Origin of the sequence: Alcanivorax sp. 24, assembly GCF_004360225.1 — a bacterium.
GTDB lineage: Bacteria > Pseudomonadota > Gammaproteobacteria > Pseudomonadales > Alcanivoracaceae > Alloalcanivorax > Alloalcanivorax xiamenensis.
On record NZ_SNUA01000012.1, the window covers coordinates 19,859 to 77,529 of the forward strand.

The 57,671-nt window shown below is 61.4% G+C and carries 45 protein-coding genes (1 of these 45 cut by a window edge); 10 read left to right on the forward strand and 35 right to left on the reverse strand.

All coding sequences use genetic code 11. The features are described 5' to 3' along the window. Nucleotides 1–941: 941 nt before the first annotated feature. The 6 genes from E0L37_RS15445 to E0L37_RS15470 form a co-directional block, all read right to left on the reverse strand. Complete coding sequence (locus tag E0L37_RS15445) at nucleotides 942–1,862, reverse strand: SDR family NAD(P)-dependent oxidoreductase (RefSeq protein WP_133492612.1); 921 nt, start codon at nucleotides 1,860–1,862, stop codon at nucleotides 942–944. Between the two features lie 27 nt (nucleotides 1,863–1,889). Further along, nucleotides 1,890–3,047 carry an acyl-CoA dehydrogenase family protein gene (locus E0L37_RS15450; RefSeq protein WP_133492613.1) on the reverse strand — a complete coding sequence of 386 codons (1,158 nt, stop codon included), beginning with the start codon at nucleotides 3,045–3,047 and terminating at the stop codon, nucleotides 1,890–1,892. A 2-nt stretch (nucleotides 3,048–3,049) separates the two neighbouring features. Then, complete coding sequence (locus tag E0L37_RS15455) at nucleotides 3,050–3,814, reverse strand: enoyl-CoA hydratase/isomerase family protein (RefSeq protein ID WP_026948913.1); 765 nt, start codon at nucleotides 3,812–3,814, stop codon at nucleotides 3,050–3,052. Continuing rightward, a complete protein-coding gene (locus tag E0L37_RS15460; protein ID WP_133492614.1) occupies nucleotides 3,814–4,899 on the reverse strand; it encodes an acyl-CoA dehydrogenase family protein in 1,086 nt (361 codons plus the stop codon). Before E0L37_RS15460 ends, E0L37_RS15455 begins: the two co-directional genes overlap by 1 nt. A gap of 209 nt (nucleotides 4,900–5,108) precedes the next feature. Beyond that, nucleotides 5,109–5,951 carry a MaoC/PaaZ C-terminal domain-containing protein gene (locus E0L37_RS15465; RefSeq protein WP_133492615.1) on the reverse strand — a complete coding sequence of 281 codons (843 nt, stop codon included), beginning with the start codon at nucleotides 5,949–5,951 and terminating at the stop codon, nucleotides 5,109–5,111. Nucleotides 5,952–5,959: 8 nt separating this feature from the next. Next, nucleotides 5,960–8,107, reverse strand: coding sequence for an acetate--CoA ligase family protein (locus tag E0L37_RS15470; protein WP_133492616.1), 2,148 nt, complete (start codon nucleotides 8,105–8,107; stop codon nucleotides 5,960–5,962). 507 nt (nucleotides 8,108–8,614) lie between these two features. Here E0L37_RS15470 and E0L37_RS15475 point away from each other — a divergent pair. From E0L37_RS15475 to E0L37_RS15485, 3 genes are all read left to right on the forward strand, one after another. Further along, entirely contained in the window at nucleotides 8,615–9,451 is an 837-nt protein-coding gene (locus E0L37_RS15475) for an IclR family transcriptional regulator (protein ID WP_133492617.1), read from the forward strand. A 248-nt stretch (nucleotides 9,452–9,699) separates the two neighbouring features. Next, complete coding sequence (locus E0L37_RS15480; RefSeq protein ID WP_022994194.1) at nucleotides 9,700–9,942, forward strand: plasmid stabilization protein; 243 nt, start codon at nucleotides 9,700–9,702, stop codon at nucleotides 9,940–9,942. After that, nucleotides 9,939–10,361 carry a type II toxin-antitoxin system VapC family toxin gene (locus tag E0L37_RS15485; RefSeq protein ID WP_133492618.1) on the forward strand — a complete coding sequence of 141 codons (423 nt, stop codon included), beginning with the start codon at nucleotides 9,939–9,941 and terminating at the stop codon, nucleotides 10,359–10,361. Before E0L37_RS15480 ends, E0L37_RS15485 begins: the two co-directional genes overlap by 4 nt. Before the next feature lie 1,403 nt (nucleotides 10,362–11,764). On the opposite strand, the gene E0L37_RS15490 is transcribed toward E0L37_RS15485, so the two are convergent. Beyond that, a complete protein-coding gene (locus E0L37_RS15490) occupies nucleotides 11,765–12,787 on the reverse strand; it encodes an MBL fold metallo-hydrolase (protein WP_133492619.1) in 1,023 nt (340 codons plus the stop codon). 163 nt (nucleotides 12,788–12,950) lie between these two features. On the opposite strand from E0L37_RS15490, the gene E0L37_RS15495 reads away from it, so the two are divergent. Both E0L37_RS15495 and E0L37_RS15500 read left to right on the forward strand, forming a co-directional pair. Then, the gene (locus E0L37_RS15495) at nucleotides 12,951–13,910 is read left to right on the forward strand and encodes a zinc-binding dehydrogenase (RefSeq protein ID WP_133492620.1); all 960 of its coding nucleotides are present in this window, start codon (nucleotides 12,951–12,953) and stop codon (nucleotides 13,908–13,910) included. 193 nt (nucleotides 13,911–14,103) lie between these two features. Beyond that, nucleotides 14,104–14,862: a class II aldolase/adducin family protein gene (locus tag E0L37_RS15500; protein ID WP_133492621.1), complete on the forward strand. Its 759-nt coding sequence runs from the start codon at nucleotides 14,104–14,106 to the stop codon at nucleotides 14,860–14,862. A gap of 800 nt (nucleotides 14,863–15,662) precedes the next feature. Here the strand turns inward: E0L37_RS15500 and E0L37_RS15505 are convergent. The 23 genes from E0L37_RS15505 to E0L37_RS15615 form a co-directional block, all read right to left on the reverse strand. Continuing rightward, nucleotides 15,663–17,957 carry an NADP-dependent malic enzyme gene (locus E0L37_RS15505; protein WP_133492622.1) on the reverse strand — a complete coding sequence of 765 codons (2,295 nt, stop codon included), beginning with the start codon at nucleotides 17,955–17,957 and terminating at the stop codon, nucleotides 15,663–15,665. 162 nt (nucleotides 17,958–18,119) lie between these two features. Next, complete coding sequence (locus E0L37_RS15510) at nucleotides 18,120–18,530, reverse strand: type II toxin-antitoxin system VapC family toxin (RefSeq protein ID WP_236564050.1); 411 nt, start codon at nucleotides 18,528–18,530, stop codon at nucleotides 18,120–18,122. Between the two features lie 5 nt (nucleotides 18,531–18,535). Then, entirely contained in the window at nucleotides 18,536–18,769 is a 234-nt protein-coding gene (locus E0L37_RS15515) for an AbrB/MazE/SpoVT family DNA-binding domain-containing protein (protein ID WP_063142050.1), read from the reverse strand. Between the two features lie 72 nt (nucleotides 18,770–18,841). Continuing rightward, nucleotides 18,842–20,455, reverse strand: a complete 1,614-nt coding sequence (locus tag E0L37_RS15520) for a PepSY domain-containing protein (protein ID WP_133492623.1) — start codon at nucleotides 20,453–20,455, stop codon at nucleotides 18,842–18,844. 1 nt (nucleotide 20,456) lies between these two features. Beyond that, nucleotides 20,457–20,762 (reverse strand): hypothetical protein, encoded by a 306-nt coding sequence (locus E0L37_RS15525; RefSeq protein ID WP_133492624.1) that lies wholly within the window; start codon nucleotides 20,760–20,762, stop codon nucleotides 20,457–20,459. Further along, nucleotides 20,762–21,022, reverse strand: coding sequence for a hypothetical protein (locus tag E0L37_RS15530; protein WP_133492625.1), 261 nt, complete (start codon nucleotides 21,020–21,022; stop codon nucleotides 20,762–20,764). Before E0L37_RS15530 ends, E0L37_RS15525 begins: the two co-directional genes overlap by 1 nt. A gap of 26 nt (nucleotides 21,023–21,048) precedes the next feature. After that, the gene (locus E0L37_RS15535; protein ID WP_133492626.1) at nucleotides 21,049–23,538 is read right to left on the reverse strand and encodes a TonB-dependent siderophore receptor; all 2,490 of its coding nucleotides are present in this window, start codon (nucleotides 23,536–23,538) and stop codon (nucleotides 21,049–21,051) included. 158 nt (nucleotides 23,539–23,696) lie between these two features. Then, entirely contained in the window at nucleotides 23,697–24,617 is a 921-nt protein-coding gene (locus tag E0L37_RS15540) for a ketopantoate reductase family protein (RefSeq protein ID WP_133492627.1), read from the reverse strand. Beyond that, nucleotides 24,617–26,056, reverse strand: a complete 1,440-nt coding sequence (locus tag E0L37_RS15545; RefSeq protein ID WP_133492628.1) for a DHA2 family efflux MFS transporter permease subunit — start codon at nucleotides 26,054–26,056, stop codon at nucleotides 24,617–24,619. Before E0L37_RS15545 ends, E0L37_RS15540 begins: the two co-directional genes overlap by 1 nt. A 148-nt stretch (nucleotides 26,057–26,204) precedes the next feature. Further along, nucleotides 26,205–27,233, reverse strand: coding sequence for an NADP-dependent oxidoreductase (locus E0L37_RS15550; protein WP_133492629.1), 1,029 nt, complete (start codon nucleotides 27,231–27,233; stop codon nucleotides 26,205–26,207). Between the two features lie 133 nt (nucleotides 27,234–27,366). Next, complete coding sequence (locus E0L37_RS15555; RefSeq protein WP_133492630.1) at nucleotides 27,367–28,506, reverse strand: acyl-CoA dehydrogenase family protein; 1,140 nt, start codon at nucleotides 28,504–28,506, stop codon at nucleotides 27,367–27,369. Between the two features lie 10 nt (nucleotides 28,507–28,516). Then, complete coding sequence (locus tag E0L37_RS15560) at nucleotides 28,517–29,713, reverse strand: acyl-CoA dehydrogenase family protein (protein ID WP_133492631.1); 1,197 nt, start codon at nucleotides 29,711–29,713, stop codon at nucleotides 28,517–28,519. Between the two features lie 78 nt (nucleotides 29,714–29,791). Further along, nucleotides 29,792–31,876: a 3-hydroxyacyl-CoA dehydrogenase NAD-binding domain-containing protein gene (locus E0L37_RS15565; RefSeq protein ID WP_133492632.1), complete on the reverse strand. Its 2,085-nt coding sequence runs from the start codon at nucleotides 31,874–31,876 to the stop codon at nucleotides 29,792–29,794. A gap of 340 nt (nucleotides 31,877–32,216) precedes the next feature. Continuing rightward, nucleotides 32,217–33,380 carry an ABC transporter substrate-binding protein gene (locus tag E0L37_RS15570; protein ID WP_133492633.1) on the reverse strand — a complete coding sequence of 388 codons (1,164 nt, stop codon included), beginning with the start codon at nucleotides 33,378–33,380 and terminating at the stop codon, nucleotides 32,217–32,219. A gap of 117 nt (nucleotides 33,381–33,497) precedes the next feature. Then, nucleotides 33,498–34,205: an ABC transporter ATP-binding protein gene (locus E0L37_RS15575; RefSeq protein ID WP_133492634.1), complete on the reverse strand. Its 708-nt coding sequence runs from the start codon at nucleotides 34,203–34,205 to the stop codon at nucleotides 33,498–33,500. Next, entirely contained in the window at nucleotides 34,192–34,959 is a 768-nt protein-coding gene (locus E0L37_RS15580) for an ABC transporter ATP-binding protein (protein WP_133492635.1), read from the reverse strand. The genes E0L37_RS15575 and E0L37_RS15580 overlap by 14 nt, the downstream gene beginning before the upstream one ends. Continuing rightward, nucleotides 34,952–35,995 (reverse strand): branched-chain amino acid ABC transporter permease, encoded by a 1,044-nt coding sequence (locus E0L37_RS15585; RefSeq protein ID WP_240687484.1) that lies wholly within the window; start codon nucleotides 35,993–35,995, stop codon nucleotides 34,952–34,954. The genes E0L37_RS15580 and E0L37_RS15585 overlap by 8 nt, the downstream gene beginning before the upstream one ends. An 11-nt stretch (nucleotides 35,996–36,006) precedes the next feature. Continuing rightward, on the reverse strand, nucleotides 36,007–36,870 hold the full coding sequence (locus E0L37_RS15590; RefSeq protein ID WP_133492637.1) for a branched-chain amino acid ABC transporter permease: 864 nt from the start codon (nucleotides 36,868–36,870) through the stop codon (nucleotides 36,007–36,009). Nucleotides 36,871–37,137: 267 nt separating this feature from the next. Then, nucleotides 37,138–38,814: a long-chain fatty acid--CoA ligase gene (locus tag E0L37_RS15595; RefSeq protein ID WP_133492638.1), complete on the reverse strand. Its 1,677-nt coding sequence runs from the start codon at nucleotides 38,812–38,814 to the stop codon at nucleotides 37,138–37,140. A gap of 395 nt (nucleotides 38,815–39,209) precedes the next feature. Beyond that, nucleotides 39,210–39,998: a 5'/3'-nucleotidase SurE gene (surE, locus tag E0L37_RS15600; protein ID WP_133492639.1), complete on the reverse strand. Its 789-nt coding sequence runs from the start codon at nucleotides 39,996–39,998 to the stop codon at nucleotides 39,210–39,212. An 86-nt stretch (nucleotides 39,999–40,084) separates the two neighbouring features. Further along, nucleotides 40,085–41,143, reverse strand: coding sequence for a phosphotransferase family protein (locus tag E0L37_RS15605; protein ID WP_133492640.1), 1,059 nt, complete (start codon nucleotides 41,141–41,143; stop codon nucleotides 40,085–40,087). 189 nt (nucleotides 41,144–41,332) lie between these two features. Further along, nucleotides 41,333–42,097: an SDR family NAD(P)-dependent oxidoreductase gene (locus E0L37_RS15610; RefSeq protein WP_133492641.1), complete on the reverse strand. Its 765-nt coding sequence runs from the start codon at nucleotides 42,095–42,097 to the stop codon at nucleotides 41,333–41,335. A 262-nt stretch (nucleotides 42,098–42,359) separates the two neighbouring features. Continuing rightward, nucleotides 42,360–43,007 (reverse strand): TetR family transcriptional regulator, encoded by a 648-nt coding sequence (locus E0L37_RS15615; RefSeq protein WP_133492642.1) that lies wholly within the window; start codon nucleotides 43,005–43,007, stop codon nucleotides 42,360–42,362. Between the two features lie 159 nt (nucleotides 43,008–43,166). Between E0L37_RS15615 and E0L37_RS15620 the strand changes: the two genes are divergently transcribed. The 4 genes from E0L37_RS15620 (at nucleotide 43,167) to E0L37_RS15635 (ending at nucleotide 50,354) form a co-directional block, all read left to right on the forward strand. After that, complete coding sequence (locus E0L37_RS15620; protein WP_133492643.1) at nucleotides 43,167–44,366, forward strand: efflux RND transporter periplasmic adaptor subunit; 1,200 nt, start codon at nucleotides 43,167–43,169, stop codon at nucleotides 44,364–44,366. 12 nt (nucleotides 44,367–44,378) lie between these two features. Beyond that, nucleotides 44,379–47,525, forward strand: coding sequence for an efflux RND transporter permease subunit (locus E0L37_RS15625; RefSeq protein WP_133492644.1), 3,147 nt, complete (start codon nucleotides 44,379–44,381; stop codon nucleotides 47,523–47,525). Beyond that, the gene (locus E0L37_RS15630; RefSeq protein WP_133492645.1) at nucleotides 47,522–48,979 is read left to right on the forward strand and encodes an efflux transporter outer membrane subunit; all 1,458 of its coding nucleotides are present in this window, start codon (nucleotides 47,522–47,524) and stop codon (nucleotides 48,977–48,979) included. Before E0L37_RS15625 ends, E0L37_RS15630 begins: the two co-directional genes overlap by 4 nt. A 217-nt stretch (nucleotides 48,980–49,196) precedes the next feature. Then, entirely contained in the window at nucleotides 49,197–50,354 is a 1,158-nt protein-coding gene (locus E0L37_RS15635; protein WP_133492646.1) for a porin, read from the forward strand. A gap of 268 nt (nucleotides 50,355–50,622) precedes the next feature. Here E0L37_RS15635 and E0L37_RS15640 read toward each other — a convergent pair whose 3' ends face one another. The 5 genes from E0L37_RS15640 to pedF form a co-directional block, all read right to left on the reverse strand. After that, a complete protein-coding gene (locus tag E0L37_RS15640; RefSeq protein ID WP_133492647.1) occupies nucleotides 50,623–51,606 on the reverse strand; it encodes a zinc-dependent alcohol dehydrogenase family protein in 984 nt (327 codons plus the stop codon). Nucleotides 51,607–51,778: 172 nt separating this feature from the next. After that, nucleotides 51,779–53,299: an aldehyde dehydrogenase family protein gene (locus tag E0L37_RS15645; protein WP_133492648.1), complete on the reverse strand. Its 1,521-nt coding sequence runs from the start codon at nucleotides 53,297–53,299 to the stop codon at nucleotides 51,779–51,781. 129 nt (nucleotides 53,300–53,428) lie between these two features. Further along, on the reverse strand, nucleotides 53,429–54,400 hold the full coding sequence (locus E0L37_RS15650; RefSeq protein ID WP_240687485.1) for a quinoprotein relay system zinc metallohydrolase 1: 972 nt from the start codon (nucleotides 54,398–54,400) through the stop codon (nucleotides 53,429–53,431). After that, nucleotides 54,387–55,151, reverse strand: coding sequence for a quinoprotein dehydrogenase-associated SoxYZ-like carrier (locus tag E0L37_RS15655; protein ID WP_014993997.1), 765 nt, complete (start codon nucleotides 55,149–55,151; stop codon nucleotides 54,387–54,389). The genes E0L37_RS15650 and E0L37_RS15655 overlap by 14 nt, the downstream gene beginning before the upstream one ends. 29 nt (nucleotides 55,152–55,180) lie before the next feature. Continuing rightward, nucleotides 55,181–55,624: a cytochrome c-550 PedF gene (gene pedF / locus E0L37_RS15660; RefSeq protein WP_133492649.1), complete on the reverse strand. Its 444-nt coding sequence runs from the start codon at nucleotides 55,622–55,624 to the stop codon at nucleotides 55,181–55,183. 353 nt (nucleotides 55,625–55,977) lie between these two features. Between pedF and exaA the strand changes: the two genes are divergently transcribed. After that, nucleotides 55,978–57,671, forward strand: partial view of a quinoprotein ethanol dehydrogenase gene (gene exaA / locus E0L37_RS15665; RefSeq protein ID WP_236564051.1) — the 5' portion only. The gene runs 124 nt beyond the window's last position; only the first 1,694 of its 1,818 coding nucleotides appear in the window; it begins with the start codon at nucleotides 55,978–55,980; its stop codon lies off the right edge, out of view.

A 57,671-nucleotide genomic window follows, 5' to 3' on the forward strand; every position in this document is an offset into this window, starting at 1 on the left:
GCCGTGGGAGACCAGCTTGCTGGCGAATTCTCGCCCTTCGGCGTTGGCACATTCGCTTGCAAGCAAGCTTCCCACAGCGGCCTTGTAGAAAAGCCGTGGGAGACCAGCTTGCTGGCGAACTCTCGCCCTTCGGCGTTGGCACATTCGCTTGCAAGCAAGCTTCCCACAGCGGCCTTGTAGAAAAGCCGTGGGAGGCCAGCTTGCTGGCGAATTCTCTCCCTCCGGCGTTGACACATTCGCTTGCAAGCAAGCTTCCCACAGCGGCCTTGTAGAAAAGCCGTGGGGGACCAGCTTGTTGGCGAACTCTCGCACTCCGGCGTTGGCGCATTCGCTTGCAAGCAAGCTTCCCACAGCGGCCTTGTAGAAACGCCGTGGGAGACCAGCTTGCTGGCGAATTCTCGCCCTTCGGCGTTGGCACATTCGCTTGCAAGCAAGCTTCCCACAGCGGCCTTGTAGAAAAGCCGTGGGAGACCAGCTTGCTGGCGAACTCTCGCCCTTCGGCGTTGGCACATTCGCTTGCAAGCAAGCTTCCCACAGCGGCCTTGTAGAAAAGCCGTGGGAGGCCAGCTTGCTGGCGAATTCTCTCCCTCCGGCGTTGACACATTCGCTTGCAAGCAAGCTTCCCACAGCGGCCTTGTAGAAAAGCCGTGGGGGACCAGCTTGTTGGCGAACTCTCGCACTCCGGCGTTGGCGCATTCGCTTGCAAGCAAGCTTCCCACAGCGGCCTTGTAGAAAAGCCGTGGGAGACCAGCTTGCTGGCGAATTCTCGCCCTTCGGCGTTGGCACATTCGCTTGCAAGCAAGCTTCCCACAGCGGCCTTGTAGAAAAGCCGTGGGAGACCAGCTTGCTGGCGAATCCCGCCCCGGCGTTGGCGCATTCGCTTGCAAGCAAGCTTCCCACAGCGGCCTTGTAGAAAAGCCGTGGGAGCTTTAGCGCTACAATCAGATCGGATCCCAGCTGAACACGTCGCCGCTGCGTTCCAGCGGATAGAAGGTGGACTTCAGCGCCGGGATGGCGTGATCGGCCACGGTTTCCGGGGTCCAGCCTTCGCCACGGTGCACGCTTTTGAGCGGACGGCTCTGGCCCATGACGAAGATCTCGTTGTTGCGCACGGAGAAGATCTGACCGCTGATGTCCTGGGCCTGATCCGAGGCCAGGAACACCACCAGCGGCGCGTTCTTGTCCGGGGTCATTTGCTTGAGTTTCTCCACCCGCGCTTTTTCTTCGTCGGTACGAGCGGGAATCGAGCTGGTCATGCGGCTCCAGGCGAATGGCGCGATGCAGTTGGAGCGCACACCGTAACGCTGCATGTCCAGAGCGATGGACTTGGACAGCGCGGCGATACCCAGTTTCGCGGCGGAGTAGTTGGCCTGGCCAAAGTTACCAATCAAACCGGACGTGCTGACGGTATGAATGTAGGCGCCGCTGTGTTGTTTGCGGAAAATTTCCGCGGCGGCACGGCTCACATAGAAAGTGCCGTTGAGGTGAACGTCCACCACCAGCCGCCACTCTTCCAATGACATTTTGTGGAACATGACGTCACGCAGTACGCCAGCGTTGTTGACCACCGCGTCGAGACGGCCGAAGTGGTCCTGGGCGCAATCGACGATGCGGCGCGCGCTGTCCCAGTCGGATACGCTGTCGGTGTTGATGACGCCTTCACCACCCAGCTCGCGCACCATGGCGAGGGTTTCTTCCGCAGGGCTTTGCGAGCCGCCTTCACCGGTCAGGGATACACCGATGTCGTTGATCACCACTTTGGCGCCAGCGGCGGCCGCCGCCAGAACATAGGCGCGGCCGACACCGCCACCACCACCGGTGACGATAACAACTTTGTCTTCCAGCATGGGTTGTTGTGCCATGATTTCTCTCCCGTTGATACTTTGGTCTCAGGACGGCAGCCCGAGAACGTGTTTGGCCAGAATGTTGCGTTGAATTTCGTTACTGCCACCGTAGATGGTGGTGGGCCGCGACTGGATGAAAATCCCCGCCGGATGCAGATCCGGATCACCGGGCAGCGGCTCCAGGGTGCCGGAGTCCTCACCGGCGGTGAGCAACGCCAGTTCGCTGATGCGTTGATACAACTCGGACTGGTGCACTTTCAGCATGGAGACGTCCGGCCCCAGGGACTCGCCGCGTTTCAACTGATCCGCGTAGTGCTCGTAAAGCGCTTTGTGGCAATCCAGGTCCATCGCCAGAGTGGTGTAACGGTCCTGGAACAGGGGGTCGTTCCAAACACCGAGCCGGCGCGCCAGACGCTCCACCCGCACCAGGGCGTTGGAAGATTGCTTCGGCGAGCCGAGGAAAATCCGTTCGAAGCCGAGCAGCGCCTTGGCCATGCTCCAGCCCTTGTTGACCTCGCCCACCAGATTGGCCTTCGGCACGCGCACGTCGGTGAAGAACACTTCGGCGAATTCGGCCTGGCGTTCCAGATTGGGAATCGGCCGCACTTCAATACCGGGGCTGTCCATCGGCACCAGCAGGAAGCTGATGCCTTGCTGCGGCTTGCCTTCACGGCTGGTGCGCACCAACACGAAGATCCAGTTGGCCTCGGTGGCCATGGTGGTCCAGATTTTCTGGCCGTTGATTACCCATTCGTCACCATCGAGCAGCGCTTCAGTGCGCAGGCCCGCCAGGTCGGAGCCGGCGTTGGGCTCGGAATAACCCTGGCACCAGATGTGCTCGCCGTTAATGATCTTCGGCAGAAAGTGCGCTTTCTGCTCGTCGCTGCCGTAACGGATCAGCAGCGGACCGAGCATAGTGATGCCGGAGTCCGGCAGACGGGCGCAGCCGTAATTTTCCATCTCCTCCATCATCGCCAGCTGCTTGCCGGCGCTGAGACCCATACCGCCGTGCTCGGCGGGCCAACCCGGTGCCAGCCAGCCTTTTTCCGACAGCTTCTGGTACCAGGGGCGGCAGGGGCCGATACCCAACCGGTACGGCGGATTACGGATTTCCTCCGGATAGTTTTGTTCCAGCCAGCGGCGCACCATGACACGGAAGTCCTGGTCGCTCATGCTGTTGTAGTCGGTGTTTTGCTCAGCCATGTTCAGTTACCTCCGAAACGGGGTGCGCGTTTTTCGGCGAAGGCGGCTTTGCCTTCCTGGTGGTCGGCGCTGATCAGCAATTGGCTCTGCCAATCCACCTCACGGGTGAAGGCCCATTCCAACTGACCGGCGAGCATGGCCTTGGTGGCGGCCACCGCCAGCGGTGCCTGATCGTTCAGGGCCTCGGCCTGTTGCAAGGCGGCTTGCAGGGACTGGCCGGCCTCCACCATGCTGTCCACCACACCCAGGCTCAGGGCCTCGGCGGCTTCCAGCCGCTGGTTGTACATCAGGATCTGACGCGCGCGAGCCATGCCGACCCGGGACGGCAAGGTGTGAAACAATCCCAGATCCGCGGCCAATCCCACTTTGCCAAAGCCCGATTGAAAGCGGGCGTTGTCCGCAGCGATCACCGTGTCGCAGGCCATCGCCAGGGAAAAACCGGCGCCCACCGCCCAGCCTTCCACGGCGGCGATCAGCGGTTTGCCCATGGTCAGCATCTGCTGCACCAGGCGGGTATTGCGGCGCATGCGGGTGCGGGCACTGGCCAGTTGGGTTTCGTTCATTTGGCCGATGTCGCCGCCGGCACAGAAGGTGCCTTCGGCGCCGGTGATCACCACGCAACGCACCCCGGCGTCCTGCTCCGCCGCCAGCAAGGCGTCATAGAGCTCGGCGCGCATTTCCATGGAGAGCGCGTTTTTACGGGCCGGCGCATTGAACGTGAGCACCTGGCAGTTGCCTTCACGGCGAGACAGCAAGGGACCGCTCATCAGGCGTCCTCCTCATCGATCAGTGACATGAAACGGCGTTTGTGGCCGTCGACACCGCCAAAACGGTTGAGCAGCACCAGCACCTTGCGCGGGAACAAACCGATGTCGGCTTCGTCGGTGTAACCGATGCCGCCGTGGAACTGCACTGCTTCGCGGGTCACCAGCATGGCGGCGGTGGAGGCTTTTACCCGGGCGGTGGACACGGCGCGGCGAATGCGTTCGATGGGGAATTCCTGATCGATGGCGCGGGCGGCGCTGGTGACCATGGCGCGCGTCAGTTCGATCTGGATTTTCAGGTCCACGGCGCGATGCTGCAGGGCCTGGAAACTGCCGATTTCCTTACCGAACTGACGGCGGATTTTCAGATAGGAGAGGGTTTCATCGAACGCCGCCTGCATCACACCCAGCAGGTAGGCGGCACACCCCAGGGTGGCGTCTTCCAGCGCGGCGTCCACATCAACGCTGCTCACCAATTCCCGCACCGGCGTGTTATTGAACTTCACGGTGGCGACGTGGGAACCGTCCTGCTGCAACTGACGTTCCAGGGTCAGCCCGGCGGCGTCCTTGTCCACCAGCGCCAGCCCCTGGTCGCACATCACCAGGAAGGCATCGGCGGCGCTGGCCAGGGCCACCCGGCGCACTTCACCATCCAGAGCGTTATCACGGCACACCGGCGGCGGATCCCTGTCTTCCGTATTTAAAGGAAGACCGATACCCGCCGGCAGAATCAACTGCTCGCCCTGGATCTGCGCGGTGGCGGCGTCTTGCGGCAACAGCGCGGCAGTGAGCGCGCCTTCGATCAACGGCTCCGGCACCAGGCCTTTGCCCAGTTCCTCCAGCAACGCCACGTATTCCAGCATGCCCAGGCCGGCGCCGCCTTTTTCTTCCGGCACGCGCAGGCCGGTCCAGCCCATTTCACAGAATTCCCGCCAGATCGCGGGATCCAGGCCGAGGTCGCTGTAGCGGGTTTTGCGGGCCCGTTCCAAAGCGCCGTGGCGGGACACCAACGTCACCGCGCTGTCGCGGATCATCCGCACCTGTTCTTCCCGCGCCTCGAGGTCCTCTTGGGTCCATTCGATGGTCATTGTTCTCTCCCGAATTGATTGAGTACCGCTTGCACGCTTGCACGCTTGCACGCTTGCACGCTTGCACGCTTGCACGCTTGCACGCTTGCACGCAGATAATGGCGTCGCCTCGTCACTGCCCTGTCAACACCTATTAAACAAGTAGAGAGCGGCCCACGCCCGCCGCCTTATTTGCGTGCAAGCGTGTTGCGTGTAAGCGGTTCATATCGTCAAACAAAATCCAGCTTGCCGTTGTTCACCACCACCACGTCACGCTCCACCACCCGGGCACGGAAGGAACCGTCGCGCCAGATTTCGGTGCGGATGGTCTCGCCCGGAAAGACCGGCGAGGAGAAGCGCAGCGACATCGCTTTCAGGCGGTCTTCCTGGTAATCCACCAGTTCACGGAACAGCGCATGAAAAACCACGCCAAGGGTGCACAGGCCGTGCAGGATCGGACGCGGATAGCCCGCGGCCTCGGCGGTGGCGGGATTGGAATGCAGCGGGTTGTCGTCACCGTTGAGGCGGTAATACAGCGCCTGTTCGGGACGGGTGGGCAGATCCACGCTGATGTCCGGCTCGCTGTCCGGCAGGGTGTGCACCGCGTGCAGCGGTTCGCTGTCGCCGCCGAATCCGCCCTGCCCGCGCAGTACCGTGGTCATGCCGGCGGTGGCCAGCAGGTCGCCGTTGCCGTCGCGCAGTTCTTTATCGCTGTACATCAGCGCGTTGTTGCCCTTGTCCACCACACCAGTGACCCGGGTGTTGCCTACCACCTCGCCGGACACCGGCAAAGGCTTGTGCCATTGAATGCGCTGTTCCCCGTGCACCACACGCACCGCATCAATGCCGGTGTCGTCACGGGCGACCCAGAAACCGGGATGGCCAAGTACCACCGCGATGCTCGGCAACGCACTGAAATCACGGGCGGAATCGACGAATTTCAGTTGTTTTTCGTCCAGGGGATCGGTACCCACACTGACGGACAACGCATAGAACGCGGTGTCCTTTTCGGTCAGCGTCTGGCGCACCTCGGGGATCGGGTAATTGAGCAAATGTTGCGGATCGATAGCCATGGGCCTGCTCACTTTTGTTCGTTCAATGGGTCTGTTTTTATTTGAATCACCGCATCGGCGGCGAAGGCACTCTGCCCTTCGGGCATGGCGAAAACCGGATTGAGATCAATGGAATCCAGACGCTCTCCGGCGCCAACCGCGAAGCGGGACAAATTGGCGAGCACTTCCGACAACGCATCCAGATCCACCGGAGCGCGACCGCGGGCACCTTGCAACAGCGGCGCGCCCTTGATCGACAGAATCAGATCGCGGGCTTCCTCGCGGTCGAACGGGCAACGGCGGAACACCACGTCCTTGAGTACTTCGACGAAAATGCCGCCGAGGCCGAACACCGCCACCGGACCGAACTGTGGATCGCGCTGGATGCCCATGAAGCATTCCACACCGCCGACGATCTGCCGGGCCACCAGCACCCCATCCAGTTTCGCGTTCGGGACATGGCGTTCGGCATTGTCCAACAGTGTCTGGAAGCCTTCGCGCACGGCGTCCGCGTCAGCAACATTCAACAGCACCCCACCGATTTCGGATTTGTGCACGATGTCGGCGGAGGCGATCTTCATCACCACCGGGAAGCCGATTTGTTCGGCGTAGGCAGCGGCCTCCTCGGCGCTGTCGAGCCCTTTTTCCGGCACCGCCGGAATGCCGTGCGCGGCCAGCAACTGTTTGGCTTCGGCTTCGCCGGGGGTGGCTTCCGGCAAGGTTACCGGTGGCACCGCTTCCCGTAGCGGCAAAGGCCGGGCGAAGGCATCGCCCAACCGGCCCATGGCCTTGATCACTTTCACCGCGTCGGTGGGGTCTTCCATCAATACAAAACCGGCCTCTTCATAGGGCCGGTTTTGCTCCGGTTCGCCGATCAGAGACATCACGAACAGACGATCCGGATGCGCGTCCTTCACTTTTTTCAGTTCCGCGCACAGCTTCGGCGCCACCGACGGCACCGTGCCGGCCTGGCTGAAGAACGCCATCACCGAAGCGTAGCCGCCATCGGACACCATGCGCTCACCGAAGGTGCCAACCAGGGTCAGGTCGTTGAGCACCTGGGCGGTGCAGTCCACCGGGTTGATCGGAGAACAGAACGGCACGGCGCTTTTCAGATCGGCCTGGGCCGGTTCCGGCATGGGGGGCATCGGCAGGTCCAGTTGCTCGGCCAGGTCGCTGACGATGATGCCGGCGCCGCCACTGATAGTGAGCATGCCGAGGGAATTGTTGGCCGGGTAAATGCGGCGGGTGGCGGTATAGGCCACGTCCAGCAGTTCGGCGCTGCTCTCCACGCGGATCACCGCGTAGTCCGCCAGCATCGCGTCGAATACCCGGTCGTCACCGGCCAGGGCGGCGGTGTGAGACATGGCCGCTTTCTGGCCCAGGGCGCTGCGGCCCACTTTCTGCAGAATCACCGGTTTGCGCGCGGCGTGGGCGGCTTCCAGCGCGGCGATGAACGAGTCCACATCGCGCACTGCTTCGGCGTAGGCCATCACCACATCGATGTCCGGGTTCTCCACCATCCAGCCGATCGCTTCGCCCAGGGTGACATCGCATTCGTTGCCGGTGGCGGCGCAGATCGGCGTGCCCAACCCGCGTGCCCGTGCCAGCCCCAAAAGGTGCGCGCCGTAAGCGCCGGACTGGGAGGCGATGCCGATGCGACCCGGCAGCGGAAAGCCGCGTTCCAGGCCGGACATGAAGCTGCCGAAGAAGCCGATGGTGCTGTTGAAGGCGCCAGCGGTATTGGGGCCGAGCAGGCGCATGCCGTGACGGCGCGCGGTGTCCAGCAATTGCCGCTGCAGCGCTTCGCCCTCCGCCCCCACTTCGCTGAAGCCAGACGAGAAAATAATGGCGCTGCGTCCGCCCCTGCGGCCCAGGGCATCCACGGTGTCCACTACATGCGCGGCCGGCACCGCCACCACCGAGGCGTCCGGCGCTTCCGGCAGATCATCAATGCGGGCGTAGGCCGGCAGCCCCTGGATCTCGCTGCGCTTCGGGTTCACCGGCATCACCCGGCCCTGGAATTCACCGCGCAGCATGTAGCTTACCGGCCGGCCACCGATGCGGGTGGCGTCGGCGGACGCCCCCACCACCGCCACGGAACGTGGCTGCAACAGCGGCGTTAGTGAAGCGAACCGGCCCTTGGCGGTACCGCTCGTGTTGGTGTGGTCTTGCATCACCGCAAGCTCCTTTCTGGTCCGGCTATTGCCGGGGCCTCTGAAAAACACCCCGTCATCCCGGACTTGACCCGGGATCTCCCTCTGCTCGGCGTATGGCTTCGTGGAAGGAGATGCCGGATCGAGTCCGGCATGACGCTTTTCGAGGTTCCCCGGATTTTCTTGTTGAAAGGCTGACCCGGGAGATCGACCCCGCCACCTCCGGCGACAAAGCCGCCGGGGTGCAGGGGGTTTTCCCAGGTGAGCGCTTGGGAAACGGGGTACAGCGATCTCGGCGACGGTTGCGCGGGAGCGGGCTATCCGGGCCGGGACCGGCGCCGGGACAAGCGGTATAGTGACAACGTGGCCGGAACCGGCCATCGAGGGCATGCTCATCACCCTGCTCTCCCACTTTGTTGTTCTGTGCCGTGGTTTCGAAAACGGCGCCGGGTCGTTGCCCGGGCCGGAATTGCGGTTTATGGTAGATTCACCATTCTGAATGTCAATCCTTATTGTGAATGAAAATCCATGACTTCCCCAAAAGACGAACGCTCCGATAGCAGCAACAGAAACGGCGGCGGCCGAAATGGCGGCACCAAGGACGTGGGCGCGGTCGTGAACGCGATCCAGTTATTGCGCCACCTCGCCCACCAACAAGCGCCGGAGGGCGTGGCCGCCATCGCCCGCGCCACGGGCGTCAGCCCAAGCAGTGCCTTCAACATTCTGCGCACCCTCAACAACGAGGGCTTCGTTCGTTTCGATGAAAACAGCAAGACCTATCAGCTGGGTATCGGCCTGTCCGAATTGACCGTCAACCTGATCGGCCAGAGCTATGCCGACCTGATTCAGCCGGAACTGGAGAGGCTGGCCCTGAATCTGGATATCCTGATCGTGCTGTGGCGCATCACCCACGATAACCATGTCAGCGTGATCGCCCGCGGCATCCCCAATGTAGCCCACGTGGACGTGCGGCTGGACAGCCGCCTGCCGGAACTGATCGGTGCCTGCGGCCGCGCCATCGCCGGCGTGCGCGATCTGCCCGACGCCGAGCTGCGGCGCCGCTTCGCACGATTGCGCTGGGAAAACCCGCCCAGCTTCGAGGAGTACCAGCAAGGCGTTAAGGAAGCACGGGAACGGGGCTGGGCCCTGGACGACAACTGCCTGTATCGCGGCATCAGCATGGTGGCCAGCGTTCTCACCGATCACCACAATCAGCCGCGCTTCGCCATCTCCGGCATCGGCATCACTGCTCAGCACAACGCCCAGGGCCTGACCCGGGCCGGCGATGCGATCCGCGATACCGCGCATTTCCTGGAACGTTCACTGTTTCCCCGCAACCTCAGGGAAAACACTATCGATGAATAGCATTCAGGATATGGAATAAAAAACGCAACACGCAACACGCAACACGCAACACGCAACACGCAACACGCAACCAATAGCGTTGCCACGCCTCACCGTCCGTCAACCTCCTCCGGGGTCAACATCAGCCGCGACCGCAAGGTCGCCCCCTCATTCGCGTGCATGCGTGTTGCGTGCTGGCGTGCAAGCGTTTTGATTGCCCCACCCCTTCTGCTATCATTGATTTCAATGAAAGCATCCGAAGAACGCCCATGGCCTCCATTACCATCCGCAATCTCGACGATGAATTGAAAGCCCGGCTGCGCTTGAGTGCCGCTGAACACGGCCACTCCATGGAAGAGGAAGTAAGGCAGATCCTGCATCGCGCACTGGAACCGGGTTCAGATACCGGTCTTGGCACCCGCATCCGTGAGCGCTTTGCCGCCTATGACGCCGAACCGCCAGAGTTCGAACGGCGCCAGGACGCACCCCGTGATCCTGGTTTGGATCAATGATTGTCCTGGACACCAATGTGCTGTCGGAATTGATGCGGCCGGCCCCCGAACCGCGGGTCGTCGCGTGGCTGGACCGCCAGCCCGGCCAGGATGTGGCGATTACCAGTATCACCGTGGCGGAAATACTGCATGGCGTCCGCCGATTGCCCGCCGGGCGACGCAAGCGCCAGCTCACGGACCTGTCCATAGGCCTGTTCAACGAGGAGTTCGCCGGCCGCATCCTGCCTTTCGACGCCCCGGCCGCTGCCCACTACGGGGAAAAACTGGCGGCCTGCGAAAAACGCGGACGGCCCGTGCACATGGCCGACGTTCAGATCGCCGCCATCTGCGAGCGGCACGGCGCTGTACTGGCCACTCGCAATATCAAGGATTTCGAACCGTTGGGGGTGTCTTTGCTGAACCCGTGGGTGGCGGGTTAGGTCACCGCCCTGCACGCTTCCCACAGGGGGCCTGTGGAAAGGCTGCGGGAGACCAGCTCGCTGGCGAACGGCCCTTCCGACGTGGGGCATTCGCTTGCAAGCAAGCTTCCCACAGCGGGCCTCTGGAAAGGCTGTGGGAGACCAGCTCGCTGGCGAATCGGCCCTTCCGACGCTGGGGCATTCGCTTGCCAGCAAGCTTCCCACAGCGGCCCTGTAGAAAGGCTGCGGGAGACCAGCTTGCTGGCGAACGGCCCTTCCGGCGCAGGGGCATTCGCTTGCAAGCAAGCTTCCCACAGCGGGCCTCTGGAAAGGCTGTGGGAGACCAGCTCGCTGGCGAATCGGCCCTTCCGGCGTGGGGCATTCGCTTGCCAGCAAGCTTCCCACAGCGGCCCTGTAGAAAGGCTGTGGGAGACCAGCTTGCTGGCGAACGGCCCTTCCGGCGCAGGGGCATTCGCTTGCAAGCAAGCTTCCCACAGCGGGCCTCTGGAAAGGCTGTGGGAGACCAGCTCGCTGGCGAATCGGCCCTTCCGACGCTGGGGTATTCGCTTGCCAGCAAGCTTCCCACAGGGGCCTGTAGAAAGGCTGTGGGAGACCAGCTCGCTGGCGAACGGCCCTTCCGACGTGGGGCATTCGCTTGCAAGCAAGCTTCCCACGGCGGGCCTGTGGAAAGGCTGTGGGAGACCAGCTCGCTGGCGAATCGGCCCTTCCGACGCTGGGGTATTCGCTTGCAAGCAAGCTTCCCACAGCGGGCCTCTGGAAAGGCTGCGGGAGACCAGCTCGCTGGCGAACGGCCCTTCCGACGTGGGGTATTCGCTTGCCAGCAAGCTTCCCACAGCGGCCCTGTAGCAAGGCTGTGGGAGACCAGCTCGCTGGCGAATCGGGGCCTTCCGACGCTGGGGCATTCGCTTGCCAGCAAGCTTCCCACAGGGGCCTGTAGAAAGGCTGTGGGAGACCAGCTCGCTGGCGAACGGCCCTTCCGGCGTGAGGTATTCGCTTGCCAGCAAGCTTCCCACAGGGGGCCTGTGGAAAGGCTGCGGGAGACCAGCTCGCTGGCGAATCGGCCCTTCCGGCGTGGGGTATTCGCTTGCCAGCAAGCTTCCCACAGCGGCCCTGTAGCAAGGCTGTGGGAGACCAGCTCGCTGGCGAATCGGGGCCTTCCGACGCTGGGGCATTCGCTTGCCAGCAAGCTTCCCACAGGGGCCTGTAGAAAGGCTGTGGGAGACCAGCTCGCTGGCGAACGGCCCTTCCGGCGTGAGGTATTCGCTTGCCAGCAAGCTTCCCACAGGGGGCCTGTGGAAAGGCTGCGGGAGACCAGCTCGCTGGCGAATCGGCCCTTCCGGCGTGGGGTATTCGCTTGCCAGCAAGCTTCCCACAGCGGCTTCGCGGCACCCACAAGGGGCCCATCAGGCAGCGTAGTAGCGCCGGCCCTCGCGGTCGGCACGCGTGGCGCGGCCGTGGGCGTGCAGGCAGTTGAGGTGCGCGATGCTCTCCCCCATGGCGAACATCATCTGATTATTGTCGAGCTTGCGCTTAAACAGTAGCGGCAGCAGATCGTAGGCGGTCAGCGGCGCTTTCTCGCAGGCTTCCTCGGCCACGCTCAACTGCTCGTCATGGTGTTTGACCAAAGCATCGATACGAGTGTGCAGACCATGGAAGGCCAGCCCATGGGCGGGCAATACCAGACTGTCTTCCGGTAGTGCGTTCTTAATCGCCGTCAATGAATCGACGAAAGCGCTGACCGGGTCATCATCCGGGTCGCGTGCATGCACGGTCAGGTTACTGGAGATGCGCGGCAGCACCTGATCACCGCTGATCAACACATGATCGTGTTCACGGAACAGGCAGGCGTGCTCCGGCGCGTGGCCCCGGCCGATGTGCACCCGCCAGGTTTGACCATTGATTTGAATGACGTCGCCGGCAGCGATGAACTCCGGAGTCGGCGGCATGATCGGCACCACTTTTCGAAAGCCGTTGCCGCGGCCGCTGAGCGCATCCAGCGGCTCCCCATGCAGACCATGCAACCCCATGAAGCGGCGCACGTCCTGACGCACGGTGTCGTCCTCGGCGGAATGCAAATGATTGAGCAGCTCCCATTCCCCGCGCGTCATACGTACCGGTGCATTGAATCGCTGCGCCAGCCAGCCGGCCTGGCCGACATGGTCCGGATGATAATGAGTGACAATGATGCGGCGGATCGGCCGGCCTTCCAGGGCGTCATCGAACGCCTGGGCCCAGATTTTCTGGGTGTGGCGGGTGCCGAATCCGGTATCGACCAGGGTCCAGCCGTCCCCATCCTCCAGCAACCACAGGTTAATGTGGTCCAGTGCCAGTGGCATGGGAAAGTACAGCCAGTACACGCCGGGCGCCACCTGCAGGCGCTCACCGGGTTGTGGCGGCTGCGAAAACGGATACTGCAATTCGGACATGGGGTTCTCCCGAAGACCACTTTATCGTTATTGTGTTGACCCAACCTCAGGGACGAAATCGGATGAAAAGGTGAACCCAGTATACCTATGGAATTCCTTATTTTCTTCCCTTCCCGGGTTCAGGGGAAGCACGGGGATTCACAGATAACGGAGAGAGCTATCCATGCAAGCATGGCAAATCAACGACGGCACCATGGCCCTTGGTTCCTTTGATACCCCGGAACCGGCGCCGGATCAGGTGCGCATCCGGGTGCGGGCGGTGGGCATCAATCGCGCCGATATTTTGCAGGTAAAAGGCATGTATCCGGCGCCCACGGGTTTCGACCAGCGGGTGCCCGGGCTGGAATACGCCGGCGAAGTGGAGGCCGTGGGCAGCAAGGTCACCCATCGCCAGGTGGGTGACCGGGTCATGGGGCTGATTCCCAGCGGCGCCTACGCGGAATATCTGGTAGTGCATGAAGATGAACCACTGACACTGCCGGACAATCTGGACTTCGCCACTGGCGCCACCATTCCGGAAGCCTTCCTTACCGCCTATCGGGCGCTGTTCCTGGACGGTGGTCTGCAACCAGGCCAGTGGTGTCTGATCCGCCCGGCCAGCGCCGGCGTCGGTCTCGCGGGCACCCAACTGGCGGCGGCCCTGGGCGCCCGGCCGATCGGTTCCAGCCGTAACCCCGCCAACCTGCGCACCGCCGAGGGTATGGGGCTGGTGGCCACGGTCACCGAGGACGACACTCTGGCGGAACAACTGAAGAGCATCACCGGTGACGGCGTGGCGGTGATCATGGATATGGTGGGCCCGGACTGGAGCCAGGTGCTCAAGGGCCTGCGCACCGAAGGCACGCTGAGTCTGGTGGGCGTGCTGGGTGGGGCCCAGACCATGATGGACCTGCGCCCGTTTCTGCAGCGGCGTCTGAAAATCACCGCCATGACCATGCGCAGCCAGACTCTGGACCGCCGCATCGCCATGGCCGGGCTGTTCAACGACCGCCTGGCGCCGTTGTTCGCCGCCGAGCGTCTGCGCCCCCTGCCGATGGAGACCTTTGCCTTCGCCGATGCCCTTGATGCGCACCGCCATATGGTGGAAGACGACTTCAGCGGTAAGCGGGTATTGGTGTTGTAGGGCTCTCGCCGACACGCCGTTCGCTGCCAAAGCAGCTTCCCACAGACCAAACTACAAGGCCCCTGTGGGAAGCTGCCTGGGCAGCGAATCAGCGTGAGAAACCGCAACGCCTCTCCCTACTCCATGGTATGGCCGCCACCGTCCCGCCCTGCTATATTCCCGAAACGTAATTTCATAATAATGAGGTGCCGCAATGTCTCAAGCCACCGCCACCGCCCGGCCGCAAATGACCGAAGCCGAGTGGGAAGTTCGCAAGGACCTGGCCGCCGCTTATCGTTTGGTTTCACTCTACGGCTGGGAAGATCTGGTGTTCACGCACCTGTCCGCCCGTGTACCGGGACCGGAACATCATTTCCTGATCAATCCGTACGGTATGTTGTTCGATGAGATCACCGCCTCTTCCCTGGTAAAAGTGGACCAGGACGGCGAAATCGTCGATCCCGGCGCCACCAACCGGGTCAACCCGGCCGGTTTCACCATCCACAGCGCCGTACACATGGCCCGCGAGGAAGCCGGTGCGGTCCTGCACCTGCACGCCGCCGACGGCGTCGCCGTGAGCGCGCACAAGAACGGCCTGTTGCCATTGAGCCAGACCGCCATGCTGTGTCTGGATCATCTCAGCTATCACGACTTCGAAGGCGTGGCTCTGAACCTGGACGAGCGCGAGCGTCTGGTGAAGGATCTCGGCGACAAGAATCTGATGCTGCTGCGCAACCACGGCACGCTGAGTGTGGGCAGGGATGTAGGTGAAGCCTTCACCTACATGTACTTCCTGATGAAGGGCTGCGAGATCCAGGTGCGCGCCATGGCTCAGGGCGAGACTTACCAGCCTTCCGCCGAAGCCATTGCCACCACCTCGGATCAATCCAAGAGCCTGGGCATGGCCAGCAAGCTCACCTGGCCGGCACTGCTGCGCAAGCTGGAACGCGCCGGCAGCGATTACGCGCGATAGAAAGAATTCGCTTGCAAGCAAGCTTCCCACGGCGGGCCTCTGGAAAGGCTGCGGGAGACCAACTCGCTGGCGAACGGCCCTTCCGACGCGGGGCATTCGCTTGCAAGCAAGCTTCCCACGGCGGGCCTCTGGAAAGGCTGCGGGAGACCAACTCGCTGGCGAACGGCCCTTCCGACGCGGGGCATTCGCTTGCAAGCAAGCTTCCCACAGCGGGCCTCTGGAAAGGCTGTGGGAGACCAGCTTGCTGGCGAACGGCCCTTCCGGCGCAGGGGCATTCGCTTGCAAGCAAGCTTCCCACAGGGGCCTGTAGAAAGGCTGTGGGAGACCAGCTCGCTGGCGAACGGCCCTTCCGACGTGGGGCATTCGCTTGCCAGCAAGCTTCCCACAGCGGGCCTGTAGAAAGGCTGTGGGAGACCAGCTCGCTGGCGAACGGCCCTTCCGACGTGGGGCATTCGCTTGCAAGCAAGCTTCCCACAGGGGCCTGTAGAAAGGCTGTGGGAGACCAGCTCGCTGGCGAATCGGCCCTTCCGACGTGGGGCATTCGCTTGCCAGCAAGCTTCCCACAGCGGCCCTGTAGCAAGGCTGTGGGAGACCAGCTCGCTGGCGAACGGCCCTTTCGACGCTGGGGCATTCGCTTGCCAGCAAGCTTCCCACAGCGGCCCTGTGGAAAGGCTGTGGGAGACCAGCTTGCTGGCGAACGGCCCTTCCGACGTGGGGCATTCGCTTGCCAGCAAGCTTCCCACAGCGGCTTTGCAGCCCTCTCTGTGGGAAGCTGCCTTACGGCGATGGTTCCGGTTGCCCTACCCCTTCCCTTCCAGATTCGCCCGCAGCACGGTGAGCGCCGCCATGTTGACGATGCGCCGTACCGTGGCGCTGGACGTCAGAATTGTCACCGGCGCGTTGACGCCGAGCAGAAACGGGCCCACCGCCACATTGCTGCCGGCGGCGGTTTTCAGCAGATTGTAAGCAATGTTGCCGGAATCACCGTTGGGACAGACCAGCAGATTGGCCGATCCTTTCAGAGTGGAATCCGGCAGGATGCCCTGCCGAATCGATTCCTCCAACGCGGCGTCGCCATGCATTTCCCCATCCACTTCCAACTCCGGTGCCGCCTCGCGAATCAATGCCAGCGCCTGGCGCATCTTCTCACTGGCGGCGCACCGCTCGGACCCGAAGTTGGAGCGCGACAACAACGCCGCTTTCGGTTCCAGATTCAGGCGCCGCATTTCCTCGGCGGCGGCCACCGTGAACTCGGCGATCTGTTCGGCGGAGGGATCCTCGTTGACGTGGGTGTCCACCACCGCCACGGTACGCTCCGGCAATAACAGCACATTCATCGCCGCGTAAGTACGGGCGTTTTCCTTGCGGCCGATAACCTGATCAACAAAGCGCAAGTGCTCGGCGAACCGGCCCACGGTACCGCACACCATGCCATCGGCCTCGCCCAGGTGAACCATCATGGCGCCGATCAGCGTCATGCGGCGGCGCATCTCGGTACGGGCGACTTCCTTGGTGACCCCCTGGCGGCAGAGTTTTTCCCAATACTCATTCCAGTAGCGGTGGAAGCGTTCGTCCTGCTCCGGATTGGTGACTTCCACATCCTCGCCAAGACGCAGACGCAGACCATAGCGCTCGATGCGCATGGCGAGCACTTCCGGGCGGCCCACCAGCACCGGGAACGCCAACCCTTCATCCACCACCACCTGCACCGCGCGCAGCACCCGTTCTTCCTCACCTTCGGTGAATACGATGCGGGCCTTGCCGCCGTCGCGCACCAGCGCCTTGGTGGCGGAGAACAACGGCTTCATGAAGGCGCCGGAGTGGTAGACGAAGCGCTCCAGCTGTTCGGCGTAGGCGTTCAGATCGGCGATCGGCCGGGTAGCGACGCCGTCGGCCATGGCCGCTTTCGCCACCGCCGGTGCGATGCGCACGATCAGGCGCGGATCGAACGGTTTCGGAATCAGGTATTCCGGACCGAAACTGATGTCATAGGTGCCGTAGGCGGCGGCCACTACCTCGTTCTGTTCTTCCTGGGCAAGACCGGCGATGGCGTACACCGCCGCCTTTTCCATTTCCCGGGTGATGGTGGTAGCGCCGGCGTCCAGCGCGCCGCGAAAAATATAGGGGAAACAGAGAACGTTATTGACCTGGTTCGGGTAATCGGAACGGCCGGTGGCCATGACCAGATCGTCGCGTACCGCCTTGGCGTCTTCCGGCAGGATCTCCGGGCTCGGGTTGGCCAACGCCAGGATCAGCGGGCGTGCCGCCATGCGCTGTACCATGTCCGGCTTCAGCACACCGCCGGCGGACAGACCGAGGAACACGTCGGCGCCGTCGATCACTTCGCCCAGGGTGCGGGCGTCGGTGGGCTGCGCGTAGCGGGCCTTGTCCGGGTCCATCAGCACTTCGCGCCCCTGATACACCACGCCTTCGATGTCAGTGACCCAGATATTTTCCTGCGGCAGACCCAGGTCCACCATCAGATCCAGGCATGCCAGTGCCGCGGCGCCGGCGCCGGAAGTGACCACCTTGACCTGATCGATGGGCTTGCCCACCACTTTGAGACCGTTAATGAACGCGGCGCTGACGGTAATGGCGGTACCGTGCTGGTCATCGTGGAATACCGGGATGCTCATGCGCTCACGCAGCTTGCGCTCGACGATGAAGCATTCCGGCGCCTTGATGTCTTCCAGGTTGATGCCACCGAAAGTGGGCTCCAGAGCGGCGATGATCTCCACCAGTTTGTCCGGATCGCTTTCGTTGATCTCGATATCGAATACATCCAGACCGGCGAACTTCTTGAACAGGACCGCCTTGCCTTCCATCACCGGCTTGGACGCCAGGGCGCCAATGTTGCCCAGCCCCAGCACGGCGCTGCCGTTACTGATCACCCCCACCAGATTGCCGCGCCCGGTGTACCGGAACACGTTGTTGGCATCGTCGACGATCTCTTCGCAAGCGGCGGCCACGCCGGGCGAATAAGCCAGCGCCAGATCACTCTGGTTGGTCAGCGGTTTGGTGGCGACGACGGCGGTTTTGCCGGGAACGGGGAATTCATGGTAATCGAGTGCAGCACGACGGCTGTCGGTGGCCAAGGTCAGGTCTCCTTATTGGCTTTTCCTGGAAGATTGAGCGAACCAGTGTACTGCTCCCCACCGGTATCACACTAGCGAGTAAAGCCTCTGGAACCCACCGAACTGTTACATTTCGCCAACTGTTACAATTCGGTTTGGTCAATCCCTTCCCAGGTTACCGCGTCAGGAGGACACCCAATTTTCCAGGGCCAGATCCGGAACCCGCCGGAACTCACGGAGATTATTGGTCACCAGGGTCACTCCCAAAGCGAGCGCCTGAGCCGCGATGAGCATATCCAGACTGCCTATTGGCGTGCCTCGCGCCTCCAGGCGCCCACGCACCTGGCCATAGAACTCAATCGCGTCTTCGCCAAAGGGCATCACTTCAAGGGGAGCGAGGAATTTGCCAAGCGCCTGTTGATTGCGCTTCGAACCACTCTTAGCCACCCCGAATGCCAATTCCGCGGCGGTAATACTGGACACACCAACGTTACCCGCGCGCAGTGACTCAAAGTGGCGAAAGACCTTCTCGGGCCGCCGATTGATGATGTAAATACAGATATTGGTGTCCAGCAAATAGCGCAGCCCTTCCATTGGCCTTACTCCATTGACTCTCGATCCTGTGCCGCCGGTTGCTCCCGTTCCATCTGGAAATCCGCGTCAAACTCCTCGAGAGCCTCGCGCATGATGTCCCAAGGGCGTTCCACCGGCAGCAATAACACACCATTACCAAAACGCCGGGCGATCACTTCCGTCCCTTCGAAGCGCAGGTCCTTGGGCAGCCGCACCGCCTGACTGCGGCCGGACATGAAAATTTTAGCGAACTGGGTCATGACAAACCCTCCGAAGAACCCTGATACATACCGTCGATATATATCACCTGGGACACGGCGTCAAGACCGTCACTATCCACTATCGCCCACCGGCGCCGCCCAGACGCTGTCCGCTGGCCCCTGCCTCACCCGTCGGGCGGTGCGTTTCGCCGCCAGCATCAACAGTACCGCCACGATCAGCGCCGTCCCTTCCACCGCCAGTGTCGCCGGGGAGAGATGCAGCCAGGGCGGCAGGGACGGCAGTAGCAGCGCCAGCAACCCGGTCAGCGGAATCGTCAGGGTGGCGAGCGCCGAGAACCACAACAGTTCCACCACCGCGCGGGCGGCGCCGCGCCAGAACGCCCAGGCCACACAGCCCAGGAACACGATGTAATAGGCGCCGAGGTACCAGGCCGTGGTGGCCCCCGTTCCCGCGCTCACCCATTTTCCCGTCACCATGGCGGCGGAGACCCCCGCCACACAGCCCCAGCAGACGCCGACGGTGGCCGCCGCCATCAGTTCGGTGGTGCGGCGCTGGGATACCGGTGCCTCGTTGCGGCGCTGCTTGCGGCGCCGCGTCTCCACCCATAGCAAATTGCCGGTATAGAACAGAAAGGCCCCACCCAGCCCCATCAGCACATAGACCCAGCGCATCAACGAGCCGCCGAAGTTACCGAAGTGCAAACTGAAGAAGGTGGTGATGATATCCACCCAGGGATCCTCATGCCCGGGCATGTAATCGGTGTCGGTGATCTCGCCGGTGTAGGGATTCATGACGACGAATCCCCGGTCCGCGCCGCGCACCATGTGCGCCGGATTTTCACCGGCGATACGTACCGAGGCCCGCGGCCCGAGCACGTCGGAGTACATCATTTCCCGGGGTTCGAAGTCAGGGTCATAATCCCGCACCGTGGCCAACAGTGTTTCCGGTGCCACCAGATTATCCACCTCCCGGGGAACACCATCGACAGAGGGCGCTGGCCGCGAAAACAGCGGCCGATCACCATACGCCACCTTGCCCAGGCCGTCGTAAATCTGGTCATGAAAGGCGAACACGATGACCGTCAGCCCGATGATCAGATGGAACGGCAGGCTGGTGATGCCCACCACGTTATGCGCATCAAGCCAGAACCGTTTGCGGTTCTTGCCCGGCCGCAGGGCGAAGAAATCCTTGATCAGGGTGGGCAGCAACACGATCACGCCGGACACCAGGGCCAAGACATAGAGCACGCAGGCCACGCCCATGACATAAACGCCGAAGTAGTGGTGTCCCTGTCCGGGAATGCCGCCAGTCTGGTGCAGCAAATCAATCAGCTCGGCCATGGCCGACGGCTGATAGGACTCCGTGCGCAGAGTGCCGTTGTCGTCCAGCGAGGCCCGCCCGGTGACGCCGGGAAGATGCCGCCCGCCCTGTTGCTGCCAGGTCAGTGGCACGGGGGCATTCTCGCTTTGCCGCACATGCAACGTGAAACCCCGTGCCGCGTCCGGATCGGTTCGCAACACCGCGCCAATCAGCTCCGGCCAACGTTGCGGGCCGGCCCATTGCCATTCACCCTGCTCCGCCATGGGCGGCGATGCCCAGCGATCCAGTTGCTCCTTGAACATGGTCAAGGCGCCGGCGTAAAAGCCGATGAACAGCATCATGCCGGCGATCAGTCCGGTCCAGGTGTGCAGCGTCTTGTAGGTCCGTATCACATCGCTACGCATATCAACCGCCTTCCAGGATCAAACGCGCCACCAGCAACGCGGAAAAGGCCGCCACATTGGCGGCGCCCAGCCACAGCCACGCACGCAAGCCGGTGCGAAACAGATAGACGAAGGCAAACACCGCCATCCAGATCACCGGCACCAGCCACATATTGAATTGCACTTTGTTGGGCGCCTCGATGCCGCCCGGCCCGAGCCAGGCGAACAGCCCCATCAGCGCCAGCGCCAGGCTGAACCCCAGCACACAACCGGCCAGGGTCTTGCTCCACCAGTGTGGTTGAATCGGCGGTCGTTTCGGCTTGGCCATCAGGCACGCCCCTCCTTGAGCAGTGACAACAACGGCAGAGTGCCGAGCAGCAGCATCAACAGAGTCAAGGCGGCGAAGAAGCCCGCCTTGGCGTCCAGCACCATCATCCAGGCGGGCCAGGACAGCAGCAACAGCGCCCAGGACAACACCCGCCACACAACGCCGGTCAACGGCCGGGCCAGCCAACGCTGATTCGGCGAGCGCAGATACAACAAGGCCACCGCGAGCAGACTCAACACCATGCAACCGAACACTCCCATTTCCCTGACTCCCCGATCTCTTCGACTTACCAGCGGTATTTGACGCTGGCGGTGATGTTACGGGCGGAACCGTAGGAGCAGCCGAAGGAATTACAATAAGAGAGGAATTCCTCGTCCTTGAGATTGCGCCCGATCAGGGCCAGCTCCACGCCACGCCAGCCGATGGCACCCATGTCATAACGAATAGAAGCGTCGTACAAGGTATAACTGTCCACACTGTAGAGGTTTTCCGCATCGCCGTAGACCCGGTCCATATAACGGGCGCCAACGCCAATACCAAGACCAGCCAGTAGCCCCTGCCGCCATTTGTAGTCGACCCAGAGGCTGGCCATGTTATGTGGGGTATAGGTCTTCTCGTTACCGTCGACGTCGGCGTCGGAATCATCCACCTCGGTATCCAGCAACGTATAGCTGGCGATCACACTGGCGCCTTGCCGTTGCCACATTTTCGCTTCCAGTTCGACCCCTCGGGTTCGGGTTTCGCCGGTTTGACGCTGACAGGACTGGTCGGACAAACAAGCCGCGCCAGCCGGAGGGTTGGCGTCGCTCACCGCGAGATTGGTTTGGCGCAAGTCGAAAGCTGCCAGGGTCACCAGACTATTGCTGCGCGGCGGTTGGTATTTAACACCGACTTCATATTGTTTGCCTTCGGAGGGGTCAAAGGCGGAACCCGAAGAGTCGAAGCCCGTCAGCGGCTCAAAAGACGTGGCGTAACTCGCGTACGGCGCCAGCCCGTTCTCAAACTCGTATACGCCACCGACCCGCCAGGTCAGGGCATGATCGTCAGTATCATCGCTATCGTCATTGCTCGCCGACGCTTTGTCATAGGTGGTGTTATCGTAAAAGTCCTGACGCAGACCGGCGGTGAAGTGCCAGTTACCGATGGAAATCAGGTCCTGGAGATACAGGCCGGTTTGGCGTTCGCTGACGTCATAATCACTTTGCGTTCTCATGTTGTCGCCAAAACCAGCGGCACCGCCGTACACCGGATCGAATACATTGATGTCGGAAATAGTGGCGGTCACGCCGTAGCGGGCATGGGTCCAATCGGTATGCAGATAATCGACGCCGAAGATCAGGTTGTGACGGCCAACACCACTGTCGAAGTCAGCGATGAATTGGTTATCGACGGCATAGCTGTCCAGGTCCCCCACGCCTTTGACTCCGCGCCGGGCGATGTTGCCATCGTCGTCCTTCCACCCTCCGTTGGTAAAAGTCGCGGACACCACTGTCTTGAACAGACTTTCCACATGGTTGTACTTGGCATTCTGGCGGAACGCCCAGACCTCATTGAAACGGTGGTTGAAGTCATAACCCACCGCCCACTGCTCTCTGTCATAGACGTTCCAATCCGGCTCACCGAGGAAAGTATCGCGATCGATATAGCCTCTATCGGTACGGTATTTTAGCCCTCTCAACGGCAGAAACTGGTAGGTGGAACCACCGTCATCCTTTTGATAGTAGCTAAGGAAGGTGATATCGGTGTTATCGGAAATAAACCAGGTTGCGCTCGGGGCGATATAGGTCCGGCTCAGGTCGGTTTCATCCACCTGCGAATCGCCGTCGTTGTAGGAACCAACAATACGCCCCAGCCAACGGCCGTCCTTGTCCAATGTCGCCCCCAGATCGAAAGTGCCCTCGGTCTGATTGAAACTGCCGCGGGAGACGGTCACTTCGTTCTGGTGATCAAAAGAGGGCCGCTTCGCCACCATGTTGACCAGACCACCAGGGGCCACCTGACCGTAAAGCACCGCTGCGGGCCCTTTCAGAATCTCCACCCTTTCCAGGCCGTAAGCATCAACTTGTGGCGTGGTCCACTGCCCGCCCTTGGGCATTCGCAGGCCGTCCAAGTACATGTTGCTGGACCAACTGCTGGCATCGAAGCCGCGAATGGTGATGTCGTCCACACGGCTGTCGATACCCTGCAGCTCGGTGCTGACGCCGGCGGTATAACGCACCGCGTCCATCACACTATCGGCGCCACGGTCTTTCATTTCCTGGCGGGTCACCACGGAAATGGATTGAGGCACTTCCAGCACCGCCGCATCGGTCTTGGTACCGGACGCCGAATGGGTAGCGATGTACCCCATGCTTGCCGCTCCCCAGGCGTACTCCTCCATTGGCGTGTCCGCGGTGACCTCCACCGCCTCGATCCGGTGGGGTTCGCCCTGGCGTCCTACTTCCACACCGCTTTCAGTGAAGGTGTAGGTGAGATCGGAACCGGAAAGCAGTGTGCGCAACACCTGGTCAAACGACATGGTGCCATTGACGGCATTGCCGACCTCGCTCTCGACGCCGGCGGTATAGTGGATCTGGATGCCGGTCTGGCGGGACAGCGCGGCCAGGGAGGGACCCAGCTTTTGCGCCGGCAGCGCGATCCGTACCCGCTGGTGCTGATGATGGTAGGAAGGTTCAGAGGTTTGCGCCGATACGGCGCTGGCAACCAGGCCGAGACAGCCGGCAAAAGACAACATGACGGCGCCGCGAGTGGCCGCCGTGGAACGCCAGATACGCATTGGTGTGTCCTGAGATCAATCTGGAAGAATTATTAACGGTTGATAATAATTCTCAATTGTATAGATAGTATTGATTCTCATCAACAACAAAGGCGATACAGGGCGATATGAAAGGACATGCGGCATCGCGGCTGACGAGCCGCGATGCGCGCTTTCGATCAGCCCTGACGCATGCGCAGAGTCACCAGGACGGTTTCCAGTCGCGGTACTGGAACGTTCAGGCGATGGGCAATCGCCACGACGTTACCCAGAATAGCGTCCAACTCGATCGGACGATCATTGAGATAATCCAGCGCCATGCTGTTTTTATAGGCCGGCATTTTTCGGGTGCCGGCGATATTGCTGTCAGGCAGATGCGGCGGCAACGGGTGGCCGTCGGCTTCCGCCACCGCCATCACTTCCGCCATCAGATCGCGGATCAGTTGTTCCCCGCCCGGGGTGTCCAGGATAGTGTAGGTGTCGGCCCCGTTGGCCAGCACCGACAGCGGGTTGAAGGGCGTGTTCCAGACGCACTTGAGCCAGCGTTCTCCCACTACCTGTTCGGTGAGTTTGATGTCAATGCCGCCTTCCACGAACAGATCCCGCAGCCGCGAACAGTGTTCGTCGATACCTTCCGGGAAACGTCCCATGACCAGGCGGCCGTAGGCGTTGTGTTTGATCTGGCCCGGCGCCACCCGGCTGACCGCGATAAATGCCAGACAGCTGATGATCGGGTTGTTGGGGAAGGCTTCCGCCAATTCCCGCTCGATATCCAGGCCGTTCTGGATCAGCACGATACCAGTGCCCTCCCCCAGCCATGGGCGGATCAGCGCGGCGCGGTCCGAGTTCGGCAGCACCTTGGTGGCGAGAATCACATAGTCCGGCTTGCTGTCGGCCTGGTCGCCGTCCCGATACAGATGATCCGGCCGCCAGGAAATATCACCCAGCGGACTCTCGAACTGAAAACCACCGTCGCGGATAGCCTCGTACTCGGAACGCACCACGGCGCTTACCGTACAGCCAGCGCGCTTGAGAATGGCGCCGTAGAAGCTGCCAATGGCGCCAGCACCGATGATCAGAACATGGGGTTGTTGACTCATTATGAGGTCTCCGTGCGTTTAAGGCGCTGTCCACGCGACATTCGCGCGAGCGGCCACAGCGCCAGAATGAACAGCGACGCCGTAATCAAAAAAGCGTCGTCAAAACCGACCTCGAAAGCGTGGGGATGGCCCGCTTCCGGGTGAGCATGCCAGTGACGGTCACTGAAAAATTGTACGCAGATGGCACTCAGGTTCACGCCCAGAGCGCCACCAATCTGGCGGGCGAAGTTCACCACCCCGGATCCCTGCGGGATCATTTCCGGCGGCAGCAATGCCAGCGATCCGGTATTCACCGGCGGCATCATCAATCCCAGCGCCACTCGTCCCAGGGCGACCCAGAGCATCAGCCAGACCATGCCGGTGCCGATATCCGCCGCCCGCAAACACAACAGACTCAGCGGCATCAACAGCAGCCCGCCGCCAATCATCACCGCGCCTGGCAGGCGGTCGGAAAGATGGCCGGACACAGGGAAGATAACCGCCATGGCGATGCCGGCGGGGATCAATATAAAGCCCGCGTCCGTGGCCGTCATGCCCTGTACCTGCTGAAAGTACAACGGCATTAAATAGGTGGAGCCGAATACACCCGCTCCCATCACCATGGCAACAAAAAAACCACCGGCGAAACCGGGATAACGAAACACCCTCGGATCGAACAACGGATAAGGGTGGCGAAACTGCCAGGCGGCGAATGCCCCCATGAGCAGCGGACCACCGAACAAGGCGGTAAGCAATAGCGGATCATCCAGGCCACGCCGGGCCAATCCCGCCAATGCCCACAACAACGCGGTCAAGCCGCCGCCGAGCAGGATCATGCCCAACCAGTCCAGGCGGTGGTTACGAGCGTGAGCGGTGCCGGGCAAAAAACGCGATGCCATGAATAGCGCCAGCAGACAGCTGGGCAGCACGGCGAAGAACACCGCCCGCCAAGACAACGTGTCCACCAGGATACCGCCAAGCGCCGGCGCCACCGCCGGTCCCAGGACCACGCCCATGCCATAGATACCCATGGCCTGCCCTCGCTTGTTCCAGGGAAATACCTGGAAGATGGTGACCAGGGCATGAGGTTGAATCAGGCCGGCCATGACGCCCTGCACCGCCCGAACCGCCACCAGGACCTCGAAGTTCTGACTGAACCCACCCATCACCGACGCCACGATAAAGATCGTCATGGCACACAGGAAGGTACGGCGAGAACCGAAACGCGCCAGGCACCAGGCGTTCACCAACATACCGACGGTCATGGCGGCCAGAAACCCGGTGGACAACCAGTGCACCTGATCCTGGCCGAGATGAAATTCACCCATGATCGCCGGCACCGCCACATTGATGATGGTGGAGGTCAACACCATGGACAAGGTGCCCAGCATCACGGTGGCAGTGGCCAGCCAGCGATAGCGGGGACCATGACGTTCGAAAAGCTGTTCTATCGTGGGCATAAATCCGCTTGCACGCTTACACATCGATTCGCTGGCAAGCCAGCTTCCCACAGCTGCTCCGTAGCCGCCTCCGTGGGAAGCGAGCCGGGCGTCGCTCCGCTTGCTCGCGAATACAGCCTGATGTGTTTGCGTGGCAGCAACTCCGCTATCAGCGGGTCGGGTCTTCTCCCACCTGAATCAGCAACTTGCCACGGTTCTTGCCCTGCAGCAGGCCCTGGAACGCGGATACCGTGTTTTCCAGGCCCTCAACCACATCCTCCTGGTACTTCACTTTGCCTTCGCGGATCCAGGCGCTCATGTCGCGCTGGAAGTCAGCCGCGCGGTGGATGTAATCGAACTGAATGAAGCCTTTGAGCAGCAGCCGCTTGACCAGAATCTTGCCCATGAACGCGGGTAGGCGATCCGGCCCCGGCGGCAGGCCGGTGTCGTTGTAGTGGGCGATCCGACCACAGACCGGGATCCGGGCGAAATCATTGACCAGTCCCATTACCGCGTCGAACACCTTGCCACCTACGTTTTCAAAATAAACATCGATGCCATTGGGGCAGGCTTCGGCCAGCTGTTTCTCGAAGTCATCGTCCTTGTAGTTGACGCAGGCATCGAAGCCGTAGGCTTCCACCACCTGGCGGCACTTGTCCTCGGCGCCGGCCACGCCGACCACGCGGCATCCTTTCATTTTGGCGATCTGACCAACCACCTGTCCCACCGCGCCGGCGGCGGCGGACACCACCACGGTCTCGCCTTTTTGCGGCTTGCCAATCTCTTCCAGGCCGGCGTAAGCGGTAAACCCGGGCATGCCGAGCACACCCACGGCGGTGCTGATGGGGGCCTGCGCCGGATCCAGCTTGCGCAGCGCCTTGCCCTGCTCCAGGGAATACTCCTGCCAGCCGCCACGGCCGAGCACATAATCCCCCGGTTTGAAATCCGGGTGGCGGGATTCCACCACCTGCCCCACGGTGCCGCCTTCCATCACCGCGCCTTCCTCGACGCTGGCGGCATAGGATTTAGCCGCGCTCATCCGGCCTCGCATGTACGGGTCCAGGGACAGATAGATAGTACGTACCAGCACCTGGCCATCACCGCATTCCGGCACGGTGCCTTCCTGCAGGACCAGGTTGGATTCGTCCGGCATGCCTTCCGGACGCTTGGCGAGAATGATCTGTCGATTCACGGTCATACAAACTCTCCCGAATTTTATTATTTAATCAATTGATAGTGGATAGGTAACGACCTGTCTTTTTTCTTTCTCTGTTAACTGTTCACTATTAACTATTAACCGAAAAAAGGCGGCCTTGCGGCCGCCCTTTTTGTTACTCCACGTCCAGCAGGCTTTCCAGCCGGCCGAAGTGGTATTCGCTGTCACCCAGGTGATGATCGATCATCACGATGCGCTTGGCGTAGTGGGAGATGGGAGTTTCTTCCATCATGCCCATGCCGCCGAACAGCTGGATCGCTTCTTCCGCCACGCGACGGCCGGATTTGCCGACCTGCGCCTTGGCCGCGGCCAAACGCTTGTCACGCAGCTCACGGGACTCGTTCAGGCTGCAGGCGGCGAGCATGGTGATGGAACGCACTTTTTCCAGTTCCATGCGCATTTCCACCATACGGTGTTGCAACGCCTGGAATTTACCGATCGGCACACCGAACTGTTGGCGTTCCTTGATGTATTCCAGAGTCTGGTCACAAGCCACTTCCATGGCCCCGGACGCTTCCGCGCACAGAGCCACCAGGCCCAGCGCCAGGGAGTCTTCCAAGGCGTCAATGGCCTGGCCTTCCGCGCCCAGCAAGGCGTCGGCGCCGACCTTCACATCCTTGAGAACAACTTCGGCGGCACGCAGGCCGTCGATGGTCGGGTAACCGCGACGGCTGACGCCAGCGGCGTTGCCATCCACCAGGAAGGCGCTGAGGCCGTCACGATCATCCTCGGCACCGGAGGTGCGGGCGATGACCACCAACTGGTCGGCGCTGTCACCGTTGATCACCACCGCTTTCTCGCCGTTCAGGACATAGCCTTCACCGTCTTTCTTGGCGCTGGTGGCAACGCGGTTGTGCTCGTAGCGGCCCTGCGGCTCGTACAAGGCCAGGGACAGGCGGGTTTCACCACCGATGATCGCCGGCACCAGTGCTTCTTTCTGCTGGTCGCTGCCGAGCTTGTCCACCAGAGTGCCGCACAGCACCACGGTGGCCAGGTACGGTTCCACCACCAGACCACGGCCGAAACCTTCCGCCACCACCATCAGTTCCGCGCCGCCGCCGTTGAAGCCGCCGGCTTCCTCGGAGAACGGCACGCCCAGCAGGCCCAGTTCGGCGAACTGTTGCCATACGTCGGCGCTGAAGCCCTGCTCGGACTCGAGGATTTTGTTGCGGGTCTCGAAGGTGTAGGTATCACGTACCAGGCGACCGACGGTCTCTTCGAGCATGCGCTGCTCGTCGCTGAGTTTGAAATCCATGATCGCCTCCTTACAGACCGAGAATCATCTTGGAGATGATGTTCTTCTGAATTTCGTTGGAGCCCCCGAAAATCGAGAGCTTACGGAAGTTGAAGTAACGGGCGGATACCGAAGCGGCAAACTCCGGGCCGACATAATTGCCGTCGAAATCATCGTGCAGTGCTTCATTGAGGAACGGCAGCGCATACGGACCGGCGGCGGCGCGGAACAGATGGGTAATTTCCTGACGCAGCTCGGTGCCCATGATTTTCAGGAAGGAACTTTCCGCGCCCGGTACCCCACCGGCTTCGGCGGCGGCCACGGTACGCAGGTTGGTCATTTCCAGGGACATCAGTTCCATTTCCACATCGGCCAGACGGCGGCGGAAATGCGGGTCCTCGATCAGCGGACGGCCGTTGCTGATCTGCTGGGCGGCCACTTGCTTGAGGTGCGCCAGGGCCGCCTTGGACTGGCCGACGCCAGCGATACCGGTCCGTTCGAAGGTCAGCAGGTACTTGGCGCAGGTCCAGCCCTTGTTCTCTTCGCCGACCAGGTTTTCCACCGGCACTTTCACGTCGTCGAAGAACACTTCGTTCACTTCGTGCTCACCGTCCAGGGTGATCAGCGGGCGCACGGTGATGCCGGGGGTGTTCATGTCGATCAGCAGGAAGGAGATCCCTTCCTGTTTCTTCGCATCCGGGTCGGTGCGCACCAGACAGAAGATCATGTCGGCATGCTGGCCCAGGGTGGTCCAGGTTTTCTGGCCGTTGACCACATAGTGATCACCCTCGCGCACGGCGCGGGTTTTCAGGCTGGCCAGGTCAGAGCCGGCGCCCGGCTCTGAATACCCCTGACACCACCAATCCTCGCTTTTGAGAATGCGCGGCAGGTAGTAGTCCTTCTGCTCCTGGGTACCGAACTTGATGATGACCGGAGCCACCATGTTGACACCGAACGGCAGTACCGTGGGGGCGCCGGCCTCGGCACATTCTTCCTCGAAGATGTGCTTCTGGATCGGGCTCCAGCCGGTACCGCCATACTCTTTCGGCCAGTGCAGAGCCAGCCAGCCCTGTTCGTTGAGAATCTTCTGCCAGCGGACCGTGTCTTCCTTGCCAAGGCGCTTGTGTTCCTTGACCTTGCGGGAAATATCCTCTGGCAACTTGTCTTTCAGGAAGGCGCGGACCTCGTCGCGGAAAGCGGCTTCCTCAGCGGTAAAGTTAATATCCATAACGTCCTCTCGTTGTTCTCGCAACGACTCTGGCATCGCGACCCCGCCATCCACGGGCCGCGATTTTCAGTGTCTGCTTCAGCTGTAGAAGCCTTTGCCTTCTTTGGCCAGTTTTTCCAGCAGCGGCGCGGGTTTCCAAACGTCATCGCCGGTTTCCTGGTGGAACTGGCTGACTTTGTCGTGGATCGTCTTCAGGCCCACCTGATCCGCCCAGAACAGCACGCCGCCACGGTAAACCGGGAAGCCGTAGCCGTAGATCCAGATCACATCCACGTCCAGCGGACGGGCGGCGATGCCTTCTTCCAGGATCTTTGCGCCTTCGTTGACCATCACGTACATGCAGCGCTCGAGGATTTCCTGATCCGTCACCTCACGGGTGGCGATGCCATTGTCCTCACGGAACTTGGCGATAATCTTGTCCACCTCGGCGGACGGCACGGGGGTGCGGTCGCCTTCTTTATAATCAAACACCCCGGCCTGGGTTTTCTGCCCCATGCGGCCGTTTTCCACCAGCTCATCGGTCCAGTTACGCGCCGGCGCGTTTTCCGGGTTTTCCTTACGCAGCTCTTCGCGAATGCGGTAGCCCACATCCATGCCGGCCAGGTCGGACATGGCGAACGGTCCCATTGGGAAACCCAGGTCGAACAGCACCTTGTCCACTTGCGCGGGATTAGCGCCTTCGTTGACCAGTTGCACCGCTTCCGCCTGACGCTTGTGCAGCATGCGGTTGCCGACGAAGCCGTGACAGACGCCAACCAGAACACCGACCTTGCCGATGCGGCGGCTCAGGTCCATCACGGTGGCGATGACGTCGTCAGCGGTTTTCTCGCCGCGCACGTTCTCCAGCAGCTTCATCACGTTGGCCGGGCTGAAGAAGTGCATGCCGATCACGTCCTGTGGACGTTTGGTGAAGCTGGCGATGCGGTTGACGTCCAGGGTGGAGGTGTTGGTGGCGAGGATGGCACCGGGTTTGCAGACCCGATCCAATTCCTTGAACACCGCCTCCTTCACGTCCATGTTCTCGAACACGGCTTCGATCACCACGTCCACGTCGCCGAGATCGTCGTAGCTCAGGGTCGGCTGAATCAGCGCCATGCGCTGTTCCACCTGCTCCTGGGTCAGACGGCCTTTCTTGGCGGTGTTTTCGTAGTTCTTGCGAATGATCGCGATGCCCTTTTCCAGGGCTTCTTCCTTCACTTCCAGAATCTTCACCGGGATACCAGCATTGGCGAAGTTCATGGCGATGCCGCCACCCATGGTGCCAGCACCGATCACGGCGGCGAGGTTGACGTCACGCTTGGGGGTGTCCTTGGGCAGGCCAGGCACCTTGGCCACTTCGCGCTCGGCGAAGAAGACATGGCGCTGTGCCGCGGATTCGGAGCTCACCAGCAGTTCGCCGAACAGCTCGCGCTCACGCTTCATGCCCTCTTCGAACGGCAGTTCCACCGCCGCCTGTACCGCCTTGATGCAGTGGAACGGGGCCTTGAAGCCACGTTGTTTGCGGGCGATGGATTTCTCGTAGTTGGCGAACAGATCCGCTTCCTCGGTCTGCACGTCCAGGTCACGAATACGACGCAGCGGCGCGTTGTCGGCAACCAGCTTGCGGGCGTAGGTCAGAGCGCCTTCCAGCAGATCGCCGCTGACCACATCGTCGACAATACCCATTTGCAAGGCGTTCTTGGCTTTTACCGGGTTGCCGCCGACGATCATGTCGAGAGCGGCCTTGGCGCCCACCAGACGAGGCAGACGCTGGGTACCACCGGCACCGGGCAGCAGGCCCAGTTTCACTTCCGGCAGACCCACCTTGGCGGAATCCAGAGCGACGCGATAGTCACAGCCCAGAGCCACTTCCAGACCACCACCCAGGGCGGTGCCGTGGATGGCCGCGATCACCAGCTTTTCGCTGCTTTCGTATTCGTTGATCACGTCGGGCAGCGCCGGACCAGCCGGCGGCTTGCCGAATTCACGGATGTCGGCGCCGGCGGGAAAGGTACGGCCTTCACCAATCACCACCAGGGCTTTGGCCTGATCATCCGCCAGCCCTTCCCGCAGACAGCTCCGCAGGCCCTCGCGCACCCCTTGTCCCAGGGCGTTCACCGGGGGGTAATTCACACTGATAACGCCGATTTCGCCTTCACGGCGGTAGCTGACAACCTCGCTCATGGTTCCTCCTTACCTAAAGGTCGGCCTCCGTGCTGAACGACGAGCGTCACGGAAACCATGGGAATACGGGCGCGGGATAGATCCCGGGGGCTCCCAGTATAAGAAAACCCGGCCCATTATCAATTATTTCGGAATATCATTTCATTTATCGGAGCAAGGCTTGAAAGCGGATGACTCCGAGTCGCCGGGCCCCGGCGCAATACCATTCCGTTTGAGTACCATACCCCCAACCCATGCCATGGCACAGAGCCAACCACGCCATGGGAATGGGGCGGAAACGACAAGGGCACCCGCCGGGTGCCCTTGAATATGTGGTCAAGGATAGACGCGCTAGGAAGAACTACTGACCCAGCACATCAGACAGGCGACGCAGCACCACTTTGCCATCGACCACCTGGGCCAATTGCACGTCGGTCTCCAGAGCGCCGTTTTCGGAAATGCCGTGCACATCGTAGGGGTTGTACTCGGCCGGAATCTTTTCCAGAGCGGCCGGCATGGCGGCACGGATCTTGGCCGGGTCATCCACGGAACCCGCTTCCTGCATGGCCTGCGCCAGCATATGCATGGCGAAGTAGTTGTAAGCGGTTTCGGAGGTGGCTACGTTTTTGTGGTTCTTCTGGTATTTTTCGACGAACTTGCGCGCGCCTTCGATTTCGGAGCTGCCCAGCGGCGTCACCCCCACGGAACCTTCCAGTGCCTGCAAACCGCCAGCCACTTTCGCCACTTCGTCGATCTTGGCCTGGTCCATCAGGATGAAGCTGCCCTTGAAGCCCAGCTCACGAGCCTGGCGCACCACCAGACCGGTGGGTTCGGAGGCCCCACCAATGAACAGCACTTCCGGGTTGGCCGCCAGCACCTTGCTCACGCCAGTGTAGAAGTCCGCGGATTTGTTGTAGTCCATCGGGTTGTCGGCGACCACTTCACCGCCCATGGCTTCCCATTTCGGCACGAACGCCTTGGTCCAGTACTTGGCATAGTCGTGGGTAGCGTTGGCCACCGCTACTTTCTTGCCCGACGTTTCCATCGCCATTTTGGAGAACGGCTCGATGTAGTCGGTGAAGGACGGCGGAATCTTCACGGTCAGCTTGTTGCCCTTCTCGGTCACGGACGGGATCGAGGTGTAGGACATGACGATGAAGCCATCACGCTGATTGAAGGCCTGCAGCGCGAAGGTACCGCCGGAATGCGGAGTGAATACCGCCGGCGTCTTGTACTGCTGCACCAGGCGTTTGCCATTCACCGCCGCCTGGCTCGGGGAATACTTGTCGTCCAGGGAAACGATGTTGACTTCGTAGCTTTCTCCGCCGACTTTCACACCACCAGCGGCGTTGATTTCCTCGGCCGCCATGCGCAGGCCTTCCAGCGTATTCTCACCATACAGCGCCGCGCCGCCGCTGAGCGGACCGGTAAAGCCGATGTTGACTTCGGCGGCGTTGGCGGCCCCCATACCCATAACCAAAGCACTGGCGGTGGCCAGGCGAACAAACGTTTTCTTCAGTTTCATTACTTCACTCCCATTTATTGTAGGGATCAGTTATAGACGTAGCACATTACGCTAACGCACGTTAACGATCATAAAGCACCGAGCAGAGGCCGCCAGAGGCCGCTAATCGGATTGTGATCAGGCGCCGATATAGGCTTTGCGCACCGCCTCGTTACCGAGCATGGTGTCGCGGTCCCCTTCCATCACCAGGCGACCGTTTTCGATCACATAGGCGCGAGTGGCGATTTTCAACGCGGCAAAGGCATTCTGCTCCGCCAACAACACCGTGGTGCCTTCACGATTGATGGTCTGAATGGTCTCGAACATCTGCTTGACCACCAACGGCGCCAGCCCCAGGGACGGTTCGTCCAGCATCAACAGCTTCGGGCGCCCCATCAGAGCGCGGCCGATCGCCACCATCTGCTGCTGACCGCCACTGAGTGATCCCGCCGCCTGGTTTTTCTTCTCTTCCAGGATCGGGAACATCTCCAGCACGTGGTCCAGGGTTTTCTTGATGCCTGCCTTGTCACGGCGATGCACGTAGGCACCCAGCACCAGGTTCTTCATCACCGACATTTCCGGGAACAGCTTACGGCCTTCCGGGCACTGCACCACACCAGCCTGCACCAGAGCGGAGGGCCGCCGTCCGGTCACGTCCTCGCCATTGAGGGTGACGCTGCCCGCGGAAGGCTTCAGCAGACCACTGATGGTATTGAACAAGGTGGTCTTGCCGGCACCGTTGGCCCCCAGCAGCACCACCAGCTCCCCCTGCCCCACGGTCATGGACACGTTATCCAGGGCTTTGAAGCTATCGTACTTGGCATCGACGTTTTCAAGCTTCAACATCTTGTTCACTCCCCAGGTAAGCCTCGATGACCACCGGATCATTCTTGATCTGCTCCGGGGTTCCCTCGGCGATCTTCTCGCCGTGATCCAGCACCATGATCTTGTCCGCGAGGCTCATGATCATGTCCATCTTGTGCTCGATCAGACAGACGGTGATGCCGTGCTTGACCATCTTGCGAATCAGGTCCGCCAGGTTCTCGGTTTCCTCGGGGTTGATACCACCGGCCGGTTCGTCCAGCAACACCAGTTCCGGGTCGGTGGCCATGGCCAGGGCAAAAGCCACCCGTTTGCGCTCTTCCTGACTGATGTCGGCGATGTAGCGGTGGCCGATATGGGACAGCCCGACGAAGTCCAGCACCTCGGCGGCGCGGGAACGGCACTTCTTCTCCTCGTCACGCAGGCGCTTGGAGTTGATGATCACATCCCACAGGCGCGACTGGGTACGCAGCCGGTGACCGACGATCAGGTTGTCCAGCACGGTGGACTGATCGAACAACATGGTGGTCTGGAACGTCCGGGCCACGCCGAGACGGGCAATCCGGTCCGGCGCCATGCCAGTGATGTCCATGCCTTGGTATTCGATCCGGCCTTCGCTGGGCGGCATCGCTCCGGCGACCAGATTGAAAAAAGTACTTTTACCAGCGCCGTTGGGGCCGATGATGGCGTTCACCTGATTGGCGGGAAATTCCACGCTGACGTTATTGACCGCCGCCAGGCCGCCGAAACGCTTGGTCAGATTGCTGATCTTAAGCATTGTTGCCGGCCTCCTGTTTGTCCGCGCCGGGCGTGCCGGAAGTCTGGGTCGAGGCTTGGGATTCCCCGCCCTGGTCCTGTTGAGACGCTTTATTGGCCAGGCGACGTCCGCGCCAGGTCAGGAAACCGCCGACGATACCGCGCGGGAAGAAGATCACCAGGATCACCAGCATCGGGCCGAAGATGATCATGCGGTACTCTTCCAGGGACTGCAGCATCTGCGTCAGCCAGGTGATCGCCAGGGTACCGAGCAGCGGCCCCATCAAGGTGCCGATGCCACCCACCAGCAGATAGGTGATCATGTCGAAGGTATGCACCACGTCCGCTTCCGCCGGGCCGATGAAACGCACCACCCCAGCGTACAAGGCGCCAGCCGAGGCGGCGTAAACGGTGGACAGCACGAACGCCAGAACCTTGTTGCGCATCAGGTTGATGCCCAGCGATTGCGCCAGGTCGTCACTGATGCGGATGGCCAGGAAAGTCCGGCCCAACAGAGAACGGGAAAGGCGACTTACCAGCCACACCGACAACACCAGGAACGCCAGCACCAGGTAATAGAACGGCACGGTCTCGGTGAAATCGACAAAGCCGAACCCTTCCGGCGGGGCAATATTGATGATGCCCAGGGAGCCGTGCGTCAGTGCCTCCCACTTTTCCAGCAGCAGGTAAATGATGAAGCCCACGCACAAGGTGAAGATGGCGAAGTAGTGTTCCTTCAGGCGCAGCGACACCACGCCGACCAGGAAACCGAAGATGGCCCCGGCCAGACCGGCGGCAATGAACGCCGGCCAGAACGCCCACCCGTGATCCACGGTGAGGATAGCCACCACGTAGGCGCCGATGGCGAAGAAGCCGCCATGGGCCAGATTCAGCTGGCCGCAATAGCCAGTGATGATGTTCATACCGTAGACGGCGATGGCCCAGATAAAGGCGGTGGCCATCACGTAGATGTGGTACTCGTTATCGGAGATCAGCGGAAACACCACCGCCAACACCAGCAAGGCCCATTTCAGTACCGGGCTGACAAAGAAATTCATCAGGCGATCCATTAGCGCACCCCCTTGGTGAACAGCCCGGTGGGTTTCACCGACAAAATCACCACCAGCAAGGCAAAGGCGATGACGTCCTTGTACTCGTTGGAGATATAGAAACCGCCCAGAGCTTCGGCGAAACCGATGATCAGACCGCCGACGATAGCGCCGGGAATGCTCCCCATACCGCCGAGAATAATGATCACGAACGCTTTCATGATCAGCAGGTGGCCCATGGCCGGGTAGACCAGGTTGATCGGGGCGAACAAGGTCGCGCCCACCGCCGCCAGCACACCGGCGATGGCGAACGTCATCATCGCCACGCGGTTGGCATCGATACCCACCAGGAAGGCACCTTCCCGGTTTTGTGCCATGGCGATGATGGTGGCACCGGTCATGGTCTTTTTCAGATACAGGTGCAACGCGCCCATCAGGCCGAAGGCACCGGCGATGATCAACAGACGCTGGGCCGGAATGGTGAGACCGCCGAAATGCAGGATCTCGGTATAGGGCGTGGGCATGCGGCGGAAATCCGCACCCCAATACATCTGCACCACCGCTTCCAGGAACAACAAGATGCCAATGGCGGCGATCTTGTCGTGAATGGGCGGCGCATTGCGCAGCGGGTGAAAAACGAGACGCTCACAGAGAACGGAAAGGAAGGCGACTACCGCGCCAGCGGCGATCATCGCCAGCCAGTAGTTCAGCCCCAGGTCCACCATGGTGAAGTAAGCCACATAGGCTCCCACCATATACAGCGCACCGTGGGCGAAATTGGGAACATGGAGAATGCCATAGACCAGGGTCAGGCCCAGGGCAACCAGGCCGTAAATGCTTCCCAGGGTCAGACCATTGAGCACTTGCTGCAGAAACAAGTCCAAAACTGCGACTCCTTATAATAATAATGAAACGCGCTTTGTGTCGTTATCAGTGACGCTCCACCGCCACTCTCCACTGCTGATTCGCACGCTTCACTTTCTGGGTTGTTATGGTACGGACGCTCTCGCCGGCACACTTTCATGCACGATGGTGCATGAAAGGCAAGACGCTAACAGCACCTCACCGAAGCGTCAATATTCGGAACAGTATTTCGCATGGTGAAAATAGCAACAGCAATCCCGAGGCGGGAATTGCTGTTGCTCAAAAGGTCAGGATGCGTTTTCTTCTTTCGCCCATTCCTGCTCTTGCAGCGCCCGCCACATCACCTTGCCGGTGGGAGAACGGGGCAACTCGTCGCGGAATTCAACGATCCGCGGCACCTTGTAAGCGGCCATCTCGTTCTTGCACCAGGTAATGATATCGTCCTCGCTGACGTTATCTTTATCCTTGGCGTTCAAAACCACACAGGCTTTCACGGTCTCGCCACGACGCTCGTGCGGCGCGGAGATGATGCAGCATTCCTGGATGGCGGGGTGCCGGTACATCAGACTTTCCACTTCAGCGGGCCAGACCTTGAAGCCGGACGCGTTGATCATGCGCTTCACCCGGTCAACGATGAAGAAATAGCCCTCTTCGTCGTAGTAGCCCATGTCACCGGTACGGAAGAACCGCTTGCCGTCCAGTTCGATAAAGGCCTTCTCGGTTTCTTCCGGACGGTTCCAGTACCCCTGGAAGATCTGCGGACCGTGAGAAATGATTTCTCCCACTTCCCCAACCCCCAGCTCCTTGCCGGTGTCCTGATCGATGACGCGGGAATCCACGTCGAAGACCGGAATGCCCAGGCACTGCTTCTTGGGCTTCTCGGCGGGGTTGATGTGGGTGGCGGCGATGGTCTCGGAGAGGCCATACCCTTCGATGTAGCGCAGGCCGGTGAGCTTGAACAACTTGTCGGAGACCGCTTCCGGCATGGCCGCGCCACCGCCACCAATATTCTGCAGGCTGGACAGATCGAACGATTCCACCTCCGGATCGGACAGCAGATCGATGGCCATGGTGACGATGTTGGTCCAACTGGTGACCTGGTAACGCTGAATCAGGGTGGCCGCGGTGCGGCGATCCCAGCGCGTCATCAACACGATACAGGCGCCGGTGTAGATGGGCCCGTTCATGGCGCCCTGCATGCCGGTGACATGGAAGTACGGGAGAGTGGAGAGAATGATGCCCTCACTGCCGCCGCCGGAGCGCCAGGCCACGCCGTGCACGCAGGTGGCCATCACCGACCGGTGGGTATGCATGCAGCCTTTGGGGGCACCGGTGGTCCCGGAACTGTAGGGGAACACCGCCAGATCGTCCGGTCCCACCAGCAGCTCGCCGGGTGTCTTGCCAGCCTCGATGGCGTCGCGCCAGGCGATCGCGCCTTCGGTTTGCAGGGGCTGCGCCGGAGCCCGCACTTCCGCGGGAAGGTCCAGATCGGTTTGCGGATCAATGTAGTCGCTGTAGGACGCCACGATGACGTGACGCAGCTCCCGGGTACCGATCAGAGGCGCGATATTGGCGAACACTTCCTGCGCCGCCAGCGTCACCGTGGCCTGGGTGTCTTCCAGGTAGTGTTCCAGTTCCGCCGTGCGGTTCATCGGGTTGATCGGCACGACGATGGCGTTGGCGCGCAGAATGGCGTAGTAACCGATAATGAATTGAGGAGCGTTCTGCATGTACAGCAGCACGCGGTCACCTTTGTCCACGCCCAGCGATTGCAGGTAGCCGGCCAGAGCGTCCACCTGGCGCTTCAGTTCCCGGTAGGTGATGGTATGGTCGTAATAAATGATGGCCGGTTTTTCCGGATAGCGCAGCGCGGAGACATCAAGGTTGGTGCAGAGGCTGGTTTCCGGAATGGTCAGGTGATGCGGCAGGTTTTCAGGCCAAACGGCAAAATGCCGATCAAACATGCTAACTCTCCCTACGATTCGACTGTGGCGACATAGACCACTTTTTTCTTGGGGCCCGCGTCTTGGAGGCTGGTACCCGCTTGTTGTTGCTGCGTACGCAACAGGTGATACGACGAAACCGCCACTCCCGCCGGGAGCGGAAATGCTTCGGAATACGTCGCTAACCTTCGGCGACCGGGGCGCTTTCGAACTCCATGGCCCGCCAAATGGAATAGCCGGAGAATCTGACACGCGCCCCGCGGGGCGTCAATACTATTTCGGAATATGGTTTCATATTTTCGGCGGCGAATGATCTGACGGGCGCGCCCATACACTGATTCGCTGCCAAGACAGCCTCCCACAGCGGCTCCGTAGCTGCCTCCGTGGGAAGCGAGCTTGCTCGCGAATACAACCACTCAGTCCTGCCCGGCCAGTGGCCACTCTCCTTTCTCCCACAATGCATCGGCCAGATCCTCATCGCAGCGGGACGGCCGCAGCGGCATCACCGACACACGCCCATCACGCAGTGCCACCACATCGGACTGCGGATGATCGATGGAATCCGGGTCGCGCTCAAAGGAGAGCCAGTGATAGGAAAGATTGCGGCCGTCACGGCCAGCCATCAGCCGGGCCCGGCGGATGCTGCCCGGCACCTGGCGGGTGATGCGATTACCCTCGATTTCCGCCACCGGCAGATCGGGGAAGTTGAGGTTCCAGCAGCAATGCTCGGTGTGACGCTCCCATAATTGCCGGATCAGTCCCGCCGCCAGCTCACTCACTGGTGCGTAATTGATGGCACTCCGATCCAGAAACGCCTGGCTCAGCGCCACGCCAGGCAACCCCAGATGGGCCGCCGCCAGCACCGCGCCAACGGTACCGGAGTACATCACCGAGTCACTCAGATTGGCGCCACAGTTAACCCCGGACAGCACCAGATCCGGGGGCGTTTCCTCCAACCATTCAGCCATGGCGAACAGGACGCAGTCCGCCGGCGTGCCGGAAACGGCATAGCGGCGCTCGCCGTGGTGGTAGACCCGCAACGGACTGTGCAGGGAAATACTCTGCCCCACCCCGCTTTGATCATGTTCCGGCGCCACCACCCAGACCTCCTCGGCCAGTTCCCCGGCGATCACCTCGGCCACTTTCAGGCCCGGGGCGTCGATGCCATCGTCGTTGGTGAGAAGGATACGTTGGAAAGGCTTCATGGTGGCTCCTGTATTGTCCGAATTCTTGTGTACCGTCCGCTCCTATGCTGTGCGGTCGGCGTGAAGCGATGATGACGCCGTTGGCGCTACTGGTGAGTACGGGCGATTTGCCAGCCACGTTCGGCCATCAACCCGGCCCGTTTGCCCACTTCCAGCGCATCGCGGTTGCTGGCGTTGCCCTGCAGCGCGCGAGCATAAACCCCTTGCAGGATCGCCGCGGTACGGAACAGCGCGAAAGCCAGAAACACCGGCCAGTCGTTGATGCCATCGCGACCGCAACCACGACAGTAACGCTCCAGCAAGGCATGCTCGTCGGGAATACCGCGCTCGCCCAGATCCAGACCATCCAGACCACGCACGCCCTGAATACCATGGGGCAAATGGTACGGCAGGCAGAAGTAAGCCAGATCCGCCAGCGGATGCCCAATAGTGGCCAGCTCCCAGTCCAGCACCGCCACGACTTCAGGCCGATCCGGGGCCAGCAGCAGGTTACCCATGCGGAAGTCGCCATGGGCAATGGCGGCGCTGCCGTCTTCGGGAATGTGTTCCTCAAGCCAGTCGATCAAGTTATCCATGGCCGGCAGATCATCGGTCTTGGAAGCTTCATATTGCGCCCGCCAGCGCTTCACCTGCCGCGCCACATACCCTTGAGGACGTCCAAAATCCTCCAAACCGGCGGCCTTGTAGTCAACGCTATGTAGTTTGGCCAGCGTGTCCACCATGGCTTCATGGACGGCACGGCGTTGCTGATCAGTGGGCAGGCATTCCAGCAACGGCTCGGAAAACACGCGTCCGGGCACGTAATCCATGACATAAAAGCTGGTACCAATAACGTCATCGTCCTCGCAGAGCGCGCGCATGGCCGGCACCGGCACATCGCTGTGCTCGCCCAGCGCTTTCATCACGCGGTATTCGCGGTCCACCTGATGCGCTGACGGCAATACCTTCCCCGGTGGTTTTTTGCGCAGCACATAACGGCGCTCACCGCTTTCCAGAAGGTAGGTGGGGTTGGACTGTCCGCCCTGGAATTGCCGCACCCGTAACGTTCCGGCCAGCAGTCCGGCCTGCTCCAGATACCCGGCCAGACGTGATTCATCGAAACGATGCGCCTCAAGAACCGGCACCAGTTCCGGTTGACCTTCCATAAGGAACCTCAAATCAAATCGGCGCTAACACGCCATTCGCTGCTAAAGCAGCTTCCCACAGCGGCATGAGTAGCCCTCTCTGTGGGAAGCGAGCTTGCTCGCGAATTGAGCCAGGCGCCCAATCCGCGAAAATTGACCCGACAGCAGTGATCCACAAGCCGCGATTGGCTCACAAGCGTGCCGCCGCCATCAACAAATGGTTTCGCCGCCATCCGCCACGATGGTCTGCCCGGTCACGTAGGCACTGGCCGCGCTGGACAGGAATAACGCCACCCCGGCGATGTCCACCGGATCGCCAATACGGCGCACCGGGGTGCGCTCCTCGGCACGCTGGCGGCGGACCGGGTCTTCCACCAGGGCCTTGGCGAAATCGGTGCGCACCAGACCGGGGGCGATGGCGTTGACACGAATGTTCTTCGGCCCCCATTCCACCGCCAGGTTACGAGCCAGCGCGGCTTCCGCCGCCTTGGATACCCCGTAGGTACCAATCACGGTATTGCCTCGCAGGCCGGCGATGCTGGAAATGATCACCACGTTACCGCCGCCATTCTCCGCCATGATCGGCAACACCCGATTGCACAGCCAGAACGTGCCCTTGACGTTGGTATCGAGAATCTTGTCCCAGGCCTCATCGCTGACTTCCGCGGTGGGGCCATAAACCGGGTTGGTGGCGGCGTTACAGACCAGAATATCGATCTTGCCGAAGGCGGAAAGGGTTTCATCCACCAGATTCATCAAGTCGTCCTTGCTGCCCACGTTACAGGGCACGGCAATGGCCTCATGGCCTTCCGCCTTGATTGCCTCGCACACTTCATGGCAAGGCTCCGGCTTGCGACTGGAGATCACCACCCTGGCACCAGCACGGGCCATTTCCTCGGCGATGGCTTTACCAATACCCCGGGTGGATCCGGTGATCAGAGCGACTTTTCCCGTGAGATCAAACAGTTTACTCATCGTTATTCTCCTGTTCCGGTCTTTTTCCGGTCACGACGGCGGCAATGGACGAAGCCCTGGAAACGACTTGGCCTGGCGGTTCCAGGCACGTATTGTGTTGCCGGCATGGCTTTGTTTTATCGGTTGATGCCCGGGCAGCCAAGGCAATTCGCCACCAGCCCGGCGGGCATCCGGCACTGTCCGTGCGGGGGCAAAGAATGTGACACGCTGCTTGGATCGCGTCAATTATTTCGAAATTACGTTCCGAAATCAGAAAGGCAAATCAGGAAGGAGAATCCGGACATCCGGAAATGGAGGGGCACAGTTTCAGCGTATTGAGATAACAGTCCACATGGTGGGCGGCTTCCTGCTCAAGATCAAAGGTCTCCGGGATCAGCAACCAGACATAAAGAAGGCCGCACACTTGCACATGCAGCAGGTTAACGGCACGCTCGATATTCAGGCTTTCCGACAGCTGCCCGCGCTCGATTGCGCGACCGAGGATGGTCCGCATGGACCTGGAGGCTTCCAGAAAGGATTCCTTCTGACGGGTCATCAGGGGGTCGGTTTCCACAGTAAATTCACATTTTTGGAATATGATCTCCAATACCCGCCGACGGCTTGGATCACGGACGGTCTCACAGAGCATATAGATCAGAAACTCCCGCAGGCGTCCCAGCGGGTCCTTCTCTTCAGGGTGCTCCGCCCGCTGCGCCAGAGCCTCGAGTGGCAAACGCTTCCGCTCCAGCATGGCGGCGAAAACATCGTGTTTGTTTTTGAAATGCCAATAAATGGCGCCACGAGTGAACCCCGCCGCGCTGGCAATGTCATTCAAGGAGGTCCTCGATACACCTTTTTCGTGAAAGACGCGTTCCGCCGCGTCGAGTATCTGCTCACGGGTCTCCTGAGCTTCCGCCTTGGTGCGCCTCATGGCCGGACTCCTGTGATTCAGTCGGTGAGAGAACCATACATACATCTACGAATGTATGTATACTCTTTTCGCTTTTATGTAATTATCGGGTATCCGCGCTTTCTCGCCGTAACGGAAGCAACCAAAATTCATTGATTTTCATAGGAAACCGAGGTTTCTATGCGCGCACGATCGGTCCATTTTTCTGTCCTTTTCTTTTTTGCCCTCGCCCTGACCGCCTGCGGAAACGACGCGCCTCAGCAGCAAGGTGCCGGCGGCGCGGCACAGGTGGGTTTCATCACGGTCAAATCGGAGCCCTATACCGTCGTTAACGAGCTGCCTGGCCGCACCACCCCTTACGAGGTGGCGGAAATCCGTCCCCAGGTGAGCGGGATCATCAAGGAACGCCTGTTCGATGAAGGCGCCGAGGTCGAAGCCGGCCAGGTGCTCTACCGCATCGACGATCGCCAATTCAAGGCGGCACTGGCCAGCGCCCAGGCCGATCTGGCCAGCGCCCGGTCCACGCTGGAGTCCAACCAGCTGCTGGCCGAGCGCTATAAGAAGCTGGTGGAGGCGAACGCGGTGAGCCGCCAGGAGTACGACAACGCCCAGGCCAGCCTGGCTACCAACAAAGCGCGGATCGCCGCCGCTCAGGCCGCGGTGGAAACCGCTCGCCTGAACCTGGATTACGCCAGCGTCAAGGCGCCGATCTCCGGACGCATCGGCCGTTCCAGCGTTACCGCCGGCGCTCTGGTCACCGCCAACCAGAGCCAGGCGCTGGCCACCATTCGCCAGTTGGATCCGATCTATGTGGACCTCACCCAGTCCGCCCGTGAGTTGCGCCAACTGCGCGTGGCCATGGAAAGCGGACAGTTGGAACAAGTCGGCGAAGACAAGGCGCGCGTCACTCTGGTACTGGAGGACGGTACCGAGTACGACCAGAACGGGACCCTGCAGTTCTCGGAATACGCCGTCGATGAAAGCACCGGCTCGATCACCCTGCGCGCCCTGTTCCCCAATCCCGAAGGCGATCTGCTGCCCGGTCTGTTCGTACGCGCCAAGCTGCCTCAGGGACAACGTGACAACGCCATCCTGGTGCCACAGAAAGCGGTCACTCGTGATCCGCAGGGCACCGCCAGCGCCCTGGTCATCGGCGACAACAACACGGTGGAAAAACGTCAGGTGGAAACCGTGCGCACGGTGGGCAACCGCTGGTTGATCGGCGAGGGTCTCGCCGCCGGCGACAAACTGATCGTCGACGGCCTGCAGAAAATCGGCCCCGGCATGCCGGTGGAAGGTGTGGACGTCGAGGCGCAACAACAGCAAGCGCAGCAAACCCAGGCCCAGGACAACGGCCCGAATAACGCCAACGCCGAGTAATCGGGGAGCAACATGGCCAATTTCTTTATTGATCGACCCATTTTCGCCTGGGTGATCGCCATCGTTCTGATGATGGCGGGCGCCCTGGCGATCAATACTTTGCCGGTGGAACAGTACCCCACCGTGGCACCGCCGGAAGTCACTATCGAGGCCACCTACCCGGGGGCTTCGGCGAAAGCGGTGGAAGATTCGGTGACGCAGGTTATCGAGCAGCAGATGAACGGCATCGATAACCTGCTGTACATGTCTTCCACCAGTGATTCCTCCGGTAACGCGCAGATCATCCTGACCTTCGCCGCCGGTACCGATCCGGATATCGCCCAGGTCCAGGTGCAGAACAAACTGCAACTGGCCACCCCGCGCCTGCCCCAGGTGGTGCAACAGCAAGGGGTGCAGGTGAGCAAGTCCTCCGACACCTTCCTGATGGTGGTGGCGTTCAACTCCAAATCCGGCGAACTGGACAACGCCGCCCTCGCCGATTATGTGGCGGCCAACATCCAGGATCCGATCAGCCGGGTGCAAGGCGTGGGTACCACCCAGCTGTTCGGCACCCAGTACGCCATGCGGGTCTGGCTCGACTCCCAGAAAATGACCGAGTTCGGTTTGACCGCGGCGGACGTCACCCAGGCGATCACGGTGCAGAACAACCAGATCACCGGTGGCCAGATTGGCGGCAACCCGGCGGTGGAAGGTCAGCAACTGAGCGCTTCCATCATCGTGCAGACCTTGCTGCAGACCCCGGAGGAATTTGGACGGATTCTGCTGCGCGTCAACGATGACGGCTCCCAGGTACGGCTCAAGGACGTCGCCAACATCGAGTTCGGCAAGGAAAGCTACGATATCACCGGGCGTTACAACGGCACTTCCGCCACCGGCCTGGGGATCAACCTGGCTACCGGCGCCAATGCTCTGGATACCGCCGAACGGGTGAAATCCACGCTCGACGATCTGAGTCAGTTCTTCCCCGAAGACATGCAGATGGATTTCCCCTACGACACCACGCCGTTCGTGGAAATTTCCATCATGGAGGTGGTGAAGACCCTGTTTGAGGGGATTCTGCTGGTGTTCCTGGTGATGTACCTGTTCCTGCAGAATTTCCGCGCCACCCTGATCCCCACCATCGCCGTTCCGGTGGTGTTGCTGGGGACCTTCGCGGTGCTGTTCGCCTTCGGCTTCTCGATCAATACCCTGACCATGTTCGGCATGGTGCTGGCCATCGGTCTGCTGGTGGACGACGCCATCGTGGTGGTGGAAAACGTGGAACGGGTGATGGCGGAAGAGGGGCTGCCTCCCCGTGAGGCCACGCGCAAATCCATGGGACAGATCACCGGCGCTCTGGTCGGTATCGCCCTGGTGCTGTCCGCGGTATTTATCCCGATGGCCTTCTTCCCCGGTTCCACCGGTGCCATCTACCGCCAGTTCTCCATCACCATCGTTTCGGCCATGGTGTTGTCGGTGCTGGTGGCTTTGATCCTGACGCCGGCGTTGTGCGCCAGCATGCTCAAGCAGCAGGACGCCTCCCACGGCGACAAGAAGGGCTTCTTCGGCTGGTTCAATCGCAACTTTGATCGCGCCAGCCACGGCTATCACGACAAGGTGGAGAAAATTCTCGGCCGCCGTGGCCGCTATCTACTGATCTATGTGGCCGTGGTGGCGGTGCTGGCGTTCACCTTCACCCGTCTGCCCACCGCCTTCCTGCCGGAAGAGGACCAGGGCATCATGCTGGCGCAGGTTCAGTTGCCGGTCGGGGCCACCCAGGAGCAGACCATCGAAGTACTGAAGAAGATGGAGTACTACTTCCTGGAGGAGGAAAAAGACGCGGTGCAATCGATCTTCACCGTGGCCGGCTTCAGCTTCGCCGGTCGTGGACAGAACTCGGGGATCGCGTTCGTCCGGCTGCGGGATTGGGAGGATCGTGACCTCGGCACTGATGGCATCGATCAGATCATCGGCCGTGCCATGGGGTACTTCGGCGGCATCCGCGAGGCGATCATCTTCGCCTTGAACCCGCCGTCGATCCCGGCTCTGGGTGTGGCCAGCGGTTTCAACTTCCAGCTCCAGGACCGTGCCGGCCTGGGCCATGACGCCCTCAATCAGGCCATGGGCCAGTTGCTTGGTCAGGCCAACCAGGATCCGTCCATGGTACAGGTGCGTTACAACGGCCTGCCCGACGCGCCGCAGTACAAGGTCGATGTGGATCACCTGAAGGCACAGTCCATGGGTGTCTCCATCGCCGACATCAACAACACCATGTCGGTGGCCTGGGGTTCCACCTATGTCAATGACTTCCTCGATCGCGGCCGGATCAAGCGGGTCTATGTCCAGGGCGACGCGGAAGACCGCATGCTGCCGGAGGACATCGGCACCTGGTACGTGCGCAACAGCAATAACCAGATGGTGCCCTTCTCCAGCTTCGCCACTGGCGACTGGCAATATGGTCCGCAGCAACTGCAGCGTTACAACGGCGTATCCTCGGTGAACATCCAGGGTAATGCCATGCCCGGTTACAGCACCGGCGACGCCATGACCGCGCTGGAAGGCCTGGCCGCGGATCTGCCCGAGGGCTTCGGCTACGAGTGGACCGGCTTGTCCTACCAGGAACGTCAGTCCGGCAACCAGGCGCCGGCGCTGTATGCGCTGTCCCTGATCGTGGTGTTCCTGTGTCTCGCCGCTCTGTACGAAAGCTGGTCGATTCCGTTCGCGGTGATGCTGGTGGTGCCCCTGGGTGTGATCGGCGCGGTCCTGTTCTCGCTGGGCCGGGGCCTGGAAAATGATGTGTTCTTCCAGGTCGGGCTGCTCACCACCATAGGGCTATCGGCGAAGAACGCGATCCTGATCGCCGAGTTCGCCAAGGACCTGGAGGATCAGGGCTACTCGTTGTGGAAAGCCACGCTGGAGGCCACACGAATGCGGCTGCGCCCGATCCTGATGACTTCCATGGCGTTCATGCTCGGTGTGACGCCGCTGATGCTGAGCAGCGGTGCCGGCTCCGGTGCCCGTAACGCCATCGGCACCAGCGTGTTTGGCGGCATGTTCACCGCCACCGCCCTGGCTATTTTCTTCATTCCTTTGTTCTATGTGGTGGTTCGTAAGTTGTCCGGTGTGCCGTTGAACGGCAAAGGTGACCGTAACGAGCCGTCCGAGGAGATCCGCGGATGACTTTGAAGCCCGCTTCCATGGCGCTGGCCGTCGCTCTGGCCTTGAGCGGCTGTACGCTGGCGCCCAGTTATGAACAGCCCCCGTCCCCGGTACCGGATCAGTTCCGTGAAGGCGCCGACGCCACGCAGGTCACCCTGCCCGGCTGGCGGGATTTCTTCGCCGAACCGGAACTGCAGCAACTGATCCAGACCGCCCTGGCCAACAACCGGGATCTGCGTCTGGCCATGCTGGATGTGGAAGAGTTGCGCGCCCAGTACCGGATTCAACGGGCCGACCTGTTTCCGGATATCGGCCTCAACGGCACCGGCACCCGCCAGCGGGTGCCCGGCGACCTGAACAACACCGGCGAGAGCCAGGTGCAGAGTCAGTACGGCGCCAACGTGGGCATCTCCGCCTACGAGCTGGATCTGTTCGGCCGGGTGCGCAGTCTCAAGGACGCCGCCTTGCAGAATTATCTGGCCAGTGAAGAGGCCCAGCGCAGCGCCCATATCACGCTGGTCTCGGAAGTAGCCAACGCTTATCTGACTCTGGTGGCGGACCGTGAAAACCTGCGCATCAGCGAAGAGACCATGGAGGCCTACCGGTCCTCCCTGGACCTGACCCAGCGTCGCTTCGACCTCGGTGTCGGCTCCGAACTGGAACTGCGTCAGGCGCAGACCGCGCTGGAAACCGCCCGCGCCAATCGCGCCCGCTTCGCCCGCCTGGTGGCCCAGGACCGGAACGCCCTGGCCACCCTGGTCGGCGCGCCGCTGCCGCCGCTGCCCAACGATAATCTGGAGGAATCCGGGCTGGTGGAACTGTCGGAGGTGCCCTCCGGGCTGTCCTCCAATGTGCTGCTGGCAAGGCCGGACATCATCCGCGCGGAACATCTGCTGCGGGCGGCCAACGCCAATATCGGCGCGGCCCGGGCGGCGTTCTTCCCGAGTATTTCCCTGACCGGCACCTTTGGTACCAGCAGCGCCGAGCTGGACGGGCTGTTCGAGAGCGGGTCGCGCAGTTGGTCGTTCTCCCCCAGCATATCCCTGCCGATCTTCACTGGCGGGCGCAACCGCGCCAGCCTGGACGTGGCGGAAGTACGCCGGGACCAGAGCGTGGCCAGCTACGAACAAACCATCCAGACCGCCTTCCAGGAGGTCTCGGATGCGCTGGTGTCCCGGGAAACCCTGCTGGAACAGGAAATCGCCCAACAGGCACTGGTGGACGCCACCCGGCGCTCACTGGAACTGTCCCAGCAACGCTACGAACTGGGCGCGGACGACTATCTGGCGGTACTGGACGCGCAGCGCAGTCTGCTGACCGCCCGCCAGGAGCTGGTGTCCATCACGCTCAGCAAGCTTGCCAATCAGATCACCCTGTATCGGGCCCTGGGTGGCGGCTGGCTGGAGGATCAGGCCACCGTGATCAACACCGCCCCGGAGCAGGAAGACAACGACGCTTCCGGCACCCAGGGTTGAGTGCATCCGCCCGGCGCGACCACGCCGGGCTTCTCCTTCTCCCACCTCCCCCCTCTCTTCGTTCTAGTTCCCGACCCCACACCCGCGCACGACTTTCGTGCCCCCCAACAGGTCTTCCCGGTCTTAAGACGCCTTCCCGACCAAAGCGGGATTCGCCGTCGCCAGCCTCTTTCCATACTGCCCGCTCCGAACGACGCAAAAAAACATGGAGCGAACCATGCACAACAACAAAAGGCTACCTCTCATCTGTGCTCTGCTGGCATCGTTTGCCAGTACCGCCGCGCAGGCGGAAATCAAGCTCTACGATGATAATCAGACTACTTTCTCCACCGATGGCTATATCAACGCCTTTTACGTAAACAACGACGTGGACCGCCCTGGCGACCAGTTCGACCGGCGCCAGTCCCGGGTAAAGATGGGGTTTCTGCCGAACTGGATCGGCTTCAATGTGTCCCGCCAGGCCGGCGACCTGAAACTCGGCGCCCGGTCCTCGTTCTGGGTCACCATCAATGACAGTGAAACCAACGGTACCGAAACCGGCATCGACGTGCGGCAGTTCTACGGCACCATCGACGGCGGCTGGGGTCAGGTGTTGATCGGTAAGGACTTTGGTCTGTTCGCCCGTTCCAATATTCTGCGCGACGAACTGTTGTCGGGTTTCGGCCAGGCCAGCGATACCCTCGGCCTGATGGACGGCGGCGGCGTGTCCTTTGGCAATATCGGCACCGGCTACCCCTACCCCTTCCCCAGCGCCCAGATCACTTACCGCAGTCCCCAACAACATGCCTTGAAAGTCGCCGTGGGCGTTCTCGATCCCTATGACAGCAACGACGTCGGCGGCACCGGCAAGGCCTATCAATCGGCACCGCGTTTCGAAACCGAAGTGAGCTACCAGACCAGCCTCGGCGCCACCGAACTGTATGCCTGGATCAACGGCGCTTATCAGACCTCGGAAAACACCGACAGTACCATTGAGGATGTGACCTCACGGGGATTGGGTTACGGCGTTCAGGCCAAACTCGGCGGTACCTCCATCACCGCGTCGGGCTTCGATGCGGAGGGCATGCATCCCTTGTTCTCCAACAACCTCGGCCAGGCCAACCTGAGGGAGATCGACAGCAAGGGGTACCTGCTCCAGTTCGGCCAGCAGATCGATAAATTCCGGCTGGCGCTGTCCTATGGCCGTAGCGAGGACGACGGCAATCTGCTCGGCGGTGAAGCCGACTATGAGAACAAAGCCGTTCTGCTCAGCTACGCGGTCAACGACAGCCTGAAACTGCTGGGTAATTTCAGCCGCTTCGAAATCGATGACAAGCAGGCCGGCGAGATTGAATCCACCGACACTCTGGCAGTGGGGGCCGCACTCTCCTGGTAGATCCGCCGAGCGGATCCATTCCACTGTGCCATTTGGCCGCCCCTGGGGCGGCCTTTTTTATCAGCGCCGTTGATATGAACTCAGAGGCAGCTACAAGGCCGCCGTGGGAGCCACGCCTGCTGACAAATTCCGCTCAGGATATTCGCTTGCGAGCAAGCTTCCCACAGCAGCCCTGTAGTAAAGCTGTGGGAGACCAGCTTGCTGGCGAATCGGCCCTTCCGGCGTTGGATATCCGCTTGCAAACAAACTTCCCACAGCGGCTTCCTGCTCAAGGCACCAACACCGCCGCGCCGTTGAGGCGGCCGGCACGCAGGTCGTCCAGCGCTTCGTTCGCCTCATCCAACCGATAGACCCGGGTCGCCACCTCGATGCCGGCCTGCGACGCAAGGTGCAAGAACTGCTCGCCATCTTCCCGGGTCAGGTTGGCGACGGAACGGATCACCCGTTCGCCCCACAGATCGGCATAGGGGAACGCCGGGATATCACTCATATGAATGCCGCCGCAGACCACCACACCGCCTTTGCGCACGGCGCGCAACGCCACCGGCACCAACGCGCCCACCGGAGCGAATAGAATGGCCGCGTCCAGTTCCACCGGCGGCGCCTGATCCGACCCACCGGCCCAACTCGCCCCCATTTCCAGCGCGAACGCCTGCGCGGTACTGTCTCCAGGACGGGTGAATGCGTAGACCTCGCGCCCCTGCCAACAAGCCAGTTGGGTGAGAATGTGCGCCGCCGCGCCAAAACCGTAGAGGCCCAGGCGCGGCGCCTCCCCGGCCATCCGATAGGAGCGGTAACCGATCAGACCAGCGCACATCAACGGCGCCAGGCTGACGGCGTCAGACTCTTCCGGTAGGGCAAAGGCATAGTCCTGCGAGGCCACGCAGTGTTCCGCGTAACCACCATCCAGGGTGTAGCCGGTAAATCCGGGGGCCTCACACAGGTTTTCCTGGCCGGCCAGGCAATAGCGGCATTGCCCGCAGCTATGCCCGAGCCACGGGAGACCAACGCGCTGCCCGAGGGAGAAGCGGCTTGAGCCGGGCCCCAGTTCCACCACCCGGCCAACAATTTCATGACCGGGAATCAGAGGAAGCTTGACGTCCTCCAACTCGCCGTCCACCACGTGCAGATCGGTGCGGCAGACCCCACAGGCTTCGACCTGAAGGCGCAGCTCGCCGGGGCCGGGACGGGCTGCCGGGCAATCGATCAATTCAAGCGGCTCGCCGATCTTTCGCAAGCTCATGGCTCGCATGGGAACCTCCGCTGTTGTTGGAATAGCGCACCCATGATCCAGTGTAGTGCAAGCGGGAGCCTTGATCGCAATCAAGCAACGGAGAGGGAGGATGGACAGGGAAAGCAGCGGGACCGGCGGAGAGGTCGGGAGAACATTTCCCCTCCTGCTTCCGCCGGTTTATCCATTGGCTTCAGAAGAAGCCAAGCGGGTTTACGTCGTAGCTGACCAGAAGGTTCTTGGTCTGCTGGTAGTGGTCCAGGATCATCTTGTGGGTTTCCCGGCCGATACCGGATTTCTTGTAACCGCCAAAGGCGGCGTGGGCCGGGTAGGCGTGATAGCAGTTGGTCCAGACCCGGCCGGCCTGAATACCGCGGCCCATGCGGAACGCCACATTGATATCCCGGCTCCATACCCCGGCACCAAGACCGAACTCGGTATCGTTGGCGATTTCCAGTGCTTCCGCCTCGTCCTTGAAGGTGGTCACCGCCACCACCGGGCCGAAGATCTCCTCCTGGAACACCCGCATCTTGTTGTGGCCCTTGAGCAGCGTCGGTTGAATGTAGAAACCGTCACCGTGTTCACCGGCCAGAGACTCACGGTCACCACCGGACAGGAACTCAGCACCTTCGCTACGGGCCACTTCCATGTAGGACATGATCTTGTCGAACTGCTCCTGGGAAGCCTGAGCACCGACCTGGGTCTCGGTATCCAGCGGGTTGCCGCGCTTGATGGTGGCGATGCGTGCCACTACCCGTTCCATGAAGTCGTCGTACATGCTTTCCTGAATCAGCGCCCGGGACGGGCAGGTGCAGACCTCTCCCTGATTGAAGAACGCCAGCACCAGCCCTTCCACCGCTTTGTCGATGAACTCCGGCTCGGCATTGAGAATGTCGGCGAAGTAAATGTTGGGCGATTTGCCGCCCAGCTCCACGGTGGAGGGGATGATGTTCTCCGCGGCGCATTTGAGGATGTGCGAGCCCACCGGGGTGGAACCGGTGAAGGCGATCTTGGCGATGCGTTTGCTGGTGGCCAGGGCCTGGCCGGCTTCGTCGCCGAAACCGTTGACCACGTTCACCACGCCGGCCGGCAACAAATCACCGATCAGTTCCATCACCTTGAGGATCGATACCGGGGTCTGCTCCGCCGGTTTCAACACCACGCAGTTGCCCGCCGCCAACGCCGGCGCCAGTTTCCAGGCGGCCATCAAGATCGGGAAATTCCAGGGGATGATCTGCCCGACCACACCCAACGGTTCATGGAAATGGTAGGCCACTGTGTTGGCGTCGATATCCGCGAGGGTCCCTTCCTGGGCGCGAATACAACCGGCGAAATAGCGGAAGTGATCCACCGTCAGGGGAATATCGGCGTTGAGGGTTTCACGCACCGCCTTGCCGTTATCCCAGGTTTCCGCCACGGCCAGGGATTCCAGGCTGCCTTCGATCCGGTCGGCGATTTTCAGCAGCAGATTGGCGCGCTCGGCCACCGAGGTGCGTGCCCAGCCTGGCGCGGCACGGTGAGCGGCATCCAGTGCCAGATCAATGTCTTCGGCGGAAGAACGGGGCACCTGACAGAACACCTTGCCATTGACCGGACTGATGTTGTCGAAGTACTGGCCCTTAACAGGAGCCACCCACTCACCGCCAATGTAGTTTTGGTAGCGCTCTTTGAAGGAGACCAGGGCGCCCTGACTACCGGGATTGTCGTAAATCATAGCCGTACTTCCTCGCTTTTTTATGCTGATCCTGAGTGTCTCCGCCACACTCTCGGGCGGACTGTCTGGATATTCAGATTAGTGCCGGGCCGGTAGCGCCCGCATGCTACCAAGGTACTAATTCGGCCCTTATTTGGTCGTATCCGGATCCGCCCACAACAGCGCTTCCTCGTAGTCGGCGTAGAAATGGCTGACACTGCGGGTCAGCTCGTAACGCACCAGCGCCATGTCGGCGAAGCGTTCCGGCAACGGCGCCTGAATCACTTCGTTGCGGGTGGCGCCGCTGGCCGCCCCATTGGTGAGGCGTCGATCCAGCCAATCCAGGTAGTCGAGTGTCTCGACCACCGGGGACTCATCCTTGGCCGCCGGGCCATGGCCTGGCACCAGGACGTCAAACCGCAGCGCGCGCACTTGCCGGAGTTGTTCCCGCCAGATTCCGATCCCGGGGGAATGAGGAGTGGTCGGCGCCCGGTGGTGAAACACCAGATCGCCGGTGAACAACACCCCGGTGGCCGGATCAAGCACCACCAGGTCGGCGCCGGAATGACCGCTGAAGGCAAACAGTCGCAATGGGTAGTCACCGAAACGGGATTCCCCTGCCTCCAGGGCGCGGGTCGGCAAGGCGGTTTCCGTACCTCGCACGGCGTCACCCAGCCGTTGATAGAGTGTGGTGCGGAAGCTGTCGGCGTCCCGTTTCAGCGCGGCTATGGTGGCCGGCAACGCGGAAATCTCCGCACCCTCGAAGGCCTGATTGCCGAACACATGATCCGGGTGATGATGGGTGTTGATGACCCAGCGCACCGGCTGGTCGGTGACCGTGGCGATGGCCGCCCGCAACGCCCGGCCGTAACTCAGTGTGCTGCCGGTATCGATAACGATGACGCCGTCACCGGTGGCGATGAACGCGGCATTGGCGATATCACCGCCGTTGTCCTCGGAGAGCTCCTCGCGCCGTCCTTGCACCATCCAGGTGCGCTCCGCCACGGCCACTGGCTTGAGATGATAGTCGAAGGCCGGCGCCGGGCCGGCGAACAGCGCCAGGCCGACGGACAGCACGGCCTTCACCAACCACGAACGCGTTGCACCGTCAGGGGATGACATGATCAAACTCATTACCGTTGTTGTCCCGGGCCTGGAACCGATAGGCGGTGCCGGCATCGCCCTTGAGGGTCAGCGCCAGTTCCGGGTTCTCACTGACCGAAGCCTGCCATGTCATGCTTGCCACCGGCTCGTCGCCGTGAACAAACGCCACCTGCTCCACATAAAACGGCCGTGTGCTCGGAATCAGACCACTGTCCATGGGGTGAGAGAGCTTTACCCGTACCCGGCTGCCCGACTCATGCCCGAAACGCCGGGCCTTGATCCTGCCGAAGTCCTTCGACCAGTTGTCCTCGGTCTTGGCGATACCCGGTGTAGTGCAGCCGCCGCCCTCGCCTTCGATACGGGTACTGCCGACGTGCCAGACGCCATCACTGAGCACCGCCACCCGCACCGCCGAGGACTGCTCCAGACGCACATTGATGGAAAGACGGCCCAGGCCGTCACTCAAGGGCCGATAGTCGAACACCAGCGGGATCGGGTTCAGCTCCACCCACAACAGCATGCGCTGAAAGCGGCCATTGAAGTCCGAGGCGTCCACATCGATGGGAACCTGCCCGGAATCCTCGGCGAACGCCGGCGCCTGGATACCGACCCGCGAATCAAAACGCACCGGTGTATCGCCAAGAAAACGCTCACGATAGCGTTCCCACATGAACGACCCCAGCGGGTCTTCCCGTGCTTCCTCGGCCACGCTCCAGGGTGCGCCAAGCAGTATCAGCACCGCCAGTAGCGGTTTCAGGTAACCGGCCATGGCCACCCCTCCTTTTGCTCAGCGGCCGCTTAATTGCCGCCGGTGGTTTCCAGGCTGACGGTTTCCAGCCAGGTGCGGATCGCCCACAGCGCTTCCTGGCTGAGGTAATTGGCCATCGGCGGCATCAGCACCCGGCCATCACGGCTGGCACCATTGACCACCCGCTCCTTGTACCATTCGTCACCGTAATCTCCGTTTTCCAGTTCGCGCAGATCCGGGGCAATACCGCCGGATTTGGCTTCCAGGCCATGGCAGGCGGCGCAGTTCTGGTTATAGGCGGACTCCCCCACTTCCACCGCCAGATCGTGTTGCGGATGCGATTCGCGGTAAGGGTTGGTGTCGCGCCATTCCTCGCCCAGTTCTTCCAGGCCTCGGGTGTTGACCGACTGCGGCGTGACGTTGCCGTGTCCCCAGGCCAGACCGGCCAGGGACAACAGGGAGGTAATGATGAGAATAACTTTTGTTCTGGTCATCGTCGGGGTCCTTCAAATCGGGGATTGCAATACGGCGGTAAAGCGTGAAGACAACTCCAGGACTTCACGCCGTATTTCAATCTAGCGGCCCGCTCTCCATCGACCTACTCGTCCTTGGACCAAACCTGTCTACATCCTTGGTACTAGACCCAATTGGCTAGATTTCTCGGCCTGCTGTCGGTAGCGGCCAAGCTCGCCCTCGGGGACTCTGATGCTGTCTTCATTCGCAGCGGGGCGGGAACACTCCGCGACCGATACCAACAAGCCGAGGAACAGGTATGAAAACAACAAGCCGCAACACACCGTTTTCCGGAAAGGCCAAGCGCCTTGCCGGCGCGGTTACCCTGGCCACCATGATCGGGGCCACGATCGGGGTAAGTGGCGCCGCACATTCCGCCACCAAGGCGGTAACCTGGGAAGACATCGCCAACGATGCCGCCACCACCGATGATGTGCTGATGTACGGCCTGGGCATCCAGGCCCAGCGCTACAGCACCCTCAACGACATCAACGCCGACAACGTCTCCATGCTGACACCGGCCTGGTCTTTCTCGTTTGGCGATGAGAAACAACGCGGCCAGGAATCCCAGGCTCTGGTCCACGATGGCGTGATCTACGTCACCGGCTCCTACTCCCGGGTATTCGCCGTCGACGCCCGCACCGGCAAAAAGTTGTGGGACTATTCTCACCGCCTGCCGGATGACATCCGGCCCTGCTGTGACGTGGTCAACCGTGGCGCCGCCATCTACGGCGACAAGATTTTCTTCGGTACCCTGGATGCCAGCATCGTGGCGTTGAACAAGGACACCGGCAAAGTAGTCTGGCGCAAGAAGTTCGCCGACCACAAGGTCGGCTACACCATGACCGGCGCACCGACCATCGTTAAGGATCAGAAAACCGGGAAAGTCCTGCTGATTCACGGCTCCTCCGGCGATGAATTCGGCGTCGTCGGCCAGTTGTTCGCCCGCGACCCGGATACCGGTGAGGAAATCTGGATGCGGCCATTCGTGGAAGGCCACATGGGCCGTCTCAACGGCAAGGAAAGCACCCCCAGTGGTGATCCACGCGCGCCGTCCTGGCCGGACGATCCCAACACCGAAACCGGCAAGGCCAAGGCCTGGAGTCACGGCGGCGGCGCGCCCTGGCAGAGTGCCACTTTCGATCCGCAAACCAACACCATCGTTATCGGCGCGGGCAACCCCGCGCCCTGGAACGGCTGGGCTCGCACCGCGCCCGACGGTGATCCCAAGGACTACGACAGCCTCTACACTTCCGGGCAGGTGGGCGTGGATCCGAGCACCGGCGAGATCAAGTGGTTCTATCAGCACACCCCCAACGACACCTGGGATTTCTCCGGCAACAACGAGATCGTGCTGTTCGATTACGTCGACAAGAAAGGCAAGCTCCACAAGGCTGGCGCCCACGCCGACCGTAACGGCTTCTTCTACGTCACTGATCGGACCAGCGGCAAACTGTTGAACGCGTTCCCATTTGTCGACGGAATCACCTGGGCCAAGGGCATCGATTTGAAAACCGGACGCCCGATCGAGAACAAAGGCCAGCGGCCGGCACGCCTGAAGAAAGGCGAAACCCGTTCCGAAGCGGTGGAAGTCTCGCCGCCGTTCCTGGGCGGCAAGAACTGGAACCCGATGGCCTACAGCCAGGACACCGGCTTGTTCTATGTGCCCGCCAACCACTGGAAAGAGGATTATTGGACCGAGGAAGTGGAGTACACCCCCGGCTCCGCGTACCTGGGCATGGGCTTCCGTATCAAGCGCCTGTTTGACGATCACGTCGGCATCCTGCGCGCCATGGATCCGAAGACCGGCAAGGTGGTCTGGCAGCATAAGGAACACATGCCGCTGTGGGCTGGCGTGCTGGCCACCAAGGGTAATCTGGTGTTCACCGGTACCGGTGACGGCTACTTCAAGGCCTTCGATGCCAAGACCGGCAAGGAGCTGTGGAAATTCCAGGTGGGCACCGGAATCATCTCTCCGCCGATCACCTGGGAAATGGACGGCGAGCAATACATCGGCGTGACCGCCGG

What these genes read in the sequence shown, in the direction of transcription:
- E0L37_RS15530 (WP_133492625.1), bottom strand. Translation starts at nt 21,022, where the DNA reads ATGGGAGTGTTCGGTTGCATGGTGTTGAGTCTGCTCGCGGTGGCCTTG.
- E0L37_RS15455 (WP_026948913.1), bottom strand. Translation starts at nt 3,814, where the DNA reads ATGAGCGGTCCCTTGCTGTCTCGCCGTGAAGGCAACTGCCAGGTGCTC.
- E0L37_RS15475 (WP_133492617.1), top strand. Translation starts at nt 8,615, where the DNA reads ATGACTTCCCCAAAAGACGAACGCTCCGATAGCAGCAACAGAAACGGC.
- E0L37_RS15480 (WP_022994194.1), top strand. Translation starts at nt 9,700, where the DNA reads ATGGCCTCCATTACCATCCGCAATCTCGACGATGAATTGAAAGCCCGG.
- E0L37_RS15565 (WP_133492632.1), bottom strand. Translation starts at nt 31,876, where the DNA reads ATGAGCGAGGTTGTCAGCTACCGCCGTGAAGGCGAAATCGGCGTTATC.
- E0L37_RS15465 (WP_133492615.1), bottom strand. Translation starts at nt 5,951, where the DNA reads ATGGCTATCGATCCGCAACATTTGCTCAATTACCCGATCCCCGAGGTG.
- E0L37_RS15625 (WP_133492644.1), top strand. Translation starts at nt 44,379, where the DNA reads ATGGCCAATTTCTTTATTGATCGACCCATTTTCGCCTGGGTGATCGCC.
- E0L37_RS15615 (WP_133492642.1), bottom strand. Translation starts at nt 43,007, where the DNA reads ATGAGGCGCACCAAGGCGGAAGCTCAGGAGACCCGTGAGCAGATACTC.
- E0L37_RS15595 (WP_133492638.1), bottom strand. Translation starts at nt 38,814, where the DNA reads ATGTTTGATCGGCATTTTGCCGTTTGGCCTGAAAACCTGCCGCATCAC.
- E0L37_RS15485 (WP_133492618.1), top strand. Translation starts at nt 9,939, where the DNA reads ATGATTGTCCTGGACACCAATGTGCTGTCGGAATTGATGCGGCCGGCC.
- E0L37_RS15640 (WP_133492647.1), bottom strand. Translation starts at nt 51,606, where the DNA reads ATGCGAGCCATGAGCTTGCGAAAGATCGGCGAGCCGCTTGAATTGATC.
- E0L37_RS15570 (WP_133492633.1), bottom strand. Translation starts at nt 33,380, where the DNA reads ATGAAACTGAAGAAAACGTTTGTTCGCCTGGCCACCGCCAGTGCTTTG.
- E0L37_RS15490 (WP_133492619.1), bottom strand. Translation starts at nt 12,787, where the DNA reads ATGTCCGAATTGCAGTATCCGTTTTCGCAGCCGCCACAACCCGGTGAG.
- E0L37_RS15450 (WP_133492613.1), bottom strand. Translation starts at nt 3,047, where the DNA reads ATGGCTGAGCAAAACACCGACTACAACAGCATGAGCGACCAGGACTTC.
- surE (WP_133492639.1), bottom strand. Translation starts at nt 39,998, where the DNA reads ATGAAGCCTTTCCAACGTATCCTTCTCACCAACGACGATGGCATCGAC.
- E0L37_RS15545 (WP_133492628.1), bottom strand. Translation starts at nt 26,056, where the DNA reads ATGCCCACGATAGAACAGCTTTTCGAACGTCATGGTCCCCGCTATCGC.
- E0L37_RS15620 (WP_133492643.1), top strand. Translation starts at nt 43,167, where the DNA reads ATGCGCGCACGATCGGTCCATTTTTCTGTCCTTTTCTTTTTTGCCCTC.
- E0L37_RS15445 (WP_133492612.1), bottom strand. Translation starts at nt 1,862, where the DNA reads ATGGCACAACAACCCATGCTGGAAGACAAAGTTGTTATCGTCACCGGT.
- E0L37_RS15630 (WP_133492645.1), top strand. Translation starts at nt 47,522, where the DNA reads ATGACTTTGAAGCCCGCTTCCATGGCGCTGGCCGTCGCTCTGGCCTTG.
- E0L37_RS15500 (WP_133492621.1), top strand. Translation starts at nt 14,104, where the DNA reads ATGTCTCAAGCCACCGCCACCGCCCGGCCGCAAATGACCGAAGCCGAG.
- E0L37_RS15520 (WP_133492623.1), bottom strand. Translation starts at nt 20,455, where the DNA reads ATGCGTAGCGATGTGATACGGACCTACAAGACGCTGCACACCTGGACC.
- pedF (WP_133492649.1), bottom strand. Translation starts at nt 55,624, where the DNA reads ATGACCAGAACAAAAGTTATTCTCATCATTACCTCCCTGTTGTCCCTG.
- E0L37_RS15635 (WP_133492646.1), top strand. Translation starts at nt 49,197, where the DNA reads ATGCACAACAACAAAAGGCTACCTCTCATCTGTGCTCTGCTGGCATCG.
- E0L37_RS15655 (WP_014993997.1), bottom strand. Translation starts at nt 55,151, where the DNA reads ATGGCCGGTTACCTGAAACCGCTACTGGCGGTGCTGATACTGCTTGGC.
- E0L37_RS15585 (WP_240687484.1), bottom strand. Translation starts at nt 35,995, where the DNA reads ATGAATTTCTTTGTCAGCCCGGTACTGAAATGGGCCTTGCTGGTGTTG.
- E0L37_RS15535 (WP_133492626.1), bottom strand. Translation starts at nt 23,538, where the DNA reads ATGCGTATCTGGCGTTCCACGGCGGCCACTCGCGGCGCCGTCATGTTG.
- E0L37_RS15580 (WP_133492635.1), bottom strand. Translation starts at nt 34,959, where the DNA reads ATGCTTAAGATCAGCAATCTGACCAAGCGTTTCGGCGGCCTGGCGGCG.
- E0L37_RS15575 (WP_133492634.1), bottom strand. Translation starts at nt 34,205, where the DNA reads ATGTTGAAGCTTGAAAACGTCGATGCCAAGTACGATAGCTTCAAAGCC.
- E0L37_RS15645 (WP_133492648.1), bottom strand. Translation starts at nt 53,299, where the DNA reads ATGATTTACGACAATCCCGGTAGTCAGGGCGCCCTGGTCTCCTTCAAA.
- E0L37_RS15515 (WP_063142050.1), bottom strand. Translation starts at nt 18,769, where the DNA reads ATGACCCAGTTCGCTAAAATTTTCATGTCCGGCCGCAGTCAGGCGGTG.
- E0L37_RS15540 (WP_133492627.1), bottom strand. Translation starts at nt 24,617, where the DNA reads ATGAGTCAACAACCCCATGTTCTGATCATCGGTGCTGGCGCCATTGGC.
- E0L37_RS15470 (WP_133492616.1), bottom strand. Translation starts at nt 8,107, where the DNA reads ATGCAAGACCACACCAACACGAGCGGTACCGCCAAGGGCCGGTTCGCT.
- E0L37_RS15650 (WP_240687485.1), bottom strand. Translation starts at nt 54,400, where the DNA reads ATGTCATCCCCTGACGGTGCAACGCGTTCGTGGTTGGTGAAGGCCGTG.
- E0L37_RS15555 (WP_133492630.1), bottom strand. Translation starts at nt 28,506, where the DNA reads ATGGATTTCAAACTCAGCGACGAGCAGCGCATGCTCGAAGAGACCGTC.
- E0L37_RS15460 (WP_133492614.1), bottom strand. Translation starts at nt 4,899, where the DNA reads ATGACCATCGAATGGACCCAAGAGGACCTCGAGGCGCGGGAAGAACAG.
- E0L37_RS15610 (WP_133492641.1), bottom strand. Translation starts at nt 42,097, where the DNA reads ATGAGTAAACTGTTTGATCTCACGGGAAAAGTCGCTCTGATCACCGGA.
- E0L37_RS15560 (WP_133492631.1), bottom strand. Translation starts at nt 29,713, where the DNA reads ATGGATATTAACTTTACCGCTGAGGAAGCCGCTTTCCGCGACGAGGTC.
- E0L37_RS15495 (WP_133492620.1), top strand. Translation starts at nt 12,951, where the DNA reads ATGCAAGCATGGCAAATCAACGACGGCACCATGGCCCTTGGTTCCTTT.
- E0L37_RS15605 (WP_133492640.1), bottom strand. Translation starts at nt 41,143, where the DNA reads ATGGAAGGTCAACCGGAACTGGTGCCGGTTCTTGAGGCGCATCGTTTC.
- E0L37_RS15550 (WP_133492629.1), bottom strand. Translation starts at nt 27,233, where the DNA reads ATGACCGTGAATCGACAGATCATTCTCGCCAAGCGTCCGGAAGGCATG.
- E0L37_RS15525 (WP_133492624.1), bottom strand. Translation starts at nt 20,762, where the DNA reads ATGGCCAAGCCGAAACGACCGCCGATTCAACCACACTGGTGGAGCAAG.
- E0L37_RS15510 (WP_236564050.1), bottom strand. Translation starts at nt 18,530, where the DNA reads ATGGAAGGGCTGCGCTATTTGCTGGACACCAATATCTGTATTTACATC.